The sequence below is a fragment of the Anaerococcus sp. HMSC075B03 genome (assembly GCF_001815585.1).
GTDB classification, from domain to species: Bacteria; Bacillota; Clostridia; order Tissierellales; family Peptoniphilaceae; genus Anaerococcus; species Anaerococcus vaginalis.
The window spans coordinates 7,575-65,245 of record NZ_KV821198.1 but is presented as its reverse complement, the minus strand read 5'-3'; the positions used below and the strand labels follow the sequence as shown (position 1 = coordinate 65,245).

The window sequence follows — 57,671 nt, the reverse complement described above, 5'->3', positions numbered from 1 at the left end:
TCTGCTGCTGGGAAAAGTTTTTCGCCGTAGCTTACCCTATAATTATTTACAAATACTACTTTTATTTTGTCATTTACTTCTTCATCGTTATTTATAACTCTTGCAATTTCATTTGCAAGTTTTATTATTGCTTTTGCTCTAAAATATCCTGGTGCTGCTTTTCCTCCAAGAATAAATGTTGTTGGGTAGAAATCCATATCAGGATTTTTCTTTAATTTGTGATATAAATTTATGATGTGAAGAAGGTTTAAGTGTTGTCTTTTATATTCGTGAATTCTTTTTACTTGTATATCAAAAATTGAATTTGGATTTATACTTATTCCTTCATTTTCCAAAATATATTTTGCCAACTCTTTTTTATTTTCAAATTTAATTTGATTAATTTCTTCTAGAGTTTTTTCATCGTCTAGGTATTTTTCTAGGTCTTTTAATTTTGTAAGATCGTATTTCCAATCATCGCTTCCTAATTTTTCTGTGATGAAATTTGATAATTTTATATTTGAATATACTAGCCATCTTCTTGGTGTTATTCCATTTGTTTTATTGTTGAATTTTTCTGGCATTAATTTATACCAATTTTTAAAGGTATCATCTTTTAGAATTTGTGTGTGAAGTTTTGCAACTCCATTTACTGATTTGCTCATTACAATTGCAAGATTTGCCATTCTCACTTGGTCAAATCTAATAATTCTATAAGGATCGATAGCTTCTTCTGAAAGTCCTTTTTCTTTAAATTCTTTTACTAAATTTTCATTTAATTTTTTAATTATATCAAAACATCTTGGGCATACTTCAAGCATTATATCTTTTGGCCAAGATTCTAGAGCTTCTTGTAAAACTGTATGGTTTGTAAAGGCAAATGTATTTTTTGTTATCTCTACTGCCCTTTCAAATTCAATTCCATTTTCATCAACTAAAACTCTTATTAGCTCTGGTATGGCTATAATTGGATGGGTGTCATTTAATTGAATTATGTGATATTTTGAAAAATCTTCAAATTGTAAATCGTGGTCAAAATATCTTTTGTATTTTGAAACCATATCTTGAATTGATGCTGAGCAGAAGAAATATTGTTGTTTTAATCTTAAAACTCTTCCTTCTCTTTGCATGTCATTTGGATATAAAACTCTGGTTATATCTTCAGCCCTATTTTTTTCTTCAACTGCCTTATCATATTGAAAATTATTAAAATATGAAAAATCAAATTCTTCAAATGGTTCTGCTTGCCAAAGTCTTAATGTATTTACTTGTTCATTTTCAAAACCTAGCATTGGCATATCGTAAGGAACTGCTTTTACAGTTTGGTCTCTAAACTTTACAATTTTCGAATCAGATTCAACTCTTATTGACCAGCCATCGCCATCTTTTATCCAATGATCTCCACCTTCAACTTGAAAGCCGTTTTCTATTTTTTGTTTAAAAAGTCCTTCTCTGTATCTTACTCCGTATCCATACATATCAAGCCTTTGGGTTGCCGCTGAATCCATAAAACAAGCTGCAAGTCTACCAAGACCACCATTTCCAAGAGCAGCATCATCTTCAAAATTTTCTATTGATTCAAAATCAATGTCAATCTCACTTAAAATTTCTTTTACTTCATCATAAATTCCAAGATTAATTAAATTATTTCCAAGGGATCTTCCTACCAAAAATTCCGCAGAAAAATAATAGGCTTTTCTTGATCTTCTTGTCCTATTTTTGCAATTTCTCCATTCTTGATTGATAAGCTCCATTATTGTATCGCAAAGAGCAAAATATCTGTCCTTGTCTGAAGTTTCTGCAAAATTTTTTAGTGTAATTCTCTGTAAATTTTCGATATAACTTTCCATAAATTTGTTTTTGTTCATTTTTTCTCTCCTATATTTTAAATTTTTTATATATTATCCTTTTCAAAATAAATAAAACCAGTATATGTTCTATTTTGTTCCAAAAATTCTTTTAATGAAATCTTATAAACTTCTCCCCATGATGAGATTGTAAGTTTATAATCATCCTCAAATTTTTCTATTTCTGTAATTGTAACTCCATGATGTTTCATCACCCTAATCGACCTACTGACCCAATTAAAAAATATAACTGGCAGATCTTTTTCTATGGCTTGAAAAATAAAATTTGCAATCTCTTCCATTGATTTTCTTTTTATTGGATTATCTTCTAAAATGTGTGATTTTAATTTCAAATGGTAGGATTTTCTAAATTTATTTAATTTTAAATCCAAAAGCCTTGCCGTTGGCACTCCATAAACTCTTGGTTTTATAATTTGAAAAAAACAATATTGGTAATCATTAAATTGATCTAGGCTAAATTTTTCATCTTTTCTGTAAAGATATAGGTAAGTATTTGTAAATGCCGTAACTACACAAGACCTATCCCTATAAAATTTACTCACTCCTACTTCTTTTAAGTCATTTTGGTAGCCACCGTAGTAAATTTTATTGTTTTTAATTACTGGAACAAATTCGCCTTTTTTAGATCTTTTTAATTTCATCTATTTTTCTTCCTTTTTGTAGTGAACTTTTTCTGATAATTCTTTAATTTCATTTTCTGAAATTTCTTTTTTTGCCAAAGTCTTATCCATTTTTTCATTCATCAAAGTGTATAAAATTGATGCAATTGGAATTGATACAAGCATTCCAACAATTCCAAACAAACTTCCACCAATAGCTATTGATACAATTACCCAAATTGATGGTAAACCAATTGTTTTTCCAGCCAAAGCCGGATAAATTATTGAGCCTTGAACTTGTTGGGCTATTAATAAAAATATTAAAAATACCAAAGACTTAAATGGTGATTCTATAAAAATTAAAATCATCATAATTACAGTTGCAATTAGTGGTCCAACATAAGGAATAAAATCTGCTATTGCAACCAATATTGCAGCCATAGCTGCAAAAGGAATTTTTAAAATTAACATACCAACAAAAACCAAAATTCCAAGTATCAAACTAGAAAGAGCTTTGGAATTAATATAAGATGCAAATGATGAATAAGAAAGACTTGCCACCTTGTTAATTTCATCAGCAGTACTCCTTTTAAATAAGGAATAAATAATTCTATTAGCTAAAATTTTCAAATCTTTTTTATTAATCAATACAAATACCGAAAATATTGTAGCAGCAGCTATTGTTATAATAGTTGATGATACAGAATTTATAATTGAAGTTGTTTTATCAAAAATATTTCCCGCCTCTCCAACAAAATAATCCCTAACTTGAACTAAGGCATTGTTCCAATCAACACTATTTATATATTTTTGAGCATCATCTGAAAAATTTTTTGTAAATTTATTTTTATTTAATAAATCTATCAAATCATCTAAAAATAACGGAAATCTTTCAATAAGAGCAGTTACCGCCTTAGATATTCTTGGAATTAATACATTCAAAAATATTACAATACCCAAAATAAATAAAATCCAAGAAGATATAAGTGAAAAAACTGGAACTAACTTTTTTGTCTTTTCTGTTTTAAAAATTTTAGAATACACTTTTCTTTCAAAGAAATTCATAGGCAAATTAATAATAAAAGCCAGCATAAATCCAATCAAAAAAGGTTGTATTACAGCAATAAATACCGTCAAGCCATTCTTAACATTTTCAATATACCAAAATGCAAAAAATACAAAAATAGATATAAGAATAACTTTTAGTAATTGTGAATTCTTTTCATCTAATTTTTTCATTAAAGTTTCCCTTCTCCTTATTAATTATTTACCTATATTTTACCATAGAAATTTTTCATCTTCCATTTTATAATAATGATATAATAAGCTTGAGGTGGATTATGAAAAAATGTTATATATTTGCCGGAGGAGATTTCGACGGATTTTTTGATAAAATAGAAAAAGATGACTATGTAATAGGAGCAGATAAAGGCTATACATATATAGAAAAAATCGGAATAAAAATAGATACAATAATCGGAGATTTCGATTCAGCACAACAACCAGATTTTGAAAATAAAATTACACTAAAACCCGAAAAAGACGAAACCGATTTGTACGCTGCAATAAATTTTGCAATAAAAAAAGGCTACAAAAAAATAATTGTCTATGGAGGACTTGGAGGAAGAATTTCCCACACTATTGCAAATATAAAAATAATGGAAGAATTTAAGAAAAAAGGAATTGATATAGAATTAAAAAATAAAAACCAAAAATTATTTGTAATAGATAAAAATTTTCAAGAAAAAAAACAAATAGAAAACATCTATATTTCTCTTTTTGCCCTAACAGAAAAAATAGAAAATTTAAATTTAATAAATTTAAAATACGAGCTAAAAAATTTCACCTTAAAAAGCGACATGCACCTAGGCGTATCAAATGAGCCAATAGGAAAAGAATTTAAAATAGAATTTGATGAGGGAATAATTCTTGTAATTTATGAAAAGAAAAATGTATATAAATAAGGCAGGATTTCCTGCCTTATTTTTCAAAATATTTTTCAATATTTAATCTACCAACTACAACATCATCGCCGTAAACTAAAATTGGTCTTTTTAATAACATTCCATCTGATGCTAATAAATCTAATTTTTCATCTTCTGTCATATCTTTTAATTTGTCTTTTAAATTCAACTTCCTATAAATTTGTCCAGATGTATTAAAAAATTTCTTTATTTCAAGACCACTTTTTTTATATAAGTCTTTTATTTGGTCTTTTTCCGGTTTTTCTTCTTTTACATCTTGAAATTTATAATCAATTTTCTTTTCTTCCAAAAATTTCTCAGTTTTTTTGCAAGTTGAGCAAGATTTATATCCTATTAATAATGCTTTCATATTTTTCTCCTTAAATTAATCTTTAAAAAAGAGGTTGACCTTGCAACCCCTTTAATTTTTATTTTCTATCGTCGTTATCTGATTTTTTAGATTTGTATTCTTCTCTTGTCATAACATCAACTACATCAACATTTACTGTTACAACATCAAGTCCTGTCATTTGCTTTACATTTTCTTTTACAACTTTTTTGATATTTTCAAAAATATGTGGAGCAGATTTTCCATATTCTAAGATTATTTGCATATTTACTTTTGCTTCTTTTTGTCCAACTTCAACATCTACTCCTGATGTATCTTGTTCACTTGATGATTGAAAAACTGATGAAACTGAATCAAAAAAACTTGCCTTCATATCCAAAATTCCATCAACTTTATTTACTGCAATTCTAGAAATTTTTGCTACAACCTTATCAGCAATTGTTAGTTTTGAAACTTCTTTTTCGATTTCTTGATCCTCTTCGATTCCTTTTTCGTAATCTTTGTCAAATGTTTTTTCTGTCATAATTTTCCCCTATCTTTTTTTATTGAAATTTTTTTAATAAGCTAATTACAAATCCTATAACCTTAGGATCTTTGTCGAGCCATCCGCCCAAGCAATAACAAAATCCTAGCACAATCCAAATACCAACAGTTCTAAAAAATCCAAAATCGAATAGCGAACCTATTGTTGCAATTCCCAAAATCAAAGAAATAATTTTGTGTTTATTTTTTTCTTTAAATTCCTTGCATTCTTTTTCTTTTTTTTCTTTTATATCAAGTTTTCTCATTTCTACATCATAGGCGGTTACTTGTTTTTCTAAATCTAATTTTGTTTTTTCTTTTTCCATAATACCACCTACCTAAGTTCTCTTTCTTGACTTTTATGAGCTTTATTTAATTGAACATGGGCATTTGCATTTTCAAGTCCTGTTAGCATTCTAAGTCCCATTTCAACTTCAGCTTGAATCTTTCTACCTAAATCCTCAAAGTCCCTATCTCCAAAAACGTCACATTTAATTTTTGCTTCTACGGTTTCGCCTTTTATTATTTTAACTTTTGAATCGGTAAGTTCTGTTCCCATAAATTTATTTACTGCAGAATTTACTGCTGAATCCAATGAATTTCTTGTAATAAAAATATCGCCTGTATTATCTTCTACTAGATATTCACGCTTATCATTTTGATTTGCTATAATATCTATCAAAAGAATAATTGCAAAAATCAAAATTGCTATAGCAACACCGAGAAGTACGTATCTGTAATTTTGTATTTCTAAATATGATAATAAATCATGCCTTACTCCATCATCTGCGAGAGCAATCGTTCCAAGTATGGCGGAAATTATTATCAAAGCTATGGTCATTATTGACCACAAAAATTTTTTAAATCCTCCCATAAAGCCTCCTTACTTATAAGTTACCCATGCTTTAGCTTTTGAAACAAAACTTTTTTAGTCATCTTCTAATTCCAAAGATAATTCTAACCACCTATCTTGGTATCTTTGCTTCTTTTCTTCAAGGTTTTTTATCTTAGCAAAAGTTTCTATGACTTTTTTTTCATCATCATAAAAACCTTCTTTGAGGCTTTCTTCTGTAAGTTTATGAATTTTTGCATCAATTGTATTGGATTCTTTTTCTAATTTTTCTATTTTTTCTTTTATTTTTTTTACTTCAAGCCTTTTAAGTTTTTTCTTTTTTTCTTCTTTTTTTATTTGGGTTTGTGTCATTATTGGCTTTTTTTCATCTTCTAATGATTCTTCTTTTAATTTTTCTACATAATAATCGTAATTACCCAAATACTCTTTTATATAATCCTTGTGCATATCAAGAATTTTTACGGCAATTTTATTTAAAAAATACCTGTCGTGGCTTATCACAAGAACTGTTCCTTCGTAAGCAATAAGAGCATCTTCCAAGGCTTCTTTTGAATCTATATCAAGATGGTTGGTTGGCTCATCCATCAAAATAAAATTACAATCTGAAAGCATAAGTTTTAAAAGAGAAATTCTTGCTCTTTGTCCTCCAGATAATTCATTTATTGGTTTATCAACTTCATCTTGGTAAAACATTATTTTTGCAAGATAAGACCTAATTTCATAATTTGTAAGATCGGGATAGGCTTCTCTTATTTCTTCAAACAAAGTGTTTTCTGTATTTAAGGATTTTTGTTCTTGGTCAAAATATCCAACTTTTACGCTAGAGCCTAATTTTATTTCTCCATCATCTATTCTTTCTTGGTTTAAAATAATTTTAAATAAAGTAGTTTTGCCTACACCATTTTCTCCAATTATTGCCACCCTATCATTTCTATAGATATTAAAAGAAATATCTTCAAAAATATCCTTATCGTAGGATTTTTTTAATTTATCTACACTTAATACATCAACTCCCGAAATTATTCTTGGAGTAAATCTTATATTTATGGATTCATTTAAGTTATCAGGCTTTTCTACCCTTTCCATTTTATCCAAAAGTTTTTGTCTTGATCTTGATTGAGAAATTCCTCTTTTTCTTTTTGAACCGCCAAGATTTTTTAACCTATCAATTATTTCTTCTTGCCTTTTGATTTCTTTTTGCTGAGTTTTGTAAAGATGGTTTTGGACTTTCAAATCTTTTTTTCTTTGAGCCATAAATGATGTATAATCTCCATCATAAATTTTTAGTCCACCATTTTCCATCAAAAATATTTTTGAAACTGTTGCATCCAAAAAATATCTATCGTGGCTAATAACTATAACTGATCCCTTAAAATTTTTTACAAAATTTTCCAAAAAATTAATCGCCTTTATGTCAAGGTGATTAGTCGGTTCGTCTAATAAAATTAGGTCAGGTTTTTCCAATAAAAGACAGGCAAGTTCAACCCTTGCCTTTTGTCCTCCTGATAAAAGCGAAATTTCTTTTGAAAAATCTTCTTCGCTAAAGCCCATTCCTATAAGTACGCCTCTTATTTCCGACTTATAGGAATAGCCATTTTGTTTTTCAAATTCTTCGCTTTTTTTTGCATATTCAATCATTATTTCATTGAGCTTATCTGGATTTTTTTCCTCGCTCATTTTTATTTCAAGATCTCTAATATTTTCTTCTAGTTTTATAAGATCTTTAAAAACTTCCAAGCAATAATCATATATACTTTTATCTGACATAAGTCCTAATTGTTGTTTCAAATAACCAAGGCTTACATCATTTGGTATATGAATTTTTCCAAAATCTTTGGAAATTTCTCCTGTCAATATATTAAATAGTGTAGACTTTCCAGAACCATTATTTCCTATTAAACCAATTTTATCTCCCTTATTTATTGTAAATGATATATTTGAAAATACATCTTGGGTTGGATAGGATTTTTCTAAATTTGATACTGATGCTACAATCATAATTTTTTAGAAAATGAAATCTTCTGGTGTGTTGATAAAATATGTTAGGGTAAATAATGATTCATCTAGATGAACATTTTCTATTACCACATTGTTTTTTGTTTTCAAATCAACTGGTGCGAAGTTCCAAATTCCTTTAATTCCTCCTTCACAAAGAATATCACAAACTTCTTGGGCACCATCTTTTGGTGTTGTGATAATTCCTATATCTATTTCATTTTTTTCTAAATATTCTTTTAAATCATCTGTTGACAAAACTTTTAAATTTTCTGTTGAAACTTCTTCATTGTTTTTGTCAAATACTGCTTTTACATTGTAGTCTAAAGTCTTAAAACCTGAGTATTGGAAAAGAGCATGGCCAATATTTCCAAAACCGATTATTATCATAGAATATTCTTTGTTTACTCCAATAATTTTTGCAAGCTCTTGCATTAATTCTTTTACATTATAACCATAACCTTGTTGACCAAAGCAGCCATAGTGATTTAAGTCTTGTCTAATTTGGCTTGCTGTTAAGCCTGTGATTTGTGAAAGTTCTTTAGATGAAACTCTTACAATACCTTTTTCATTAATTGCTTCTAAATACCTATAATATTTTGGTAACCTTTTTATTACTGATAAAGAAACGTTTGACCCTTTTTTCATAACAACCTCCGTTAATCATTATTTTTTATTTCTTTAGACCTTAATCTGTTTAAAAGTATTACATTCAAAAGATGAACTATATAAATAATTATTAGTCCACTATAAAACAACTCTTGCCAATAACTTGATATTCTTTCATCTACTGCTATGTATTTTGGTAATAATGGTGTATAGTTGCTTACCACAAGTAGGGCGTGGTAGCTTAAGATTGCAAAAACTATAATGCTTATTATTGCTACAAAAATCGAATAACCTCTTGTTTCTTTTTCCATTAATATATAAAGAGGATAAATAAGCATTATAACCCAAGAAATAATGAAGGATATACTCCAAACATTATTTACAACTTGTGGGTTAATTTTTGTAAGAATTAGGATTAAATTTGATACTAAAACCACTAATACTGATAAAAGCAGAGAGGTTGAAAGAAATCTTTCAAATCTCTTTTTCATTTTTAGCTCCTTACTTACTATATTTTTTTGATTTATATCTTAAATTATTATCTAAGATTTTTTTTCTAATTCTTAAATTGTGTGGAGTGATTTCTATTAATTCATCTTCTTCCACAAATTCCATCATCTCTTCAACGCTCATGATTTTTGCAGGAGATAAAACAAGGGCTTCATCAGCTGCTGATGCTCTGACGTTGGTTTGTTTTTTCTTTTTGCAGACATTTACGTCGATGTCAATTCCTTTTGCATTTGAACCTATGACTTCTCCTTCATAAACTTCATCTTGAGGTTTTACAAAAAGTTGTCCTCTTGATTGAGCTGCGTGAAGTCCATAAGTAGTTGCTACTCCTGTTTCAAAAGAAATAAGTGAACCTGCTTGTCTTTTTGCAATATCTCCCTTATATCTTTCATAAGAATCAAATTCTGTATTTAAAATTCCAGTTCCTTTTGTATCTGTTAAAAATTCTTGCCTATAACCTATAAGTCCTCTTGCAGGAATTTTAAATACCATTCTTGTGTATCCTGATGAATTTGGAGCCATATCCATTAGCTCTCCTTTACGAAGACCTAATTTTTCTATTATTGAACCTGTGTATTCTTGATCAACATCAATTGTTGCAAGCTCCATTGGCTCAAGTATTTTTCCATTTTCATCTTTTTTAAACATAACTTCAGGTTTTGAAACTTGGAATTCATATCCTTCTCTTCTTAAATTTTCTATCAAAACTGAAAGATGAAGCTCTCCCCTTCCAGAAACCTTAAATGCTTCTGTTGAATCTGTTGTTTCAACTCTAAGTGATACGTCCGTTTCTTTTTCTTTAAATAATCTATCTCTTAAATGTCTGCTTGTTACATAATCTCCATCACGTCCTGCAAATGGTGAATTATTTACAGAAAATGTCATTGAAAGTGTTGGCTCAGAAATTTTTGTAAATTCTATTGGCTCCATATCACTTTCTGTACAAATTGTATCTCCTATATTTATATCTTCCATTCCCGATAAGGCAACAATTGAACCAAAATCTGCTTTTTCAACTTCACTTCTTTGTAGTCCTTCAAATTCATAAATTGTAACAATTTTTGATTTTACTTTTCTATCCTTGTCATTGTAATTTACAATTATGCAAGAATCATTTTTATTTATTTGTCCACTTTCAACTTTTCCAATTGCAATTCTTCCAAGATAATTGTCATAGTCTGTTGTTGAAACCAAAACTTTAAATGGAGCATTTTCTTTTGATTCAAAAGCTGGTGTGTAATCAATTATTGTATCTAAAAGATCTGTCATATCATTTTTTACTTCACCAAATTCTAAACTTGCCCAACCTTCTTTGGCTGATGCAAAAACAAATGGAGAATCAAGATATGATTCATCAGCTTCAAGGGAAATAAATAAATCCAAAACTTCATCCATTACTTCTTCAACTCTTTGGTCAGGTCTATCAACCTTATTTATACAAATAATTGCTGGAAGATTTAATTCGATTGCCTTTCTCAAAACAAATTTTGTTTGAGGCATTGGACCTTCACGACTATCTACAACCAAAACTACCGCTTCAGCCATATTTAAAACTCTCTCAACCTCTCCACCAAAATCGGCGTGTCCTGGAGTGTCAATTATATTTATTTTTATTCCCTTATAATTAATCGCAGTATTTTTTGAAAGAATTGTAATTCCTCTTTCTCTTTCAATAGAATTTGAATCCATAACTCTTTCATCAACTTGTTGATTTTCTCTAAAAATTCCGCTAGTTTTTAAAAGACCATCAACAAGAGTTGTCTTACCATGATCAACATGGGCGATTATCGCCACATTTCTTATATCTTCACGTTTCATTAAATCACTTCTTTCTTAACTAATATAAACTATTTATTCATCAATTTATTATATCATATGTGATAAGATTATCAATAAATAACAAAAAAAATACTTGATAAAAAAAACTTACCAAGTATTATATATATAATTTTCTCTTGGAATCTCTTTTTACAAAAGCGATTATAATATTATCTTTAATAATAAGCTCATCAGCTAAACTATAAACAAGTTTAATTCCCCTGCCGTGATCGTGGAGTCCATCATTTTCAAAAAGATAATCTATTCCTTCTCCCTCATCTTTTACTTTTATCAAACAGCAAGTATCATCCATAATAAAAGTTGTGTCAATCATCTTGTCGTACTCACACCTATTTCCATGCTCGTAGGAATTTATTATAAGTTCATCCAAAATTAATCTTATTTTAAAAATTAAATTTTCATCTATATTTTTATTTTTTAAATTTAAAACAAGCCCATCCCTAAATTTTTTTATCATTTTTAGGTCAGTAGGCATTGTGTTTCTAATAAGTTCCATCTTACCCCTCATCTCTTATTAATAAATTTATACCCAAATAAAAATTTTTTGTTAATTTTTGTCTAAAAAGTTAAAATTATTGCTTTTTTTGTTTTTGTAGTATAATGTATGTATAACAAATGAAAGGAGAATATTATGAAATACGTATGTACAGCTTGTGGATATATCTATGATCCTGCTAATGGAGATCCAGATAACGGAATCGATGCAGGAACAGAATTCAAAGACCTTCCAGAAGATTGGGTATGCCCAGTTTGCGGAGTTGGCAAGGATATGTTCGAAGAACAAGAATAAGATTTTTTAAAAGGGAGGCTATCGCCTCTCTTTTTTATAAATTCGTATTCATGATTTTTTTATGAAATATTTTTTAAAAAAACATAGCAAAGAAATTAAAATCTTTATAAGCCTTGGACTTTCTATTTTATTTTTGACCTTTCTTTATAGATTGTACAAATTGGGAATACTCACAAATTCGGATAAATTATACGATTATATTGGAGCTTTTACTTATCTTGCCCCTTTAATATTTATAATTCTAAAAGTTTTGATTGGATTTGTTCCTTTTATTCCAACGACAATTTTTATAGTAATAGGCTTTGCCTTGTTCGGTCAAAAATTTGGTTTATTTTTAAATTACATAACAGGTCTTATGACTGCTGTTTTAAATTACACTTTAACTAGAATTTATGGTAAAAGATTTTTAAATTTATTTTTGCCAAAAAAAAGCCTTAAAAAATACGAAAGTGCAACAAGGCAAAGTACAAAAAGATTTAAAAAAGTTTTATTTCTAACAAGCGCTATGCCCTTTGCTCCTGACAACGCCTTATCAATGGTTGCAGGATTTAAAAAATTAAAATTTGAAGATTACTTAAAAATAATGTTTGTGGCTAAATTTATAGAAATTGTGATTATAGCATATTTAATGTATCATTTAAAATTATTTTTAGCATAAAAAAACTCCTAATCAAAAAAATTAGGAGTTTTTTATATATTCATTGCTTTTTTCCAAAAATATAAATAAAGCGATGTAAATACGCCTAGATTATTTTCTTCTAACCAAGGTTTTCTTTTTCCACAAAAATGCAAAAAGCATGTATTTGAAATTATGTAGGACAAATTATATTTTTTATCCTTCAATTTGTAAGTTAAATATCTTCTTGCATCATAATTATATTTTATTTCGTCAATTTTTATTATTTTATTTCTAAAAACTACATTCAAAAGATCTTGATCTGGCATTATAAGCCCTAAAGATTTGGTATTTTTTACATAATTTAGAACTTCTTTTTCATAGCTTTGACTATTTCTTGCAAGTTTTAAATTTATCATCAAAATTCCTGAATTAAAATAATTTTCTATATCCTTATGTCCTGATGAAATAGATAGCCTTGCTACATTCGCAGATTGAACCGTTGGAATAGTATGAGTTGCTGCTGCAAAATAATTATTCCCTAAATCCATATTGTAAAGTTTTTCGCAAGAATTTAAAACTAAAACGTCAGGATCTAAATATAAAATCCTATCCAAATTTTCTGGCAAATATTTATAAGCCAAAAGCCTATAATACATTTCTTCTGTATAATAAAAAGTTGTTTTTGCATTAGAAAAAAGATTGGTAACTTTTATCGGATTTAATTTTGCCCTTTTTGAGCTTGCTTTTATTACAAATTTTTCAATTTCTTCTATTTTTTCATCTCTTATATCTTTGTGAATCAAATAAATTTCAAAATTTGTATCATTACTTTCAAATAATGAATATAGCATAGTTTTTAGAGGATTTAAATAATTTTCATCACATGAAACCAATATATTCATAGTTTTCCCTTTCTATTGAAGGTCTGTCGTATAAAAACCCTTGCCTATTATTGATGATGTATCTAAGACTGTTATAAAACAGCGTGGGTCAATTTCTTTTATATATTTTCTAAATAAAACGGCCTCGTAATCATTTGTTACACACAAAAACACTGATTGGTCTTTTTTATAATAAAGTCCTGTTCCATCCAAAACTGTAGCCGACCTATTTAATTTATCTCTAATAAATACACTTATTTCTTCTTGCTTGGATGTAATAATCAAAAATAGTTTTGCTGTATTAAATGATGATATAAATTGATTTACTACAACGCCTTTCATCAAAAGACCTAGGCAAGATAAAAGTCCAATTTCTACTCCAAATATTTTGATTGATAAAATTGTTAGAATAGAATCTCCCATCAAAAGTGATTTTCCAATATTTAAATTTGTGTATTTATTTATAATCATAGCGATTATATCTGTCCCGCCACTTGATGCTGATAAATTAAATAAAATTGATGAGCCAAGAGCTGGTATTAAAACTGCACAAAATAATTCTAATAATTTATTATCTGTAAATGGAGTTGTGTGAGGTAAGACTTTACTTAGAGCAAGGGCTGTTAAGGAATTTAATATGGATACATAGCCAGTCTTTAAAACAAAATTTTTACCCAAAATAAAATATGCCAAAACCAACAAAGTAACATTTAAAATCAAAGTTATAAATGCAGGAGATAAGGCAAGACTATTTGAAAGCAGTATGGATGCCCCCTCAACTCCTCCTATTACAAAATGATTTGGATATTTAAAAAAATGTGTTCCATTTGCCATGAGTATGGCAGCAAAGCTCATAAGTAAAAATTTCTTTTTTTCACTCAAGGGCTTGTGGGCAAATTTATATTTTTTTCTATCTTTTCTAAGTATTTTTATTGCAGCATTTCTATCAAGAATATGTTTAATTTTTTCCTTGTCGGAATAATTATTAGGATCTATATTTTCATTCATTTTTGTTTATTTTTTTATCCTCCAACTTTATAAAAAAAAAGCCTAACGGCTTTTTTTTAGTCATTCGAATAATTATCAAAATATCCTTGTATAAGAACAACAGGAGTTCCCTTATCGCCTGAGCCTGATGTCAAATCGCAAAGTGAGCCTAAAAGATCTGTGATTTGTCTAGGAGTTGTTCCTAAGGTTTCATTTGTTCCTTTTAAATCAGCTGCTTTTTGTGAAATTCTTTCTCTCATTTTTGCAGTTCTTTCATCTATTGATAAGTCCTTTAATTCTGTATCAGCTATATATTTTATTTTCAATTCATTTGGTGTTCCAGAAAGTCCTTTTGTATAAGCTGGAGATACAACAGGATCTGCAAGCTCCCAAATTTTTCCTACTGGATCTTTAAATGCTCCATCACCGTAAATCATAACTTCAACTTCTTTATTATATTTTTCAATAAATTTTTCTTGAAGTTCATCTACAAAACTTTGGCCATCTCTTGGGAATAATTTTACAACATCTTCCGTTGAAAGATTTGAGCCAAGTAAACCGTAATCTTCATTATAGCCTGATCCATCAACTGATTTTGTCATTATTTCATCTAGACCATAAATTTCTTCAGCTCCAGATTTTTCTAGAAGTTTTTTAGTTAAATCTCTTGTGTGGATTTGGCAAACTAAAACACTTTTTGTAAATTTAAGTACATCTTTTGGATTGTTGAAGAAATGTACTTCGCTGTTTTTTGCCATTTCTTTGTAAAGAGAAATGTAATCAACTCCAGTAAATTGATGTTTATAATCTCCTGCAAGTTTTCTAAATTCTTCTTCTGACAAAATATCTGAATAAGGATTTACATCACTTTCAAATAAATCCATTCTGTCCATAATGTAGTTTCCTACCTCATCTTGTGGATAAGATAAGCAAATGTGAAGTTTTTTTCCACTCAAAGCAAAAGCTTTTAGCATTATTGAAAATCTATTTCTACTTAAAATTGGAAATAAAATTGCTATTTCGTCAGATTTGAATTTATCATTTATATCTTTAGCAATTTGTTCACAAGTTGCGTAGTTTCCTTGAGCTCTTGCTACAAGGGATTCTGTAATGCAAACTACATCCTTATCATTTATTTCGATATTTTTTGATTCAACAGCCTTGTTTACACTATCAAATACAATATCTACTAAGTTATCTCCTGTCTCAATAATAGGTGTCCTAACACCCATTGATACTGTTCCTATTAATCTATCCATACATGCTCCTTCCTCACGTATTATACATTAATTTTTTTAAAAAATAAAGATAAAATTTTTATTTTTTTATGATTTTACTTTTTGTTTAGTCTTGCATTTTGGGCATTTTACGATTATTTTTCCTTTGCCTTTAGGAATACGTAATTCTTGTCCACATGATTTACATCTAATATACTTATATTTTTTATCTCCAAATATTTTCCTTTTAATACTCCTATATTTTTTTTGAATAGGATTTAAAAATTTTAATTTGAAAATATAATTTTCGCTGTTTCTTTTTATTTCGTTTGTTGATATAGTCCTAAATATGGCATAAAAAACTATCACAAGTGGCATTGCTTGTAAAAAATTAATTTTAAAAAAATAATTTATAAGCATTAAGCCAATTGCAAACCACACAAGTCCTATAGATAGCTCGTCAATTCCATGTCTTTTTTTCAAAATTAAACACCTTCTACTAATTCTTTCATTATTTTTGATATATCTCCTTTTAAAAGATAATCTGCTTTATTATCTTTTGGGGTAGGATCTTGATTAATTACTACAAGTTTGTTTCCCCTATAAAAATCTATCAAACCTGCTGCAGGATAAACAACCAAACTTGTTCCCCCGACAATTAATACATCCGCTTCGCTAATCAATTTTACTGCATAATTTATATTATCATTATTTAAACTTTCTCCGTATAAAACTATGTCAGGTCTTACAAGTGATCCACATTCATCGCATTTTACTAAATTTTTAAATTTTTTTACATAAGAAAGATCGAAATTTTTCCCACAAGATGTGCAATAATAATCTCTCAAATTTCCGTGAAGCTCAATAACATTTTTACTTTTTGCTTCTTGGTGGAGAGAATCTATATTTTGGGTAATAATTCCCTTTAATTTCCCTTCTTTTTCAAGTTTTGTTAAAGCAAGATGACAATCATTTGGTTTTATTCCCTCAATCATCAAATTTTCTTTTGCGTATTCCATAAATTCATCAGGATGATTTACAAAAAATTCATGGCTTAGCATATATTCAGGCGAATATGATGAATTATTTTCTCTATTATAAAGTCCGGTTGCAGATCTAAAATCTGGAACGCCAGATGCTGTTGATACTCCTGCTCCCCCAAAAAATACAATATTATTTGATTCTTTTATGATTTTTTTAACTTCATTAATTTTATTATCCATAATATCTCCTTACTATGACTATACCCTACTTAGATTTTTTAAATTTATTATCAATGCTTGCTCCAAAAAATGCGCCTATTACTGCACAGACTACTGCAACCATTTCTTTGTTTGGAAAATTGTAGGCATTATTTAAAATTATTGATATAATTACTCCTCCTACAATTCCTATATACATATTTTTGTTCATAAAATCCTCACGATAAGTCTAAATCTTTTTTTAATATTTTTGCATTTATCCAAAATAATCCTAGAAATATCAAAATATAATAAATAAATCCCGTCAAATTTATATATGATTCTCCCTTGTATTTTATATAAGAATAAACAAAAGCCATATAATTATAATTTTTCAAAATAATCTTATTGTGTAAAAGTAAAAAATTTTTATTTATGAAAAACGCAAGAGCAAGTATGGCTGTTGTCATTATAAAAATTAAAAATACTGAAATTTTTCTTTTAAACAAATACCTATCCATTTGCATATATAAAAATACTAAAAGAGCACTTATATTTATCAAAATCATTATAAAGACCAAAGATAAAAGTATTTTTGTATTTAAATATGTTCCTACTATATAAAACAAAAATACTGACAAAAACACCAAAAGCCAATAGAAAATATTTATTACTATTAGTTTTGCCAAAATAAATTCTCTTGCGCTTATTGGCAAGGAAAATGTAAGTATTGACCTGTTTGTGTAAAGGTCTTTGTAAAAACTATTTATAATAAAATAGGAAATTGTTAGGATAAAAACTACAACTACAATTATTTCTATTGAATTTATGGCTGAATTTATTTCTAGCGTTCTTGAAAATGCTCCAATTGTTTTGATTGACATCATTGAGATTAAAAGAATTACAAAACTTGCAATTGTTGATATGAAAAATTTCATATTCGATTTTGCATCATATTTTAAATATTTTCTCATAATAATCTCCTAAAAATCAATCTTCTCTTCTATCAAAAATACATTATAAAAAAATGTAACTGCTATTATCAAAATAGAAAATGTCAACATCCAAATATTTATTCCCAAAACTTTTCCGTCAACTCCATTGTAAAGCATGGAAATATCTACTCCATTTATATTTATTATCCTTTGGATGGCAAAGTCTTTAAATCTTAAAATCACAGGACTTATTGTGTAAATATTTCTTAAAAGCCAAACTATTATTGTAAATAAAACAATGGACAAAACCACTGATACAAATGAATAATATCTTCTAAAAATTTGTACTTTTGAAAGGGTTATTCCAAAAACCAAAAGAAGATAGGCAATTGAATAATAGATTTCTAAAACAAAAATATATACCATAAGAACCTTTATGGATATATTTATTAAATCATCATAAATCCCTAAAAATTTTGAGCTTATAATTAAAGATCCTACAAAAACTACAAGGCTTAAAAAGCCTATCACAAGACTTGCCAAAAATTTTGCAAAAATAATCTTAGCTACAGAAATATTTATGGTAAAAGTTATGTAAGATGACTTGTCAAAAATATCTCTTTTGTATCTAATGGTAAAAAATATCAAACAAACTGACAAAATTATAAGGGCAAGAGCTATAAGGAGAATAAAAAATGAAGTGTTTTTATTTTCCAACTCAAAGCTATTTAATTTATAAAATATTCCAACAAGGCCTTGAGAAAGTATGGCAAATAATGCCATCAAAAGAAAAAATCCCATTGACCTTTTTAATTCATATTTCAAAAATCTAATCATATTACAAAAATTTCCTTATACAAATCTACCATTTGCTTTTTATACTTATCTCTCAAATCCTCGGCGTCTTCTTCCAAAAGAATTTGTCCTCTTTGGATAAAAGCTGCCCTATCAAAAAGATTTTCCAAATCTCCAATTTGATGGGTTGTAATAATAATTGTCCTACCAATATCTACAGTTTTTATAATTGCAGATAAAATCATATCCTTTGCAATAGGATCAACTCCTTCGATTGGCTCATCCAAAATGTATAATTTTGTATCACGAGAAAGAGTCAACGCCAAAAGAAGCCTCTCCTTCATTCCCTTTGACAATTTATCAGAATAACCTTCCTTTGGAATTTTCATAAATTCAAAAAGTTCCTTGCAAACTCTCATATTAAAATCATCATAAAAATCCTTGTAAAGATTTACCGTATCTTCAATAGTCAAATTATCATAAAGATGGTAGGCATCAGGCAAATAAGAGATGATTTTTTTAGTTTCAACTCCAACTTTTTTCCCATCAATTAAAATTTCTCCATCATTTGGCTTAATTAAACCCATTATACATTTTAAAAGAGTAGTTTTTCCTGAACCATTTGGACCCATAAGTCCCAAAATTTTTCCCCTTTCAAGTTTTAAATCAATCCCATCAAGCACATTTTTTTTGCCATAAGTTTTTTTCAAATTTTTTATTTCTAATATATTATCCATTAGCATTCATCCTCAAAGATACAAAATCATAAACTCCCTCATTTGTAATTCCTATTGAATTCATATTTTTCAAAAATTCATTCAAATATCCATTTGCAAATTCCACAATTAGGGCATTTCTTTTGTTTTCATCAATTTTCATATAATAATAATCACTTTTTGCCTCAATCAAATCCTCATCCAAAAGTCTTTGGTAAGTTTTATCCACATAAGAAGGATTTACCCTAAATTTATTAATAAGAAATTCCTTATCATAAAACTTATCCCCATTTTTTAGAAAATTATTTATAATATTTTTGGCAACAAAGTTTCTAATTTCATTATTTACTGACCTATCTTCCATATTAGCTCCTTTTCTTTACTATATTAATCTATGATAGAAAATCAATTTCCAAATCAAAACAAAGACTTGCCTTCATAAAACAAGACAAAAATTTTTCCCCATAATCATTCAAATTTTTATAAATAAGAGGATAATTTCTAATAATAATTTTCTCATCAAGCATAGAAAGTTCATCAAAAAGCCCATCAAGATTATTTACTTCATATTCAAAATCAATTTTTTCATTCAAATAAGAAAAGGCCTCATCCCTTGACTTAAATTTATTTCCATCCAAATAAATCATCTAATTCTCCTTGGTAAAACTTTTGTAATGGTCTTTGGTGTAAAAAATATTAAAATCCTCATCATAAATAAGTCTTTCGCCACCACGTCTTCCACCAAAATAATTTACATCACATTCCTTGTAATTTGCATCAGGTAAATTTTTTTCAAAATTTCCAAAATAATCTCCGCCAATTACTCCCTTATCAGTAACTTCCCACAAATTTCCCTTTTTAGGAATCCAACCAAGTTTTTTCGCCTCTTTTTTTGTCAAAAAATTTGGAGGAAGTTTTTTATAAGCTTTAATATAATCAACTACATCATCTTTTTTATAATAAGCCTTATCTTCAAGAAGACTTGTACATTCAACTTCTTCATTAGAATTAATATTTTCATGCTTTACACATCCAGTAAAAGCAAAAATAAGAAAAAAACTTAAAATAAATTTATAAAAAAAGTTTTTAATTTTCATTTAATTACTCCTTTGCTATAATTATATCAGAAAGGATAAAAATATGAATGTATTAATATCAAGATGTCTTTTGGGAATAAATTGTCGCTATGACGGAAAAAATAACGAAATAAAAAATTTAAAAGAAAAATTTCCACAAATAAATTTCATAGATGTATGCCCAGAAGTAGATTCAGGAATGAAAACACCAAGAAAGCCATGTGAAATAAAAAATACTAAAGTTATAAATGTTGATGGAGTAGATTTTACAAAAAATTTCAAAAAAGGTGGACAAATCGCCCTAGAAATTTGTAAGAAAAATAATATAAAAATCGCCCTCTTAAAAGCAAAATCTCCATCTTGCGGAAAAGATTTTATTTATGATGGAAATTTTAATAAAAATTTAATAAAAGGCGATGGAATAACTTGCCAAATTTTAAAGAAAAATGATATAATTATTTTCAGCGAAAAGGAATTTGAAGAATTTTATTCTTACCTAAAAGCTAAAATTAGCTAATCTTAAAATTTTAAAAAATTTTTAAAAAAATATTTGACAAATATTTTTAAAGCTGGTATATTATATATTGTCGTTAGGACATCGGGGTGTGGCGCAGCTTGGTAGCGCGCGTGGTTTGGGACCATGAGGCCGAAGGTTCGAATCCTTTCACCCCGACCATTTTTTTGCAAGCAAAAGCTTGCTTTTTTAGTTGTAATACGTAAATTTTCCCTTTTAAAATTGCACCGAGCGGTGCTTTTTTTATGCCCATTTTTAAAATAAATTCTTTAGCAAAAAGCAAAATAAAAAATTAACCCATAAAAGAGATCTCTGCTCTCCTTATTGCAAGTTGAGATGGATTATGGTATTTTTTATTTTATTGCTAAAATTTTTTATTTTATCTTTTTTGGCTTATATAAATTTTAAAAATAAAATTCAAAAAACATTCTACTTTTTCTTTAGTAATTATTAATGAAAAAATAACCCATCTCGACCTTGTGGAGAGATCTCATTTATTAAATCTATCTATGAGTTCTCTTTTGATTTTGCGATCGAGATGGGTTATTTTTATATTCTGTTATTTTTAAATATCTTCTGTCAAATATGGCTTTCCACTAGCTTTTGGTGCATTTGATTTTTTATTAAATAAAATTAAGAAAATCAAAATTGAAATGTATGGAATCATTGAAATAAATTCCATTGGAAGTTGTATTGTTGTTCCTGTTAAATAGGTTGCTATAGCTTGGGTTAATCCAAAAAATAATGAACCTATCAAAACTCCTTGTGGTTTCCAATTTCCAAATATTACACAAACGAGTGCAATGTATCCTTGACCTGCAATTAAGGTTGGAGAAAATACACTTACTACTGCAAGTGACATAGAAGCTCCTCCAAGTCCTCCCATAAATCCTGAAAACATTACTGCAAGATACCTAATTTTTCCTACAGAAATATCTAAAGTTTCAGCTGCTTTTGGATGTTCCCCAACTGCAATCAACCTTAGTCCCCATTTTGTTTTATATAAAAATACATAAAGCAAAATTACAGATATTAAAGCAATATAAACTGTTGCATATTGAGAAAAAATATTTTTTAAGGCTTGATTTGTAATCAAACCGTCAAATAATCTAGGAATTTTATTTTCCAAAGCAATTGATGGTGTTTGAGTTGCGCCATCAAAAAATAATCTTGCCAAAAAAAGTGCCAAACCTGGTGCTAATGTATTTATAGCAATACCTGAAATTGTTTGATCTCCTGCAAATGTAACTGAAACAAGTGCATGGATTAGTCCAAAAAACATTCCAGCAAGACCTCCTGCCAAAAATCCTAACCAAGGATTTCCTACATAATATCCTACTGTTGCTGCTACTAAAGCACCTATTGTCATCATTCCTTCAAGTCCAATATTTACTACTCCAGATTTTTCTGAAATCATTCCACCAAGGCCAGTCAATAATACTGGTGTAGCATTTGAAAGTGTATTTCCAATTATTAATCCTAAAACTGTCAAATTAAGCATTATTTCCCGCCTTTCTATTTTTCTTTTTGTTTACTTTTGCTTTTATAATTCTAAATATTAAAGGAATAGCAGTAAATAAAATTATTGTTCCTATAATTATAGAAATTAATTCACTAGGAACTCCCATTGTTCTTTGTAAATTACTTCCTGCATATTTTAATGATCCCAAAAATAATCCTGAGAAAATACATCCTATTGGATTGTTAGATGCCAAAAGTGAAACTGCAAGTCCATCAAATCCAAAATTTTCCATAGCTGATAATAAAGGAAGTGAATAAGTGTAGCCCATTACTTGAGTTACGCCTGCAAGCGAACACAAACATCCAGAAATTGCCATTGATTGGATTATTTTTTTATTTGCATCAATTCCACCGTACTCACTTGCTTCTCTGTTTAATCCTACGGCTTTTAATTTATAACCAAGACTTGTTTTTTCAAGAATAAACCAAATAATAATTACGCTAACAATAGCAAGAATTATTCCTAAATGAATTGGTGCTCTAAAAAATTTTCCAAAAAATCCATCAAATTTTTGGCTAGCATTTGTAACTAGAGTAACTTTTACTGAATCATTTATATCAAATGTTCCCATAGAATTTGGTTTTTGATAGCGATAAACTATAAAATTTTGAAAATAAAATGCTACCCAGTTAAGCATTATAGTAGAAATTACTTCGTGAATTCCAAATTTTGCTTTTATAAATCCTGCAAGTCCTCCATACAAAAATCCTGCCAAAAGTGCAACAATTATTGTAACAATAACATGGATTACTGGTGGAAGTTTTAGTAAGTAGCCCATCAAAAATCCTACAGTTGAACCAATTATAAATTGTCCTTCTGCTCCCATATTAAATAGGCCTGTTTGAAAAGCAAAACATACACCAAGACCTGTAAGAATAATTGGTGTTGAATTTACAAGAGCCCAGCCGATATTTCTTGGGGATTTAAAAATTCCTTCTATTAATTTTCCATAAGCTTCTATTGGATTATAACCTGTAAGAGAAAGAACTATAGCTCCTACCAAAAGTCCCAAGATTATTGATACAAGAGTAAATAATAATTTTAAATTTGAAAAAGAATTTTTTCTTTTTGTTTTTGCTTTCTTATTCATGATCTCCTCCTGCCATTAATCTTCCTACTTCGTATTCATCAGTTTCTTTTGGATCCAGCTCTCCTACGATTTGTCCATCATAAATTACGCAAATTCTATCAGATAAATCCATTACTTCATCTAATTGAAAACTTATTAATAAAACCGCCTTGCCTTGATTTCTGAGCTCTACCAAATATTGGTGGATAAATTCTATTGCTCCAACGTCAAGTCCTCTTGTTGGTTGGGCAGCTATTAATAAATCCGGATCATTTGTAATCTCTCTTGCGATAATTACTTTTTGTTGGTTTCCACCTGAAAGACTTCCTGCTTTTTCGTTTATATCATTTGGTCTTATATCAAATTTATCAATCAAATTGTTTGCATTTTCTTCTATTTTTTTGAAATCCAAAATTCCATTTTTTGAAAAGTCTTTATCTATATTCTCCAAAATCAAATTATCTTTAATTGGATATTCTAAAACCAGACCTCTTTTTTGTCTATCTTCTGGAATTTGGTTCATGCCAAGGTCAATTATATCTCTAGGAGCTTTATTAGTAATATCTTCTCCTTTTAAAATAACTTTGCCTTTTTGAGCTTTTCTCATTCCAGAAATTGCATCTATCAATTCTGTTTGACCGTTTCCATCAACTCCTGCAATTCCTAGAATTTCTCCTTTTCTTATCGAAAGATTTAAGCCTTTTACCTTGTCAACTTTTCTGTTGTCCTTAACCCAAAGATCTTCTATCTTAAATATTTCTTCTCCAAGGTCAATTTTTTCTTTTTTTACATTAAAGCTTACATCACGGCCTACCATTTTTTCAGCAAGATCAGCCTCACTTACGTCTTTTACATTAACTTTGTCGATGTATTCTCCCCTTCTAATTATGGTACAAGTATCTGCCATAGCTTTAATTTCTTTTAATTTGTGGGTGATTATTATAACTGATTTTCCAAGTTCAGTTAATTTTTCAACTATTTCTATAAATTCATTTATTTCTTGAGGAGTTAAAACTGCTGTTGGCTCATCAAAAATCAAAATATCTGCTCCATGATATAAAGCTTTTAAAATTTCAACTCTTTGTTGTTGTCCAACAGATATATCCGCAACTTTGCTGTCCGGATCTATAATAAGTCCATATTCTTGGCTTAATTTAACAACTTCTTTTTTTGCCTTATCTCTATCAATGAAAGAATTTTTTCCTTCATAACCTAATATTATATTTTCTGTAACTGTAAATGGTTCTATCAGCATAAAATGTTGGTGAACCATTCCTATGCCCATGCTAATTGCTTTTTTTGGCGAATTATTTATAATTTCTTCGCCTTTTATGTAAATGTTTCCTTCAGTTTGAGGAAACATTCCATATAAAATATTCATAAGAGTAGTTTTACCAGCTCCATTTTCTCCAAGCAGAGCGTGTACTTCACATTTGTGAAGGTCAAAATCTACGCCTTTTAAAACTTTCTTGTCGCCAAAGCTTTTATGAATATTTTTCAATGAAACAACTGGGCTTTCATTTAAATACTTATCCATAATACCTCACTATTAATTTAGAACTTTCTAAATATTTTTGTAAAAAAAAGAGTAGTTTTTCTTCCTACTCTTTTAATTACTTATTTTTTCTTAGTAGATTTTTACTTATTTGTCGTAACCCATTGATTTAAATTCTTCTTCGTTTTGTGGAACTTTAATTTTTCCATCAACGATTTGATTTCTTAAATCTTCAACCTTATCTTTAACTTTTTGGTCTACTAGGTCATTATCTCCATAAGCTATATCCAAAGCATCTCCATCTTTAAGTGAAAATGCTCTTGTTTCTCCACCTTTGAATTTTCCATCTTTGTAATCATCAAGTGTTAATTGAACAGCTTTACCTACGCCTTTAACTGTTGAAGCCAAAATATTATCTGGAGCTTCTTCTTTTTGGTCACGGTCAACGCCGATTACGTATTTGTTATTTTCTTTTGCTGCTTCAAATACTCCAATTCCTGTACCACCAGCTGCATGGAAGATTACATCTGCGCCTTTTTGATACATTTGGTTAGCAATATTTTTTCCTTTTGCTTGGTCAGCATAAGAATTTGCGTATTGAACTTGAACTTCTATGTCTTTTCCTTTTTCTTTTGCTGCTTGTTTTACACCAGCTCTAAATCCATATTCAAATCTATCGATTACTGCTGATTCCATTCCACCTACAAATCCAACGTTGTTAGATTCTGTTTTCATTCCTGCAATATATCCAACTAAAAATGAGTTTTCATTATCTGCAAATGTTATTCCTAGAAGATTTTCAATTTTATCAGGATTTGCGTTGTCGATTATTGCGTAATTTTGATCTGGATTGTCTTTTGCAGCCTTGCTTGTTGCATCATAAAGAGCGTATCCTACTGTAAAAATCAAATCTGATTCACTATCAAGTGCTGATTCAAGGTTTGGTTGATAATCAGAATCTTTGTGTGATTCAATATAATCAAATTTAATTTTTCCATCTTTTTCGTAAGCTTTTAATCCTTCATAAGCAGATTGGTTAAATGATTTATCATTTATTCCACCTTGGTCAGTTACCATTGTAGCTGATACTTTTGCTCCATTTGCATTAGAAGCTGTAGAAGCCATTGAACCGTTATCAGAATCTTTTTTTGATCCACAAGCTGTAATGCTTAGTGAAAGTGCTAGAGTTAGAGCTCCAGCCATAATTTTTTTAATTTTCATCTCTCCCCCTTAAATTAAGAAATTGTTTTTTTTGTGTAATACTATTTTATATGAAATTTATCTTTCTGTCTAGCTATTTTACAATAATAAAATTATTTTTCATTTTAATATATAAGTTTTTAATAAATCAAACAAATTCATCAAGGCATTTTCGTGACATCTTTCATAGCCATGAGATGCTGAAATTCCACAGCCTACAAGGGCGTGCCTATAATCATAAAATGAGCTCATAGCAGCAGATGCATCTGAACCATAAAATGGATAAATATCAATTGCAAAATCAATTCCAATTTTTTTGGCTGTATTTATCAAATCATTTGTTAAATCAAAATTATAAGGACCTGATGAATCTTTTGCACAAATTGAAACTTTTCTATCATTTGTTTTTAAATCATCGAAAACAACTCCCATATCTACTGCAATCATATCTTTAATTCCAGATGGATGGCCCGAACTTGCTCCATGTCCTACTTCTTCATAAGTTGTAAACATCATATAAATATTTCTATCAAATTTTAAATTTTCTTCTTTAATTTCTTTTGCAAGGGCAAGCAAAACTCCACTTGATGCCTTATCATCAAGATGACGTGATTTTACAAAGCCATTTGAATATCTAAATCTTGAATCAAGAGCAATAAAATCCCCAGGATTTATTCCAAGTTTTTTTACATCCTCATCGCTTTCAACAAGCTCATCAATAACAACTTCCATTTCATCAAAATTTCTTTTTGAAATTTTTGGTGTATCTGATCCATGAACTGAAGGCTCATTTAATCTAAAAACTCCTTCAAATTCTTTTCCATCTCTTGTAAAAATTTTTACATTTTCAAATTCTGCATAATTTAATGGAAAGCCACCAAGAGTTGTAACTTGAATTCCTCCATTTTCTTTTATACTTCTTACCATAAGACCAAGCGTGTCGATATGAGCTGATAATAAAAGTCCATCGTCTTTATTTTTTTCATCTACATAAATTGGAACGATTACATTTCCCTTATTATTTTGGTAAGGCTCGTATCCTAAATTTTTAAATTCTTCCATCAAATACTTTTCGCATTTTTTTGTAAAACCAGTTGGTGATGGCCTTGTGCATAATTCTTTTATATAAGTTATTATTGTATTTTTGTCCATTTTTGCTCCTTTATTTTCTTATAATTTAATTATAAATTAAAAATTTTTCCTTGTAAATTTAAAAATAAAATAAATATTTGTATTATAAAAATATATGTGCTATAATATGGGTGTAAACATTTTCACAGCTGAATATAAAAAGAGACTTTGCAACAAATTTATCCCATTATTTTTGTTGCTTTTTTTATATTTAGTAATAAAACAGGAGGTTATTATGAGAGACATAATACTAGGTGAATTTTTTGGAACAATGTTACTTATTTTATTAGGAGATGGAGTTGTTGCAAACGTTCTATTGAATAAGAGTGGACAAAAAGGTGCAGGTCCTGTTCAAATTACATTTGCTTGGGGGCTTGCAGTTATGATTCCAGCTTGTATTTTTGGTGCATTAACAGGTGCTCATTTTAATCCAGCCCTATCAATTGCTCTTGCATTTAATGGTGGAATCGAATGGAATACAGTTCCTTCTTATATCATTGGACAAATGCTTGGAGCATTTTGCGGAGCTATTTTAGTTTATATTTTATTTAAAGATCATTATGACGCAACAAGCGATGATCCATTAACAGTTAGAGCAACTTTCTGCACAGCTCCAACTATACCAAACACTTTTAGAAACCTATTATCAGAAATTATTGGAACTTTTGTTTTAGTATTTGCTATTTTAGGATTTGGTAATGTTGCTGGCGCTGGAATGGGTGGCGTTGACAAATTATATGTATTTGGTCTTATCGTTTCAATTGGTATGAGTTTAGGTGGACTAACAGGTTATGCAATTAATCCTGCAAGAGATTTGGGACCAAGAATTGCTTATGCTATTTTACCTTTCAAAAACAAAGTTGATCCAAACTGGGGATATTCATGGATTCCTGTTGTTGGACCAATAATCGGTGCAGTTTTAGCAGTTCCAGTTTTTAATTTTATATTTTAATTATTTATAAATTTTAAGAAAAGAGAAGAATAAAATGTATGATGTAATAGTAATCGGTGCTGGTGTAACTGGTGCATCAATTGCAAGAAGACTTTCTAGGTATAAATTAAATATTTTAATTTTAGAAAAAGAGCTTGATGTGTCCATGGGAGCTAGCAAGGCAAATTCTGCCATAGTTCACGGTGGTTATGCTGAAAGCCATGATGAGCTAAGAGGAAGAATTTGCTACAAGGGAAGAGTGGAATTTAATAAGTTAAACCAAGAGCTAAACTTCGGATTTTTGGAAAACGGATCTTTGGTTTTAGCTTTTGATGAAGATGATGAAAAAGAACTTAATAAACTCTACAAAATGGGTCTTGAAAATAATCTTGATGATATTGAAATAATTAATCAAGAAAAGCTTAGACAAATAGAACCTAATGTATCCGATGATGCAATATCTGCTCTTTATTGCAAAGGAGCTGGTGTTTGTTCTCCATACGAATACGTTATTGCCCTTGTAGAAAATGCCATAGAAAATGGCGCTGAATTAAAACTTCAAAGTGAAGTTGTTGATATAAAAAAAGAAGAAGATATTTTTAAAGTAAAAACTTCTGATGACAATACTTATGAAGGAAAATTTGTAATTAATGCTTCTGGATTAAACGGAGCAAAAATTTCAAGCATGATTACAGAAACAAACTTTACAATCCATCCAAGAAGTGGCGAATATTTACTTATGCAAAAAGGAACTGGCGAGAAAATAAAACAAGTTTTATTCCAAACGCCATCTAAAAAATCAAAAGGAATTCTTGTAACAAGAACCTACCACAACAATCTTCTTTTAGGCCCTGATGCCATTGATGAAGAAGAAATTGATCTTGGAACACACATTGAAAGGCTTGCAGAAATTTACAAGCTTGGATTAAAATCTGTAAAAAATGATGTAATTGATTTAAAAAAATTTATCCGCTCCTTTGCAGGACTTAGACCTGCTTCATCAACGGGAGATTTTATAATAGAAAATACCAAAACTTCTGGTTTTATAAATGTTGTAGGAATCCAATCTCCAGGCATAACTTCTTCTCCAGAAGTTGCCAAAATTGTTGAAAATATTTTAAAAGATTTAAATTTAAAATTGGAAGATGATCCTTCCTACAATCCTTATAGAAAACCTATTATAGAATACAAAGAGCTTGAAGATTTTAACAAAGTGAAAGATAAAATTGATTTGCCACTTGGAAATCCTGAAAGACTTGTATGCAGATGCGAGCAAGTTAGCGAAAAAACAATAAGAGATGCAATGAACAGGGGTATCCCTTGTCTGACATTTGACGCAATAAAAAGACGTACAAGAAGTGGAATGGGATTTTGCCAAGGAAATTTCTGTAGGCAAAGAGTTCTAGAAGTTATGGAAGACGAAACAGGAGAAAAAATTTTAAACAGAAAATTCGACAGCGAACATTCCGGAATTTCTAGAATAAATAAAAAAGATATTAATAATTTCATAAAAGAATTAGAAGAAAAAAATTTAGAAGAATAATATAAAAAACCACAGGCTTCATGCCTGTGGTTAAATCGTAGATAAAGTAGTTTAGTAATTCATTAATTTAAAAATAAAATTACGCTACAGCCCACATCCCGACTAGTGAGTGAAACGAATGTATGGACAGATCTCATGAGATTTCTCCGCTCACTACGTTCGGTCGAAGTAGGCGAAATTTCTATTTTGTTTACAATCTTATCCACAGGCTCCATGCCTGTGGTTTTTTTAATTGCTTCTTAATGTTTCTATTGCTGATAATTTTGTTGCTCTTATTGCTGGTAGGTAGCCTGCTAGAATTCCTATAAATGATGAAAAAATCACTGCCATAACTCCTAGCCAAATTGGGATATTAAATTCCAAAGCTGTATCCATGGCTTGGGCGAATCCTGCTAGCAAAAATTTATTTGCTATAAATCCTAACAAATAAGAAATAAGTAAGCCTACAAGCCCTCCAAAAAATCCTATAAATCCTGATTCTAATAAAAACATAGTCTTTATATCTGAAACGCTTGCGCCAATTACTTTCATAAGGCCAATTTCTTTTTGCCTTTCGTATATGCTCATAAGCATTGTGTTTATTATTCCTATCGCTGCTACAATAAAAGCAATTGAACCTATTCCTGCAAGTATGAGCATTATTGTTTTTGTGGATTTATTTATCTCTTCTATCATATCTATTGATGATGATGTTTGATAACCCATCGACTTTACTTCATCTTCTACTGCTTTTACATTTTCATATTCATCACATACAAGGGTAATATTTTCGTACAAATAATTTGATTTTTTCCCGCCATTTTCGCTCATATCATCAAGGCTTGGGCTTTGCAATTTTTTATCTTCTTTTTGCAAAGTCTTATAAGTTTTTTCATTTATATACATTCTACTTTTTTCTAAAAAACTTGATTCATTCATTATCCCCTTAACTTTTATTTCAAGATCTGCGAAAGTCGGCTTGGAATTTCCTTCTTCGTCTGTGGGATTATTTTCCATATCTTCATAACCTAATCTTAAAATAAATTTTTCTTTTAAAATATTTAATCCTTCAACATCTTCTTGTTCAAAGGATTCACCTTGTTTTTTCATCTTATATAAGTGATAGTCCGAACCCAAAATCATAGACATTTCATCTGATGGATTTAAATTTGATCCTGAATCAAGCATGTCAGATTTTATTTGAGCAAAGACCTTATCAGGTATAAGGCTTATTCCATTATTTGCTTCAAGTTTTGTATCTTTATTCTTTTTCAAAAAAATTTCTGTATATAAATCCTTATGAGGTATTACATATTTTACATGTTTTATTTTTTTAAACTTGCCTATGCTACTTTGATTTATAGAAGTTTGTGCTTTGTCAGAACTTATTTCTATATTTTCCAATCCTCCAAAAGATTCAACCATATCTCTTTGTTGTTTTGCCATCGCCAAACTCAAGGAAATCATCATTATTATTGACACTGTTCCAATCAAAACTGAAAGTATGGTAAGAATAGTTCTAGATTTTCTTCTCAAAAGATTTCTAAAGGCAATATCTATCCTATCTTTAATTTTCATCTAAATCTAATTCCTTATTTTTTTTCTTTTTACTCCTTTTTCTTATAAAATAAATCAATAAAACTATTAGAAAAATAGAGCCGATTCCTATAACAGGTGCCATATTAAAATCTTGTTCTACTTGTTCGGTAGATTCTATTGGATTGCCATTTTCATCCACATTTTCATTTTGGGACATTTGAACTTGTTTTTTAAAAGTTTTTTCTTCCTTGTGAACCTCTCCCTTGGAATCTTCATAAGTTAAAATTATTTTTCCCTTTATAGGCCCTTCTTTTTTAGGATTCATATTAAAAGAAAAAGATTCGCTCGCTCCTTGTGCAAAATTTCCAATAAAATGACTATTTTCATCTACATCAAAGCCTTCTCCTTCGACTTTACACATAAAATTTGTCAAATTATCCTTGCCAGTATTGTAAATATTCATCGAAACATTTGTATCTTCTCCAACAAAAAGTTCATCTATATTTATATCACTTGTACTTATTGCTGCAGTTGCTACAACAGGTATTCCTATACTTTCTGTAGTTTGATATTGATTGCCAAGATAATCTTCATATTCAAAATTAACGCTCATTTGATAATTACCAGCTTTTGTATTAGGCAAAACATTCATTTTTATAGTTTCTGTTGAATAATTCCAAGGATAAATTGCAGACCTATAAAAAGTATTTGACCTTTCAACTGGTGTAAAAACAGATCCCTCATTCCCATAAGCAGTTTCCGAACCTGCTTTATTATTTCCAGAAACTTGTTCAGTTGAAGATGCTTGGTCAAGAGAAACTTTCAAATTAAATATAGCATTTTGTGCATTCGTATTATACAAAGTTAAAATTATATCAAAATCTTTTCCAGCTTCAACCATTTTTGGTTGGATTTTATATGAAGAAATAATTAATTTTGGTTTATTTCTTATTTGAGCTTGCTCATTGGCAGAATCATCTTGTTTATTAAAATTTGTAGTGTTTTCAACTTGATTATTTTCCATTTTTTAATACCTCATCTATACTTAATTTTTCATGTATTTTTTCTATAAGTCCATCTCTCATAAAAAGGGTTCTATCAGCAAATTCTGTCATTTCCTCATCATGCGTTACCATAATAAGGGTTTGATTATTTTTTCTAACAATTGATTTTATCAATTCCATAATTTCAAAAGAAGTTTTTGTATCAAGATTTCCCGTAGGCTCATCAGCAAAAATAATATTTGGATTTCCCACAAAAGCACGAGCAATGGAAACTCTTTGTTGTTGTCCACCAGAAAGCTCGTTTGGTTTATTGTAAACTCTTTTAGAAAGTCCCATGTCTTTTAAAATTTGGTAGGCTTTCTCTTCTCTTTCTTTTTTGCCCTCTCCTTTAAAAATTAAAGGCAAAGCCACATTTTCTATAGCCGTAAGATAAGGCATAAGATTATATGATTGAAAAACAAAACCAATATTTAAGTTTCTAAATCTAGTTATATCTTCCTCACTCAAAGAATTTAAAGAAATATTTTTATATAAAACATCTCCCGAAGATGGTCTTTCAAGACCTGCAAGAATATTTAACAAAGTCGATTTGCCAGAGCCAGACGTCCCAAGCAAAGCAATAAATTCGCCCTTATCAATTGTTAAATCAATTCCATCTAAAGCTTTTATAATATTTGAACCAAGCTTATAATATTTTTTTACATTTTTTATTTGAATAAAAGTCATACAAGATCCTTTTAATTGATTAATCTAAAATAATAAATTGTTTTTCTTATTATATAATTTTTTTTTAATATTAATCAACTATTTCTATAATTTTTTTATTTTTTACCAATAAAGCTTAAAACATTAAAAATTCACAAAAAAATCTATGAGTAAAAACCCATAGATTTTTTATAAATTCTTAAATTTCTATTTAAAGAATTGATTTAAAAATTTTACTTATTTTATAAAATTTTCCCTACTTACTATATTTTTTTCTAGAATCCTGTTGCTGATTTAAAGAAGAAATATCCAAGTGGTGTGTAGTACATTCCTTTGATATTTGGTTTCATCATGTATGGATTTACATAGAAATAAATTGGAGCTACTACTGAATCATCTTTTATTAATATATCTTCAGCCTTGTGCATGTTTTCCATTCTTTCTTTTTGGTCTGATGTTGCTTTAGCTGCTTTTACATATTTATCAAATTCTTCATTTTTATATTGAGCGTCGTTATTTCCACCGCCTGTTAACCACATATCTATAAAGCTCATTGGATCGTTGTAGTCAGCAATCCATCCGTGTCTTGCTATATTGTAGTTTCCTTCTTTTCTTTCTTTCAAGAATACATTCCAATCTTGGTTTTGAAGATTAACTTGAACGCCTAGATTTTCTTGCCACATATTTTGTAAAGCTTCTGCTATAGCCTTGTGGTTATCATCTGTATTGTATAGATAATCAATTTGTGGGAAGCCCTTACCGTCTTTAAATCCAGCTTCTTCCATAAGTTTTTTGGCTTCTTTTATATTTTTTTCATATTCGTCAGATTTTATTGAATAATAATCTCCACCAACTGTTCTAAAGTCATCGCCTTTAGCTCCATCTGCATCATAAACTCCTGCTGGTACAAAACCGCTAGCAGCTTTTTCTCCTCTTCCTGTAACTTGATCAACTATAAAGTTTCTATCAATTGCAAGTGAGAATGCTTTTCTTACTTTTGGATCGTCAAATGGTTTCTTTTCTGTATTAAAACATACAAAATATGTTCCTACGTATGGAAGAGTCTTTAATTCTTTTGTATCTAGAAGTTTTTTAATTTCTTCTTGTGGTGCTGAGTTTACAAAATCCAAATCTCCTGATCTATAAGCAGCATAGATTGCGTTTTGATCATCTTGTAAATGGAAAGATAATTTTTCAGCCTTAACTGATTTTGCATCATAATATTCTGGGTTTTTAACCATTGTTAAAGTTTGATTGTGATCCCATTTTTCTAATTTAAATGGTCCATTTGATACTAATGTATCAGGAGAGTTTGTCCAAGTTTCACTTTTTTCTACAATATCCTTTCTAACTGGCATAACTGCAGGAAAAGCACAAATTTCTTCAAAGTATGGACATTTTACATTTAAATTTACTACAAAAGTTTTATCATCTGGAGCAGAGATATCAAGTTTTTTATCTTCATATCCTTTTACCATATCAAGCATATATTCATAGTCTGCTCCTGTTTTTGGATCTACAAGTCTGTTCCAAGCATAAACAAAGTCATTTGCTGTTACCGGTTTTCCATCTGACCATTTTGCATCTCTTAATTTAAAGGTCCATTTTAGTCCATCTTCTGAAACATCCCATTTTTCAGCAATACCTGGTTTTAAAACAGCATTTCCTTTTCCATCATCATCCCATCTTAATAGAGATTCAAACATGTGAGAGATCATTATTGATCCATCTGATGCTGTGTTTAGTTGTGGATCTATAGTTTCAGGTTCTGATGCAATGTTTATATCCAATACTCCATCTTTTTTGCCTTCTTCTTCGTTTGTTGCAACATTAGAATTGCTACTATCATTGCTTTTAGAATTGTTTCCTCCACATCCTGTAAACAGCATTGATAAACTCAACAAGCCTACTAATAATTTAGCCTTCATTTTCATTTTTATTACCTCCTAAATTGTGACAACTTACATAGTGTCCTTCTTCTACTTCTCTAAACTCCGGCTCTTCCTTTTTACAAATTTCTGTCGCATACGGACATCTTTCATGAAACCTACAACCTTTTGGCGGATTAATCGCCGATGGAACTTCTCCTTCTAGCTTTATTCTTTTTAACGATCTAGTAAGTTTGGGATCTGGAACTGGTATAGCTGTGAGTAGGGATTGGGTGTAAGGATGTAATGGGTTTTCATAAAGTCTTTCGGCATCAACAAGTTCAACCATTTTTCCCAAATACATTACTCCAATCCTATCTGAAATATGTTTTACAACTGATAGGTCGTGAGCTATAAATAAATATGTAAGACCCATTTCATTTTGCATATCTTCAAGCATATTTACAATTTGTGCTTGGATTGATACATCCAAAGCTGAAATCGGCTCATCACAAACAATAAATTCTGGCTCAACTGCAAGTGCTCTTGCAATTCCTATCCTTTGTTGTTGTCCTCCTGAAAATTCGTGAGGATACCTATTTGAGTGTTCTTCGTTTAATCCTACTGTTCTTAAAAGTTCATTTATTCTTTCTTGCCTATTTTTTTTGTATAGGCCGTGAATGTCTAAAGCCTCTCCAACAATTTCTTGAACTGTCATTCTTGGATCAAGAGATGCTGATGGATCTTGAAAAATTATTTGCATTTTTCTTCTTAATTTATACATTTCTGGGCGAATATTTTTTTCGCTATCAAAAATTGTTTCTCCATCATAAATTATTTTTCCACTCGTAGGTTCGTGTAATCTTAAAATTGTTCTTCCAAGTGTTGTTTTTCCACAACCAGATTCTCCTACAATCCCAAGAGTTTCTCCTTTTCTTATAAAAAAGGATACATTATCTACTGCATGAACTTTGCTTACTTTATTAAAGGAAGATTGAACTTCAAAATGTTTTACTATATTTTCACATATTAATAATTTATTATCTTCCATTTATTGACTCCTTTATGTGTAGGAAACATTTTGATCTGTGTCCATTTCCCATTTCAAGCATTGGTGGTTCTTTTTTTAGACAAATATTCATGCAATGTTCGCATCTTGTCGAAAATCCACATCCTTCTGGTGGATTTAGCATATCCACAGGAGTTCCTTTTATACTTTCAAGCCTTACTTGTTCCTTTGAATCAATTCTTGGCATTGATTTTAAAAGTCCTTTGGTGTAAGGATGTTTAGGATTGTAAAATATTTCTTCTACACTTCCTTGTTCTACAACTCTTCCTGCATACATTACACTAACTGTATCGCAAATTTGTGCAACTACTGCAAGGTTGTGAGTGATAAAAATTACACTCATTTTTGATTTATTTTGAAATTCTTTTATTAATTCAAGAATTTGAGCTTGAATTGTTACGTCAAGAGCTGTTGTCGGCTCATCTGCTATCAAAATATCTGGTTCGCAAATAAGTCCCATTCCAATCATTACCCTTTGTCTCATTCCTCCTGATAATTCGTGAGGATATTGTTTCATACGTCTTTTTGGATTGGAAATTCCAACGCTATCAAGCATATCAACAGCCTTTTGGTAGGCTTCATCTTTTGAGCATTTTTTGTGTACCAACAAAGCTTCCATAAGTTGGTTTCCAATTGTATAAACTGGATTTAGGCAAGTCATTGGATTTTGAAAAATCATGGAGCATTTTGCTCCCCTAAATTCACTCATTTTATTTTTGTCAAAATCAAGAACATTTTCTCCTTTAAAAAGAATTTTTCCTGATTTTACCTTGCCCGGCTCTTGTAAAAGACCCATTATGCCATAACTTTCTACAGATTTTCCAGAGCCAGATTCTCCAACTATTCCCATAATTTCATTTTCGTGTAGGGTATAATTTATTGAATCAACCGCCTTAACTTCTCCAACAGGTGTGTAAAATGATATGCTTAAATCTTCAATTTTTAAAACTTCTTTTTTATTTTCTTTTATATTTTCCATAAGCCACCTATTTTTTCAACCTTGGATCTAAGGCATCTCTTAGTCCGTCTGCAAATAAATTCAATGATAAAATCATCAAACTTAATAGTAAAGAAGGAATTATTAATCTATAAGCGTAGGAATAAATTCCTCCAAGAGCATCTGCTGCCAAAGCACCAAGGGATGTCATAGGTGCTGAAACTCCTATTCCTAAAAATGATAAAAATGATTCTAGAAATATTGCTGATGGTATTTGCATGGCAGTCATAACTATTACTTGTCCAATACAATTTGGAAATAAGTGCCTTCTAATTATTCTTTTTTTAGAACCACCCAAAGCTTCAACTGCTGTAACAAATTCTTGTTTTTTTAGCATTAAAACTTGTCCTCTTATAATCCTTGCCATTCCTACCCAATAAAGTAGACCAAAGGCAATAAATATTGAAATAAGAGCAGGTCCTAGAACACCAATTTTTTTTGCAAATTCTGATGTTGATGAATTCACAAAAGATTTCATAGGTTGTGATATACCAATTGATAATAAAATTACTACAAGTACATCTGGAATTGAGTAAATCAAATCCAAAATTCTCATCATTATAGCATCTACCCTTCCACCAAAATATCCAGAAATTGCTCCATAAATTGTTCCTATTATCAAAACAATAAATGATGCAAAAATTCCAACTATTAGTGAAACTCTAGTTCCATACATTGTACGAACCATCAAATCTCTTCCTAATTTATCAGTTCCAAAAGGATACCTAAGACAAGGAAATAAATTTTCATCGCCTCTGTATTGAGTTGTGTAATCTCCTTTTGCCAAAAATGGTCCGATAAAAGCAAAGATACAAACAATTATCAAAAATCCAATAGAAACCATAGCTACTTTATTTTCTTTTAGCCTTCGTAAGGCATCTTGAAGATAGGAAGTTGGAGGAGTTTTGGTCATGAAATTTTCTTTTGAGCTTTCAGATGCAAGCTCAAAATCATCAGATGAAAATTCATATTCCTCTAATTTTAATTTTGAATTTAAACTAAATAAATCTTCCATACTAATCTCCTTTAGTCAAGTCTATTCTAGGATCTATAAATCTGTATAAAATATCAACAACCATATTCATAACAATTACCATAAAGGCAAAAAAAAGTGTTGTCGCCATTATTATTGGATAATCTCTATTTAAAACTGAGTTAATAAAATATCTACCAAGTCCTTGAACAGAAAAAACTGATTCAACTACCATAGATCCCGTAATAATTCCAGCAGTAAGTGGTCCAAGATAAGTTAAAACTGGAATAAAAGCATTCTTTAGGGCGTGCTTAAATAAAATTTTTCCTTCAGAAACTCCCTTTGCTCTTGCTGTTCTAATATAATCTTGACCAATTGCATCAAGCATTGATGATCTTGACAACCTTGCTATGTAGCACATAGGATAAAATCCTAAAGAAAAACATGGCATAAAATAAGAGCCAACAGTGTTAAGTCCCATTGTTGGAAAAATTTTTAATTTTACACCAAAAAATAAAAGTAGGAGAGTTGCTACTACAAAGCCAGGAGCGGAAATTCCTATGGTTGTCAAAACCCTCAAAAATGAATCCAACTTTTCGCCTCTGTGATAAGCTGCGAGAGCACCTAAAGGAACTCCCACCAAAGTCGCCCACAAAAGTGCGATAAGTCCAAGTTTTACACTTGTTGGAAGCATTTCTTTTATAATATCGATAACTGGTCTGTTTTTTTGCATTTTTAAAGATACGCCAAATTCTCCGTGAAGAGCATTTACAATAAATCTTTTTAGTTGCACAGAATAAGGTTGGTCTAATCCATATTTTTTATTTAAAGCCTCTAGCACCTCAGGCGATTGAGATTTTTCACTTGCAAAAGGTCAACCAGGCACGAGCTTCATGAGAAAAAAAGTAATACAAGTTACCAAAAGCAAAACTGCTATCGCTTGTAAAATTCTCTTTATTATGTACTTAATCATATTTCCTCCTTGTTTTATCTAATTATATACTTTATCAAGATAAATTGCAAGCGCAGTAAATTATTAATGTGATAACGTTATAAATTAAGCTTTATCAATACTTTTCGCCGATTTCAAAAAACAAAAATTTAAAATATTTTTCCAAAAAAATTAATTTATTTTAAATTTTTCCTCATAAAAACTAAGCTTATAAAAATATTTTAATATTTATTTATTCCACACTTATTTTCTTCAAATTTTTCGATAAAAACCGCTTATATAAATTTAGTGACCGCTTGTCTAAATATTGTAGTCAAGGTAAAAATTTTTATGTATTATATAAACACAAGGAGGATTTAATGAAAGTCGAATTAATAATTGATGAAAGTTTAGATGAAAGTCTTGTAAAAATTTATGCTCCTTCATATAACGAAGATATTGAAAATATAAAAAGAAGTCTTGAAACTACCAATATTGATAAACTTGTTGTTTTTAAAGATGATGAAATTTATCTTTTGGAATATGAAGAAATTATTAGGTGCATAACTAAGGATAAAAATGTATTTATTGAAAGCAAAAACGGTGAGTATAAATCTAGAATCAGACTTTATGAACTTTATGAAAGGCTAAACAAAAATAAATTTATAAAAATATCAAGATATGAAATTATAAATCTTGATTATGTAAAAAAACTAGACCTTTCTTTTAAAGGAACAATAGCAGTGGAATTTAAAAACGGAAGCATTTCCTATGTTTCCAGGAGATATTTGAAAGAATTTAAAAAAGCCTTAGGATTTTAGGAGGAAATTATGAAATATTTAAAAAATTTATTAGCATCATTTTTGATAGGAGTTGGAATTGGAAGTATCATAGAAATATTTATTTCCCTTGCTATAGGAGAAATCACTTTGGGAGTTCCAGAATTTTTAAATGGACAAGACTCTCTTTTAAAAGCAAGAATTATTGAGATAATCTTATATGGTGGATTTGGTATAATTTCTTTTATTGGAGATAAGATAATTAAAGAAGATAATTTGTTAAAGGCAAGTCTTTTACATTTTTCAATTTTAGCCATATATTTTATAATAGTAGGATTTTATCTAAAATGGCTACCAAATATACAATCTGCTGTTATTTCTTTAGTATTTTTTATCATTATTTACTTGATTATTTGGACAGTAATATATTTTTCAACAAAATCTGATATTGAAAAATTAAATAAAAAATTTAAGTAAAAGAAAAGTGATGAGAATAGAAAATTCTATTTTCATCACTTTTATTAGTTAATGCAATTTTAATTTAATTTTATTTTCTATTTGCTGTAGCTATTAAGGAAATTCCTGTATCTGCTATATTTTCTATAACAATATCTCCAACATGAACAGGTGCTGTTATGCTTGCCTTATTTATTTCATCCATTGCTTCTTCCATTTTATTTTTTGGAATTGCATCGGCAGTTTTTACTGAAACTGAATATTCTTTTCCACCATCAAGTTTTACTGTTGAAGTTACTACTCTTACTGGATTTTTTACTTCGTTTCTAGCGTAAACTTCCCCTCTTTTACAGGTATTTCCTGCAATATCAGTAATATTTCCTTCTTCATCCATTGTTACTGTCACAAGGCAGCCTAGAGGACAATTTATACAAGTTAAATCCTTTTTCATATTTCCTCCAATTTTATTTCTATTTCTTTTGTATCTTCATTTATATCTTTTTTCTTTAAAATTAAGTTTTCCATCTCTCCTGGAGCATAAACTAATTTTCTTTTCTTTGTTACTTCTTTGCCGTCAACAAACATTTTTAAAATTCTATTTTGATAAACATTGTTTACCCTAAACCTAATTATAGCTTCATCTTGCATAGTATCTGGATTTATATATTGTGGAAGTGTATAAGAAATTCCATCTCCTGCCTTTAAATAAATTGGCTCTTTTTGTGATTTTTGGAAATTATCTTTAATATAATCTGCTGCATTTTTGGCTGCAAGTTCGCTTTCTTCTGTTACATAATCTACCAAATCGTGAACGTGAAGAACATTTCCTGCTGCAAATACTCCATCAACATTTGTCATTAGCCTATCTGAAACTACCGCTCCTTTTGTTTTTGGATCAATTTCAATTTTTGCTTGTTTTGTAAGTTCGTTTTCTGGCAAAAGTCCTACTGAAAGTAAAATTGTATCGCAGTCAAAATGTTTTTCTGTTCCAGGAATTACTTTCATATTTTCATCTACTTGTGAAAGAGTGCAACCTGTAACTCTTTCATCTCCTTCAATTGATGAAATTGTTGTATTAAAATAAAGTGGAATGTCAAAATCGTCTAAACATTGAACAATATTTCTTTTTAAACCTCCAGAAAATGGCATAATTTCAGCAACACATTGAACGTCTGCTCCTTCTAGGGTCATTCTTCTTGCCATAATTAAACCTATATCTCCAGAGCCCAAAATAACTACTTTTTTTCCTGGCATATAGCCTTCAAGATTCATCATTCTTTGGGCTGTTCCTGCTGAAAATACTCCTGCCGGTCTACTTCCTGGAATATTTAATGCTCCTCTTGGTCTTTCCCTACAACCCATAGCAAGGATAACTGCCTTTGGTTTTAAAGTAAACATTCCATTTTCTTCATTCATCAAGGTTATAGTTTTATCATTTGCAAAATCTATTACAATTGTATTTAATAAAACATCTATATCTCTTTTTTCAACTTCATCAATAAATCTTTGAGCATATTCTGGACCTGTAAGTTCCTCATTAAATCTGTGTAAACCAAAACCATTGTGGATACATTGATTTAAAATTCCTCCAAGCATTTCATCTCTTTCAACTATAAGTATGTTTTCAATTCCTTCATCATAGGCACGAGCAGCAGCTCCAAGTCCTGCAGGACCTCCACCTATTATTACTAAATCATAATTTTTCATTTAAATGCTCCTTACTTTACATGTCCTTTTATGTAGTAAGAATCTTTTCCATTTTTTACTACATCGTCATAGTCTTCGCCCAATTCTCTTGCAAGTATTTCCATAACTCTTGGTAAGCAGAATCCTCCTTGGCATCTTCCTGCTGTAGCCCTTACTCTTCTTTTGATTCCATCAACAGTTCTTGCTCCAAGAGGACGATTGATTGCATCTACAATTTCGCCTTCTGTTATAGATTCACACCTACAAATGATTTTTCCGTATCTCTTATCTTTTTTGATTAATTCGTCATGTTCTTCAAGACTTAATTCACTAGTTTTTGGAGTAGGTTTTCTATCATAAGTAAAATCTTTATTTTCTTCGAGATTTAATTTCTCACTTACAAGATTTGCCATATATTCCCCAATAGCTGGAGCTGATGTAAGACCAGGGGATTCAATTCCTACACAGTCAAAAAATCCATCAAGACTTTCTTTTAAGATAAAATCTCCACCTACTTCATGAGCTCTGTTTCCAGAAAATGAAGTTATAACCATTCTTACAGGAACATTTTTTACAGTGTGATTTGATTTTTCTATAACTTCTTCAATGTGTTCTCTTGTTGAACGTCTGTCGTGTTTATCATCTATAAAGTCAGAAGTTGGTCCTACAAGAGTGTTGTTATCGATTGTTGGAGATACCAAAATTCCCTTACCTTTTTCAGTAGGAAGATTAAACATTACATGATTTACAAATCCTTTTGTGTCCTTATCCAAAAGCAAATATTCTCCACGTCTTGCTTTTATTTCAAATTTTTCATCTGAAACAGCATTGTGGATTTCATCTGAATATACTCCAGCAGCATTTATAACTGCCTTAGTTTGATATGTATTATTTTCAGTAGAAACTTCCCAATATCCGTCTTTCTTTTCAGTTTTTATAACTTTTTCGTAAAATTTATAGGAAACTCCATTAATATTAGAAACTTCTGCAAAGGCAATATTCATCAAAAATGGATCAACAATTCCTGCCTCTTTTGCATACAAAGCAGCCACAACATCATCTGTTATATTTGGTTCCATTTTTAAAACTTCTTCTCTGTTTAAAATTTCCATTCCAGAAACGCCATTTTCAATTCCTTGATCATAAAGAGCTTGCAATTTTGGCATATCTTCTTCGCTATGACAAAGAACAAAAGTTCCAATTTTTTTGTAAGGGAAAGATAATTTTTTGGCTTCATCTTCCATCATGTGATTTCCTCTTACATTCATTTTTGCCTTCATTGTTCCTGGCTCTGCATCATAACCGCCGTGGCAGATAGCAGAATTTGCTTTTGAGGTTTCTGTGCAAACATCTTCATTTTTTTCTAAAACTAGAAATTTTCCTTTTTTCTTTGATAGTTGGTAGGCAATAGAAGTACCCGTTACTCCTGCTCCTATAATTATTGCATCAAACATATTTCTTCCTTTCAAATAAATTTAAATGAAAAAAAAGCAAGTTAAAGTAGGGCCTACTTTAACTCGCTTTCTCATCGTCTTATTTTATTGTTAATTTAATTATATTACATTATATAATCTTTGTAAAATTATTCTTCGTAATGATTTGCCCAACCAAAGGCTCTTTGCATAGCTCTTTGCCAGTTTCTATCTTTTTTATCTCTTTCTTCAACAGAAATTTCTGGAGTAAATTCTCTATCAACAAGTCTGTTTTCTTTAATTTCTTCAAGATCTTGATAGAATCCTACAGCAAGTCCTGCCAAATAGCAAGCACCTAGAGCTGTTGTTTCAAGAGTTTCTGGTCTTTCAACTTTTGTTTGAATCATGTCAGCTTGGAATTGCATTAAGAAATTATTTGCACTTGCTCCACCGTCAACTTTTAATTCTTTAAGTGGTGCACCAGAGTCTTTTGCCATTGCTGTTAATACATCGTTTGTTAAATATGCAAGGGACTCAAGAGTTGCTCTTACAATATGGTATTTGCTAGTTCCTCTTGTAATTCCTACAATAGCTCCTCTTGCATAAGCATCCCAATATGGAGCACCAAGTCCTGTGAAAGCTGGAACAACATAGCATCCATTTGTATCATCAACTTTTGTAGCCATATATTCAGTATCATCAGCTGCATCAACAATTCTTAATTGATCTCTTAACCATTGAATTGCAGAACCTGCAACAAAGATTGAACCTTCAAGAGCATAATTTACTTTTCCTTCTTCAAGTCCCCAAGCAATTGTTGTTACAAGTCCGTTATCAGATTTAACTGCTTCTTCGCCAGTATTCATAAGTAAGAATGCACCTGTTCCATAAGTATTTTTTGCATCCCCCTTGTTAAAGCATGTTTGTCCAAACAAAGCTGCTTGTTGGTCACCTGCGATTCCTGCTATAGGAATTTCGCCATCAAAATATCCGGCAAAAGTATTTCCATAAACATAGCTTGATGGTTTAACTTCTGGAAGCATACATTTTGGAATATTTAAAATTTCTAGAAGTTCATCATCCCATTCAAGAGTATGAATATTAAATATCATAGTTCTTGAAGCATTTGTATAATCTGTTACGTGAACTTTTCCACGAGTTAAGTTATAAATTAACCATGTATCAACAGTACCAAATAAAAGCTCCCCGTTTTCTGCTCTTTCTTGTCCATTTTCGATATGGTCTAAAATCCATCTAATTTTTGTTGCTGAAAAATATGGATCAACTACGAGTCCAGTTTTATTTTGAATTGTTTCTCTGTAACCATCTTCTACTAATTTGTCAGCCATATCAGCTGTTCTTCTACATTGCCAAACGATTGCATTATAAACTGGTTTTCCTGTTGCTTTTTCCCAAACTATTGTTGTTTCTCTTTGGTTTGTAATTCCTATAGCTTCAATGTCTTTTGATTCAATACCTAATTTTGCAATTGCTTCAGTACAAACTCCAAGTTGAGTAGACCAAATTTCTGTAGCATCATGTTCAACCCAACCAGGGTGTGGGAAAAATTGAGTAAATTCTTTTTGAGCAACAGACATTATTTCGCCTTTTTTGTTAAAAATAATTGCTCTGTTACTTGTAGTTCCAGCATCCAACGCCATAATATACTTTGTCATACAAACTCCTTTTACATTTTCCAAACATTATAATTTGATGATGATACAGCAATCGCCTTTGAATTTAGGGCATCAAAAACATCTTTTTTATCTCTAATAAGCCCTCCAGCAATAATTGGGATAGATGTTCTTTTTTCTATATCATCTAGTATTTTTGGCATAATACCAGGAAGTATTTCAACAAGATCACAATTTGCTTTTTTTAAAGTTTCTTTTACATTTTTATAGGACAAGGAATCAAGTACAAAAAATCTTAGTATGGATAAAAGTCCTATTCTTCTTGCATAAGCCGCATTTTGACTTCTTGTTGTAATAATTCCATCGGCATTTGTGTATTTTTTGATAAATGATGAAGATAGAGATGATGAAGAAAGTCCCTCAATAAGGTCTTCATGAACAAAAACAATCTTGTCATGGTCTTTTAATTTTTCAACAATATTGGTTATATTTTCAATATTTCCATAAAGAACAAAAACTATTTTGTTATTCTTGTAATCATCTTTAATACATTCTTTCAAATCCGTATTATCTTTTATTGCCATAATACAAGGATTATCAAAAAGCAAATCCACTATATCAATCATTTTTCCTCCAAATACACAAAGCGAGCCCTATAAAAAATAAGTGCTCGCTTCTCCAAATATATTTATTACAACCTCATTGTAGCACATAAAATTTATAAATGCAAACAATTTCATCTAATATTTTTTATTTTTTTAAATTTTTCTCTTATCATTGTAAATTCAAAGATTTTTTTATTTTTTAATTATTATTTTTTAAAATAAAATTTTGAAATCATTTTAAATTTTAAAATTTTTAAATAAAAAAGATGGAAATAATCCATCTTTATTGTTATTTTGTAAATAATTCTTTTTCTTCTTGTGTAAGTTCTCTGTAATCTCCCGGGTTTAAGGTTTTATCTAATTGCAATTTTCCTATTGCAAGTCTTTTTAGTTTTACTACTTCGTTATCGTTATTTGAAAATAATCTTTTTACTAAATGAAATTTTCCTTCTGTTACGTAAACGTAGGCTTTTTTATCTTCAATTATTTCTAATTTTGCACTTCTTGCGTAATAATCATCTTCTTTTATATATACGCCTTCTTTAAAAATTTCTACTAGGGCAGGTTCGATTTTTTTTGATGTTTCTACTTCGTATTTTTTCCAAATATTTGAATTTGGACTTATTACTCTGTGGATAAATTTTCCATCGGTTGACATTAACAAAAGTCCTGTTGTATCTTTGTCAAGCCTTCCTGCTATTGCCAAATCTAAATTTAAATAAAATTCATCCAAGTCACTCATTACAGTTCCATCAAGTTCGTTTGATTGGCAAATTAATCCTTCTCTTTTGTTCATCATTATATAAATATTTTCAAAATAATCGACAAGCTCTCCCATATAAATTACTTCGTCAATATTCGGATCAACTTTTACTGATGAATCTTTTATAATTTCTCCGTTTATTACAAGTCCGCCTTTTTTTGCATTTTTCTTTATATTTTTTCTAGTATCAAGATTGGCATTTCCAATCATTTTATCTACTCTCATTATCATTTTTAACTCCTAAAATATTTCTTACATTTTCTTCTAATTCTAGGAAATCTTCTATAAATCCTAATAAATATTCTTCGCCTTTTGCTGTTATATAATAATATTTTCTTTTTGGCCCAACTTTTGATTTTTCTTTTGAAGAAAATATAAGACCTTTTTTCGATAATCTTTGCAAAATAGGATAGACTGTAGATTCAGTCATATTATAAAAACCATTAAGTCTTAGGGTTTCTACAATTTCATATCCATAAGTTTCTTTGTCTTTGATTATTTTTAGAATTACCCCTTCGATAACTCCTTTTAACATTTGAGATTTCATTTTATCACCTTAAAAAATTGTATTGCTTAGTTGGACTTAATCAAGTTCTTTTGCAAAAATATGCCATAGGGCAAAATTTGCATTGTTTCTTATCTTGTGTTTTTATTTCAATATTTTTTTCTACTATATTTTTTCCTATTTCGTCTATATTTTTCATATCAAAATCCGATTTTTCTACTTCTATAAGTTTGTCTTCTTCAATAAAATATAAGATCATCTTGTTTACTTTTTTATTATTATAAACTAACAAATTGTAGTAAGTAAGTAGTTGGTTTTTGTAGGAAATTAAATTATTTTCATCTGACTTTCCAGTTTTTATATCGATAATTGTTCCATCTTCAAGGATTATATCAATATTTCCTTGCAAAATATAGGAAAATCTATCAAGTTTAATATTCATTTCCGAATATTTTATCGAAAAATTTCTATTTACAAAATTTTCAATTGGTTTTTGAAATTCTTTGTTTTCCTTTATAAAGTCATTTATTGCATGGTAAGAAAGATTTTCTTTTTTTAAATTTGTAAGATATTCGGTAAGGCTGTGAACTTTTGAACCAAATTCCAAAGATTTTGATTTTTCTTTTTTAAAATCCAAAACTCTTATAAATTTATATTTTAATGGACAAGATTTGTAAATTGAAATATCCGTTGTATATGCCAAAATTTCTTTTTTTACAATATCTTCTTTGAATTTAAAATCTATGGTTTTTAATATTGAAGACGAATTTAATGAAAAGGCAAAATTTTTAAGGTAGGAATTTTGGGAATTATCCAATAAAGCCAAAAGATTTTTTGCTCTGGTAAAGGCTGTATAATACTTCCTATAATAATTTTTTAAAAAATCACTTTCTTTTTTCGCCTCAAGTTGTGGGCTAAATGCACGCATATCTTTTCTTGGATTATCATTTAAACTTGATACAAAAACCACATCATACTCAAGTCCTTTTGCTTGATGAATTGTAGAAAATATTACAGAATTTTTTGGAGCATCAAAATTTTCAAATTCGCTTATGGCTGAATTTTTGAAAAGATAAAAAATATATCCATAGATTAAATCCACTGATTTTTTGTAATAATTTATATCATAGCCACAAAGATTTGTAAAATCCGATAAAATTGATGTAAATTTCCCAATATTTGAAAGTTGTCTTATTGAATTTAATTTGTCGATTTTTTTATCCAAAATCTCCCTAAAAATTTCAAGTCCAAAAGCTTTGTATAAAATATCTGTGTAGGATTTATTTTCTTTAATATTTAATTTTTCTTCCTTTATATAGGCATTTAATTCTTCATTTTTTGTAAATTCTTTATCATCGAAAATGCTAACAAGATATTTTTTGAAATTTGTTTCTTGAGTCCATTTGTACTTATCTGGATTTGAACCAGTAAGTTTTTTTGGTTTTTTTGAAAAAATTGAAATAAGAACATAAAGGCAAAGTCTAATTTCTCTTCTTTTGAAAAACAATTTCGATGATTTATTTAAAACATTTATTCCGTGATTTTCAAAATAAGTTTGCAAAGATTTTGGATAATCACTATTTAAAGACGGAAACAAAAATGCTATTTGATTTAAATTTATTTTTTTGTTCAAAAATTTTACTATATTTTCAATATTTTCATACTCATTTGCCCTAGCCCTTACAACAGAATTTTCATTTTTTTCGCTAACATTTGCCCTAAGATTTTTTATTTTTTCAAGGTCAAAAGCATTAGAATTTACAAGAAATTGTCTAGATTTATCAATTATTTCCTGATTAGACCTGTAATTAATATCAAGATGATAAAAATTTGCCTTTCTTTTCATCTTCATTTTGCAAGTTTTATCAAAATCTCTCAAATTTTTAGGACTTGCTCCCCTAAATGAATAAAGAGCCTGATCATCATCTCCAAAAACCATAAGGTTTTTGCCCTTACAAAGGCTAAAAGAAATTTCTTCTTGAATAGTATTTGTGTCTTGGTACTCATCAATTATTACAAAATCAATCCTATCCCTAATTTTTTTTCCATAAAAAGGATCTTTTAAAAGATCATAAAATTTTTTTAAAATCAATTGATAATTTATAAGGTCATTTTCATCAAGAAAATTTGCCCAAGCCAAATAAATTTCCAAAGCTAGAATATCACGAGGATTATTAGAATTACGAAGTTCATCCAAGTCGACCACATTATTGGTAATATTTGCAAAAATCCCCTGAATTTGTCCGACCTCATTATAAGAAATAAATTTTGAAAAATTCGGAATATTTTCAAAAATATCCATATTTTTTTCAATCAAATATCCTTCAATATGAGAGTCGATAACCAAAGGATCAAAAATTTTATTAGTAAAGGATTTATATTCTTTCAAAAAAGAAAGAGCCAGAGAATGAAAATTGCCAATCAACATATTTGAAGTATCAGCATAAATATTCTCTTTTTTAAGACCTGACTCCACCCTTTCAATAAGCTCATTCGCCGCTTTTTTTGTAAAAGTTGTTACAAGGATTTTGTTAGGACTGATCCCGTCATTTTTTATTAAAGAAATAATTTTTTGAACAATTGTGAAAGTTTTTCCAGTACCAGGCCCTGCCAAAATTGCACAAGGATATTTTGCATCTTCCACAATCAATTTTTGTTTTTCATTTATCATAAAATCAACTCATACACAAATCTTTTAGACCTTTTAATTTTGTCATCAACAGTACAAATTCCAACTTTTTCAAAAGAAAATTTTTTAATTAAACTTTGCATTTTATAATTATCAGGATGAGTGTCAATCCTAATCGACTCCATTTTTGAATTTTTTCCATAAGAAATAATTTCTTCAAAAAATCTATTAGCAAGACCCTTGCCTTTTGCACTTTCTTTCACACTCAATCTGTGAATAGTAAAAAACGGCCCATGATTTTTAAAATCCTTTTCAATTTCCCTATAATCTTCTTCATAATCCTTTTTCAAATAAGCAAAAGATAAAATTTCCCCATTTTCCTCATAAACAAAACTTTCTCCCATCAAAATATTTTCCAAAATCCCCTTTCTATCAGGAAGTCCATTTTGCCATTGGTCAACTACATCTTTTTTCAAAGCTTTTTTCCCATCATTTATTATTATCATTATTTCATCTAAATCTTTAATTTCTGCTATTCTCATACAATCATTATACATTAAAAATTTTTTTATTAAATTTTCAAAATTTCTTTTGGTTTTGAAAATAAAAAAGCTATGAGAGAACTCATAGCCTATATATATTTAAGGGGGTCTTATTTAATTTTTTACCAAGCAGGAATCCATGCTCCTCCTGTTAATTTTTCGTAGTCTTTTTTGGTAGCATCTGTTTGGTAGTAATTTTTTACAAAATCATTTAAAACTTTGTCATCTTTTCTTTCTTTTTTGGCTGCAAATACATTTACGTATGGATTAGTGTCATCTGCTTTTGATTCCTCAAATTTTAAAGCTGGATATTCGGTTGCAATTTTTGAATCTAGGGCGAATGTATCATTTACTATTGCAAGGGCAGCTGAATCGAGATTTCTTGCTGTTTGAGCTGCGTCAACTTCTGTTATTTTTAATTTTTTTGGATTTTCTTTAATATCTTCAACTGTTACTGGATCGCCTTTTTCGCCTTTTACTTTTATAAGTTTTGCATCTTGTAATAAAAACAAGGCTCTTGCCCCATTTGATGCATCATTTGGAATTACTATTTCGTCATTTTCTTTTACTTCGTCTAGTGATTTATATTTTTTGGAATAAATCCCAAGCGGTGCAAGCATTGTATTTCCTATTGAAACAAGTTCTGTCTTGTGGTCTTTATTAAATTCTTCTAGAAATTTTTTGTGTTGGTAAGCATTCAAATCAATATTTCCAGATTCCAAAGCCTCATTTGGTTGATTATAATCTGTAAAAACTACAAGCTCTACATCATTTCCTGTTTTTTCTTCGTATCTTTTTATAACTTCATTTAATACGTCGTTATATTCTCCAACCACACCGATTTTTATGCTTTGTTTTTCTTTTGCGTTTTCGTTTGAATTTGATGTATTTTTTTCTTCCTTGTTTCCACATGAGCTAAGTCCTAGGAGTAGGGCAAGTCCTAAAGCGATTTTTCCTATTTTTTTCATTTTTTATCTCCTTTTTTTATTTCCAAGCTGGGATTTCTGATCCCTTTGTTTCTTTTTCTATTAATTTTTTAGTTTCTTCTGTTTGATAATAATTTTTCACAAAATTTTCTAATGTTTTTGAATCTTTGTCTTCCTTTCTTGCTGCAAATATATTTACATAAATTGCTTTTGCTGGATCGTCTTTATCTTCTAAATAAATTGAATCTTCTGTCGGAATAAATCCAGCGTCTACTGCCATACCAGAATTTATAACTGATGCAGCAACTTCTGTAAGATTTCTTGCTGTTTGGCTTGCATCAAGTTCAATTATTTCCAAATTTTTTGGATTTTTCTTGATATTATCAAGAGTAATTGCATCTCCTTCTTTTCCTTCAACTTCTATTAATCCTGCTGATTGTAAAAGGAAAAGCGCTCTTGCTCCATTTGTTGGATCGTTTGGAATTGCAATTTTATCCCCATCTTTTATTTCTTTTACACCTTTTATTTTGTCAGAATATATTCCCATTGGTGCAAGCAAGGTGTCTCCAACTGAAACTATATCTGTTTTGTGTGATTTATTATAATCTTCCAAGAATTTTTTGTGTTGGAAGGAATTTATATCAATATCTCCAGAATTTAACGCTTCATTTGGTTGGTTATAATCTGAAAATGGTACGATTTTTATTTTCTTTCCTGTATCTTTTTCAAATCTTTTTGCCACATCTTCTAAAACTTCATTTTTTTCGCCACAAACTCCTATTTTAATTTCTTTTGCATCGGCAAATCTGTCTTCACTTTTTGCTTGATTTGATGCAGAAGAATTTGAATTTGTATCTTCCTTTTTATTTCCACATCCTGTTAAAGTTAGTACAAGTGACAAGCCTAGGGCAATTTTCTTTAAATTTTTCATCATTTTCCTCCTAATATTTTTAATGTGATGTCTTTTTTATAATTAAATTGGCAATGCCTTGAATGGCATAGACAATTATCAAAATAACTATTACAGATATAATAACTACGTCGTTTTTGTATCTGTTGTATCCGACTGCTATAGCAAGATTTCCTATTCCTCCTGCTCCGATTGTTCCAGCCATTGCTGTAAGTCCCAAAAGCGAAATCAAAGTTATTGATGAAGCTCTTACAAGTGATGGAAGTCCTTCTCTTAAATAAACTGCTGTTATAATTTCAAATGGTGAATTTCCCATAGCTTCCGCCGCCTCTATTACTCCTGGATCAACTTCTGCCAAAGCTTGCTCAACTTGCTTTGCAAAAAATGGCACGCAAGAAAAAACTAAAGGAACTATTGCAGCCGTTGGTCCAATTCTTGTTCCTACAATTAAATTTGTTATAGGACTAATTACTGCAAGTAAAATTATGAAAGGAACTGCACGAAAAAGATTTGTTATCTTATCCAAAATGCTATAAATTTTTTTGTTTTCTAAAATTCCTCCATCATTTGTAACTACAAGTATTACTCCTATTATTAAGCCAAAAATCCCTGAAAATATGGCTGATAAAAATAGCATATAAAAGGTAAGTCCAATATCTTCAAAAATCCTATCTTTTATTGAAAGTGCATAATCAAAGTATCCCATTACTATCTCCTAAAAGTTGTACATTTGTTCCACAGGCTATTAAATATTCAATCGCCTTGTCGATATTTTCTCTTTCTGCCTTAAAAGTTACTATAAGATTTCCGACTGGAACATTTGTAATAAATTCTATATTTCCTGCCAAAACATTGGTTTTGACTTTAAATTTTTCATAAATTTCATTTATAACTGGCTGAGTTGTAGCTTCTCCAACATAGGAAAGTTTTACTAAAAATTCATCCTTTTTCAAAACTCCCAGATTATTTTTAACTTCCTCTAGAGTTTGATTTACATTTGTTGAAGTTTCTACAAAATCTTTTGTAAGTTTGTGTCTTGGATTTGAAAAAATTTCAAGAGTTGTCCCTTTTTCAATCACTTTTCCATCTTGCATTACCGCAACCTTGTTGCAAAGGTCTTTTACAACTTCCATTTGATGTGTGATTATTACAATTGTTATTCCAATTTTTTCTTTAATCTCTCCTAAAAGTTTTAAAATTTGCTTGGTTGTTTTTGGATCAAGGGCACTTGTTGCCTCATCGCAAAGTAAAATTTCTGGATCAGATGCAAGGGCTCTTGCTATGGCACATCTTTGTTTTTGTCCACCAGACAATTCTCTTGGAAATGATTTTGCCTTATCTCCAATCCCAACCAAATCCAAAAGTTTTTGAGCCTTTAAAATTTTTTCTTCTTTTGAAAGATTTTCCTTTCTTATTGGAAAAATTACATTATCAATTACTGAAAGATTGTTCAAAAGATTAAAGTGTTGGAAAATCATTCCAATTTTTTTGCGTCTTTTTCTCAAATCTCTTTCAGTTAAATTCAAAAGATTTTCTCCTTTTACCAAAACTTCTCCCTCAGATGGTTTTTGCAAAAGATTTATGCACCTTACAAGAGTTGATTTTCCAGCTCCCGAAAATCCAACTATGCCAAAGGCATCTGCCTTTTCAATTTTAAGATTAACTCCATCAACTGCTTTGAAACCATCAAAGTCCACGCTTATATTTTTTAGTTCAATCATTATCTCTCTCTTTTCTATCAAAATTTATCAAAAAATTTAAGGCACAAGCTAGTCCATAGTAAAGACCATCGTTGTCTACATCAAATTTTTCAGTGTGAGCACCTGCCCCACATCCTTTTTCTTCATTTTTTACACCAATTTTTACAAAAACACTTGGAGCAATTTTTCCATAGCCATAAAATGATTCAGATCCAAAAGAAATTTCTTCATCAACTCTTGCATTCGGAAAAATTTCTTCCAAAGAAAATCTTGCAAAATCAGAAAGTTTTTCATCATTTATAACTGGATAGGCAACTACTCTTGTGTAATCATTAAATTTAACCTTGCAATCATAAATATTTGCAGTTTTTTCTGCTAGATTTTTTAATTTTTCCAAGGCTTTTTCTCCGACTTCATCTTCAAAAAATCTCAAAGTCGCCTTTAGATTTGCCTTATCAGGAATTACATTTGAGGCGAATCCTGCATTTATTGATCCAATTCCCAAAGTTACAATTTCATTTGGATCAAGTCCACTCGCCCAAGTTTGGTTTAGGTTATTTATAATAGCCACTAGGGCATTTATTGGAGAAATTAGTAAATCTGGTCTTGAGCCGTGACCGCCCTTGCCGATTACATCAAAATCAACCCCAGCACACCCCGCATAAACTTTTCCTTTGGAAATGGCAAATTTTCCTGTAGGAATTTCTGTATCAATATGATTTCCATAAATTGCATCAAATTTTATATTTTTTAAATGCTTAACCATAGAATGAATTCCAGCTCCTGTTTCTTCGCCTTCTTCAAAAATAAAATAAATTTTTCCATTTAAGGTATTTTTTATTTGTGAAAGAATTTTTGCACTTGTAAGAGCAAGAGCCATGTGAAAATCGTGACCGCAAGCATGCATCACGCCAATATTTTTTGATACAACTTCTTTTTTTGTTTTTAAATTATTTTCATTTTCAATTATAGGAAGAGCGTCAATGTCTGTTCGAATTCCTAAATTTTTTCCATTTCTTTTTGTATCAAGAATTGCCACAAAGCCTGTAGAATTTTCTACTTCTTCAACTTCCAAACCAAGTTTTTTGCACTCATTTATTAAAAATTTGCGAGTTTCAAATTCCTTGCTTGAAAGCTCTGGATTTTCGTGTAAATAATTTTTGATTTTCTTTGAAAAATCCAAATCTTCCTTTACCAAATTTTTAATTTCATTTGCACTTATATTTGTCATTTCCAAAACCTTTCCTTTCTAAATTTATGCAAAATAAAAAGTCCTTACTGTAGATAAACTACAATAAGGACGAAAATTTTCCGCGTTACCACCTTTTTTGCACTAAAAAATGCCTCTTCAGATACTAGCATATCCTAACTCTATAACGGGAGTTCCCGTATAAGTCTAAATATCGACTTATCCCATCTGAGACCATCTTCATCACACTTTTTATTCACCCTTCTCAGCAAAACAGGGCTCTCTGTACAATAATCCATACGACTACTCTTCTCTTTATCTGGTTTAAAAAATCTATTTGATAAGTCAATAATACTATCATTAAAAAATCCTGTCAAGTCTTTTTTTAATTTTTATAAATTTATTTAGTATATTATAAATAAAAATACCTTTATTCCAATCTTTTGCTTATAAAAATTAAAAATAATTTATAGGAATTTTTATAGACGCATGCAAATTTAAAATAATTTAAAAGAAAAAAAGAAGCCCTAAGGCTTCTCATGGTTTTGGTAAAATAAATTCATTTATAATATACTGTATTTAATTATTTGTGCAAGTTATTCCACCGTTACTGATTTTGCTAAATTTCTTGGCTTATCCACATCAAGTCCTTTTGCACATGAAACATAATATGCCAAAATTTGTTGAGGAATAACTGACAAAACTGGATAAAGCGGATCAATTGTCTTTGGCAATTCAAAAGTAAAATTAGAAATCTCTTTCAAATGATCATCTTTTCTTGAAATCGAAAAAATATTTGCTCCTCTTGAAATAATTTCTTTTACATTTGATATGGTTTTTTCCATTATATTTTCTTGACTTGCAACAACTACAACTGGCGTACCCTCTTCAATCAAAGCTATTGTTCCATGTTTTAACTCCCCTGCAGCCAAGGCCTCAGAGTGAATATAGGAAACTTCTTTTAATTTTAAAGAACCCTCAATTACAGATTTATAATCTAGACCACGTCCTATATAAAACATAGAATCAAAATCTTTTATCTCTTTTGCATAAGCTTTTATTTTTTCGCTATCATCCAAAATTTCTTTTATTTTTTCAGGAATTTTTTTCATTTCTGAAATTATTTCCTTGTATTTTTCTTCATCAATTGTTCCAAGCTTTAAAGAAAAATCTAGGGCAAGCATATAAAGCGAAATTATTTGTGTTGTGTAAGCCTTGGTTGATGCAACTGCAATTTCTGGCCCTGCATAACAATAAATTGTTTTATCAGCTTCCCTATCAAGAGATGATGCAACTACATTTGTCAAAACCAAAGTCTTTGCCCCCTTATTTTTTCCAAGTCTTAAAGCTGCAAGAGTATCGGCAGTTTCTCCAGATTGGCTTACCAAAATCATCAAAGTATTTTCGTCAATAAAAGGATCGTTGTACCTAAATTCACTTGCAATATCGCAAATTACAGGAATTTTTGCAAATTTTTCCAAAGCATAGGCACCAACAAGTCCTGCATGATAAGCTGTTCCGCAAGCAACTATATAAATTTTATTGAAATTTTCAATTTCTTTTTTGCTAAAGGCATTCTCTTTAAAATCAATCATTTCATCAGTCATTTTGAATCTGATTGTATCAGAAATCGCCTTTGGTTGGTCAAAAATTTCTTTAATCATAAAATGATCAAAGCCTTCCTTGGTTGAATCTTCAAAAGAAAAATCAACTTTTGAAATTTCTCTTTGAATTTTTTGGAAATTTCTATCATAAATTGTAAAAGATTCGCCCTTAATATCAACCAAATCTCCATTTTCAAGATAAATTACATCTTTTGTGTATTTTATAATTGAAGGAAGGTCGCTTGCTGCAAGAATTCCATCATTAGTTATGCCCAAAACAAGTGGACTTTCTTCCCTTAAAACTATAAGTCTATCGCTTTCATCTTGACACAAAATTCCAAGAGCAAAAGATCCCCTCAAGTCATTTTTTGCTTTTTTTACAGCCTCTAAAATATCATCTTCATAATATTTTTCAATCAAAACCGCAACAACTTCTGTGTCAGTATCAGACTTAAAGCTGTATCCTTCCTTTTTGAGATTTTCTTTTAGCTCATTATAATTTTCAATGATTCCATTGTGAACTACAGAAATTTTCCCATTATTTGAAAGATGTGGATGAGAATTTATATCTGAAGGGCCGCCGTGAGTTGCCCATCTAATGTGGCCAATCCCAATATTTCCTTCGATAGGATTTTTTGAAAGCTCGTCTTTTAAAACTTTAACCTTGCCGCTTTTTTTGACTGTTTTAATTAAACCACCATCAATAAGGGAGATTCCCGCCGAATCATATCCCCTATATTCAAGTCTTTCAAGACCATCCATAATAACTTCTCTGGCATTAAGCCTTCCCTTATAACATACTATTCCGCACATAGTATCCTCCTAATATTAAATTTTAGAGGTATCACTTTATTTCCTTTGTCATAAGAATTGCTTCTTATTTTTGTAAAATACTGAGCCTGTGAAAGCTATGGAGCACCCGCCGAATTTTCGATAACTCCATTCCTCGTCATCCCAAAAGGATCTGGCGCTTGTTATATTTTTACCTCGTTTTTTAATTATACACTAAAATTATGAGTTAAAAAAGTACCACAAAACTAATTATTATTAAAAAATTTTCTAATAAAAATTTAAAAAACACAAAAATAAGAGAATTTAAATTTTTGCCAGTCTAAAAATACCCAGATGCTAAAAATTTTATTTAATAAAAGCAAAAATCATACAATTTCTTAAATTGTTCAGACTGTTGACAAACTAAAAATTTGCCCATTTCGACCAGATAAATAACCGTTGATTTCGGTTATTTATCCCGATTCATCGTGTGCAACGAGCGGAGAAATCTCATGAGATCTCTCCATGCGTTCGTTTCACTCACTTAGTCGAGATGGGTTATAGCGTAATTTTATTTTTGAATTATTAATGAATTATTAAACTGACTTTGTCTACGCTCTGTACAATTTCTTAAATTGTTTTATCTACACAAAAGGATTTAAACTTCTTATTTTTTTAAAATTTCAAAAATTAAACATCAAAAAATTAAGCAGAAAATGATTTTAAAAATTAAATAGCAATTGATTTAAAAATTTAAATAGCAAAAAATATAAAAAAATAAACCAGACTTTTAAAAGTCTGGTTTA

The 57,671-nt window shown here is 29.6% G+C and carries 59 protein-coding genes, 1 tRNA gene, 1 pseudogene and 1 other annotated feature (1 of these 62 only partly in view); of the genes and pseudogenes, 9 read left to right on the top strand and 52 right to left on the bottom strand.

The features are described 5' to 3' along the window. The 3 genes in view from HMPREF3045_RS07010 to HMPREF3045_RS07000 are tightly spaced (at most 26 nt apart) and all read right to left on the bottom strand, a layout consistent with a single transcriptional unit that may run on beyond the window. On the bottom strand, positions 1-1,847 hold the 5' portion of the coding sequence (locus tag HMPREF3045_RS07010) for a glycogen/starch/alpha-glucan phosphorylase (protein ID WP_070738247.1). 517 nt of this gene lie to the left of the window's left edge; 1,847 of the gene's 2,364 nt are visible here — the first part of the coding sequence; it begins with the start codon at positions 1,845-1,847; the stop codon falls past the left edge of the window. A 26-nt stretch (positions 1,848-1,873) separates the two neighbouring features. Beyond that, complete coding sequence (locus HMPREF3045_RS07005) at positions 1,874-2,488, bottom strand: hypothetical protein (protein WP_070738244.1); 615 nt, start codon at positions 2,486-2,488, stop codon at positions 1,874-1,876. Beyond that, a complete protein-coding gene (locus tag HMPREF3045_RS07000) occupies positions 2,489-3,685 on the bottom strand; it encodes an AI-2E family transporter (protein ID WP_070738241.1) in 1,197 nt (398 codons plus the stop codon). Positions 3,686-3,786: 101 nt separating this feature from the next. Here HMPREF3045_RS07000 and HMPREF3045_RS06995 point away from each other — a divergent pair, with 101 nt between their 5' ends. Beyond that, positions 3,787-4,410: a thiamine diphosphokinase gene (locus tag HMPREF3045_RS06995; RefSeq protein WP_070738238.1), complete on the top strand. Its 624-nt coding sequence runs from the start codon at positions 3,787-3,789 to the stop codon at positions 4,408-4,410. Positions 4,411-4,426: 16 nt separating this feature from the next. Here the strand turns inward: HMPREF3045_RS06995 and HMPREF3045_RS06990 are convergent, their stop codons facing one another. The 9 genes from HMPREF3045_RS06990 to HMPREF3045_RS06950 form a co-directional block, all read right to left on the bottom strand. Next, positions 4,427-4,780, bottom strand: a complete 354-nt coding sequence (locus HMPREF3045_RS06990; protein ID WP_070738235.1) for a Spx/MgsR family RNA polymerase-binding regulatory protein — start codon at positions 4,778-4,780, stop codon at positions 4,427-4,429. A 58-nt stretch (positions 4,781-4,838) separates the two neighbouring features. Beyond that, positions 4,839-5,282 (bottom strand): Asp23/Gls24 family envelope stress response protein, encoded by a 444-nt coding sequence (locus HMPREF3045_RS06985; protein WP_004838054.1) that lies wholly within the window; start codon positions 5,280-5,282, stop codon positions 4,839-4,841. Positions 5,283-5,301: 19 nt separating this feature from the next. Then, complete coding sequence (locus HMPREF3045_RS06980) at positions 5,302-5,607, bottom strand: hypothetical protein (RefSeq protein WP_070642501.1); 306 nt, start codon at positions 5,605-5,607, stop codon at positions 5,302-5,304. 8 nt (positions 5,608-5,615) lie between these two features. Next, positions 5,616-6,155, bottom strand: a complete 540-nt coding sequence (amaP, locus tag HMPREF3045_RS06975; protein ID WP_070738232.1) for an alkaline shock response membrane anchor protein AmaP — start codon at positions 6,153-6,155, stop codon at positions 5,616-5,618. 54 nt (positions 6,156-6,209) lie between these two features. Then, on the bottom strand, positions 6,210-8,132 hold the full coding sequence (gene abc-f, locus HMPREF3045_RS06970; RefSeq protein ID WP_070738229.1) for a ribosomal protection-like ABC-F family protein: 1,923 nt from the start codon (positions 8,130-8,132) through the stop codon (positions 6,210-6,212). A gap of 6 nt (positions 8,133-8,138) precedes the next feature. Then, positions 8,139-8,777, bottom strand: a complete 639-nt coding sequence (locus HMPREF3045_RS06965; RefSeq protein ID WP_019118238.1) for a redox-sensing transcriptional repressor Rex — start codon at positions 8,775-8,777, stop codon at positions 8,139-8,141. Between the two features lie 11 nt (positions 8,778-8,788). Next, complete coding sequence (locus tag HMPREF3045_RS06960) at positions 8,789-9,229, bottom strand: hypothetical protein (RefSeq protein ID WP_070738226.1); 441 nt, start codon at positions 9,227-9,229, stop codon at positions 8,789-8,791. Positions 9,230-9,239: 10 nt separating this feature from the next. Beyond that, positions 9,240-11,066: a translational GTPase TypA gene (gene typA / locus HMPREF3045_RS06955; protein ID WP_070738223.1), complete on the bottom strand. Its 1,827-nt coding sequence runs from the start codon at positions 11,064-11,066 to the stop codon at positions 9,240-9,242. A 118-nt stretch (positions 11,067-11,184) separates the two neighbouring features. Beyond that, complete coding sequence (locus HMPREF3045_RS06950; protein WP_070642494.1) at positions 11,185-11,583, bottom strand: ATP-binding protein; 399 nt, start codon at positions 11,581-11,583, stop codon at positions 11,185-11,187. Between the two features lie 135 nt (positions 11,584-11,718). On the opposite strand from HMPREF3045_RS06950, the gene rd reads away from it, so the two are divergent. Continuing rightward, the gene (gene rd / locus HMPREF3045_RS06945; protein ID WP_004814307.1) at positions 11,719-11,877 is read left to right on the top strand and encodes a rubredoxin; all 159 of its coding nucleotides are present in this window, start codon (positions 11,719-11,721) and stop codon (positions 11,875-11,877) included. Positions 11,878-11,938: 61 nt separating this feature from the next. Then, positions 11,939-12,535: a TVP38/TMEM64 family protein gene (locus HMPREF3045_RS06940; protein ID WP_019118241.1), complete on the top strand. Its 597-nt coding sequence runs from the start codon at positions 11,939-11,941 to the stop codon at positions 12,533-12,535. 32 nt (positions 12,536-12,567) lie between these two features. Here HMPREF3045_RS06940 and HMPREF3045_RS06935 read toward each other — a convergent pair whose 3' ends face one another. The 12 genes from HMPREF3045_RS06935 to HMPREF3045_RS06885 all read right to left on the bottom strand — a co-directional run bounded on the left by HMPREF3045_RS06935 (position 12,568) and on the right by HMPREF3045_RS06885 (position 20,305). Further along, positions 12,568-13,398 (bottom strand): glycosyltransferase family 8 protein, encoded by an 831-nt coding sequence (locus HMPREF3045_RS06935; RefSeq protein ID WP_070738220.1) that lies wholly within the window; start codon positions 13,396-13,398, stop codon positions 12,568-12,570. Between the two features lie 12 nt (positions 13,399-13,410). Beyond that, positions 13,411-14,385: a YitT family protein gene (locus HMPREF3045_RS06930; protein WP_070738218.1), complete on the bottom strand. Its 975-nt coding sequence runs from the start codon at positions 14,383-14,385 to the stop codon at positions 13,411-13,413. A gap of 56 nt (positions 14,386-14,441) precedes the next feature. Next, on the bottom strand, positions 14,442-15,623 hold the full coding sequence (locus tag HMPREF3045_RS06925) for a coenzyme F420-0:L-glutamate ligase (RefSeq protein ID WP_070738215.1): 1,182 nt from the start codon (positions 15,621-15,623) through the stop codon (positions 14,442-14,444). A gap of 66 nt (positions 15,624-15,689) precedes the next feature. After that, positions 15,690-16,064: a hypothetical protein gene (locus HMPREF3045_RS06920; RefSeq protein ID WP_070738212.1), complete on the bottom strand. Its 375-nt coding sequence runs from the start codon at positions 16,062-16,064 to the stop codon at positions 15,690-15,692. A 2-nt stretch (positions 16,065-16,066) separates the two neighbouring features. Then, entirely contained in the window at positions 16,067-16,804 is a 738-nt protein-coding gene (locus HMPREF3045_RS06915) for an NAD-dependent protein deacylase (protein ID WP_070738209.1), read from the bottom strand. Between the two features lie 25 nt (positions 16,805-16,829). After that, on the bottom strand, positions 16,830-16,994 hold the full coding sequence (locus HMPREF3045_RS09335) for a hypothetical protein (protein WP_004838039.1): 165 nt from the start codon (positions 16,992-16,994) through the stop codon (positions 16,830-16,832). A gap of 7 nt (positions 16,995-17,001) precedes the next feature. Next, positions 17,002-17,736 carry an ABC transporter permease gene (locus tag HMPREF3045_RS06910; protein WP_070738206.1) on the bottom strand — a complete coding sequence of 245 codons (735 nt, stop codon included), beginning with the start codon at positions 17,734-17,736 and terminating at the stop codon, positions 17,002-17,004. A gap of 9 nt (positions 17,737-17,745) precedes the next feature. Beyond that, on the bottom strand, positions 17,746-18,534 hold the full coding sequence (locus HMPREF3045_RS06905; RefSeq protein ID WP_070738203.1) for an ABC transporter permease: 789 nt from the start codon (positions 18,532-18,534) through the stop codon (positions 17,746-17,748). Continuing rightward, positions 18,531-19,229 carry an ABC transporter ATP-binding protein gene (locus HMPREF3045_RS06900; protein ID WP_039920334.1) on the bottom strand — a complete coding sequence of 233 codons (699 nt, stop codon included), beginning with the start codon at positions 19,227-19,229 and terminating at the stop codon, positions 18,531-18,533. The genes HMPREF3045_RS06905 and HMPREF3045_RS06900 overlap by 4 nt, the downstream gene beginning before the upstream one ends. Then, entirely contained in the window at positions 19,222-19,572 is a 351-nt protein-coding gene (locus tag HMPREF3045_RS06895; RefSeq protein WP_004838035.1) for a hypothetical protein, read from the bottom strand. Before HMPREF3045_RS06895 ends, HMPREF3045_RS06900 begins: the two co-directional genes overlap by 8 nt. A 28-nt stretch (positions 19,573-19,600) precedes the next feature. Further along, positions 19,601-19,855, bottom strand: a complete 255-nt coding sequence (locus HMPREF3045_RS06890) for a barstar family protein (RefSeq protein WP_070738200.1) — start codon at positions 19,853-19,855, stop codon at positions 19,601-19,603. Then, positions 19,856-20,305, bottom strand: coding sequence for a ribonuclease domain-containing protein (locus tag HMPREF3045_RS06885; RefSeq protein ID WP_070607260.1), 450 nt, complete (start codon positions 20,303-20,305; stop codon positions 19,856-19,858). Between the two features lie 43 nt (positions 20,306-20,348). On the opposite strand from HMPREF3045_RS06885, the gene HMPREF3045_RS06880 reads away from it, so the two are divergent. Both HMPREF3045_RS06880 and HMPREF3045_RS06875 read left to right on the top strand, forming a co-directional pair. Continuing rightward, positions 20,349-20,801 (top strand): 2-thiouracil desulfurase family protein, encoded by a 453-nt coding sequence (locus HMPREF3045_RS06880; RefSeq protein ID WP_083316593.1) that lies wholly within the window; start codon positions 20,349-20,351, stop codon positions 20,799-20,801. 82 nt (positions 20,802-20,883) lie between these two features. Next, positions 20,884-20,960, top strand: a tRNA-Pro gene (locus HMPREF3045_RS06875). Between the two features lie 403 nt (positions 20,961-21,363). Here the strand turns inward: HMPREF3045_RS06875 and HMPREF3045_RS06870 are convergent. The 5 genes from HMPREF3045_RS06870 to HMPREF3045_RS06850 form a co-directional block, all read right to left on the bottom strand. Then, a complete protein-coding gene (locus HMPREF3045_RS06870) occupies positions 21,364-22,299 on the bottom strand; it encodes an ABC transporter permease (protein WP_070738194.1) in 936 nt (311 codons plus the stop codon). Next, complete coding sequence (locus HMPREF3045_RS06865) at positions 22,292-23,410, bottom strand: ABC transporter permease (protein WP_070738191.1); 1,119 nt, start codon at positions 23,408-23,410, stop codon at positions 22,292-22,294. Before HMPREF3045_RS06865 ends, HMPREF3045_RS06870 begins: the two co-directional genes overlap by 8 nt. Beyond that, positions 23,403-24,926, bottom strand: a complete 1,524-nt coding sequence (locus tag HMPREF3045_RS06860; RefSeq protein WP_070738188.1) for an ABC transporter ATP-binding protein — start codon at positions 24,924-24,926, stop codon at positions 23,403-23,405. The genes HMPREF3045_RS06865 and HMPREF3045_RS06860 overlap by 8 nt, the downstream gene beginning before the upstream one ends. A gap of 105 nt (positions 24,927-25,031) precedes the next feature. After that, complete coding sequence (locus tag HMPREF3045_RS06855) at positions 25,032-26,105, bottom strand: BMP family lipoprotein (protein WP_070738186.1); 1,074 nt, start codon at positions 26,103-26,105, stop codon at positions 25,032-25,034. A gap of 99 nt (positions 26,106-26,204) precedes the next feature. Then, a complete protein-coding gene (locus HMPREF3045_RS06850) occupies positions 26,205-27,236 on the bottom strand; it encodes a M42 family metallopeptidase (RefSeq protein ID WP_070738183.1) in 1,032 nt (343 codons plus the stop codon). 214 nt (positions 27,237-27,450) lie between these two features. On the opposite strand from HMPREF3045_RS06850, the gene HMPREF3045_RS06845 reads away from it, so the two are divergent. Together HMPREF3045_RS06845 and HMPREF3045_RS06840 are read left to right on the top strand one after the other, a co-directional pair. Next, the gene (locus tag HMPREF3045_RS06845) at positions 27,451-28,167 is read left to right on the top strand and encodes an MIP/aquaporin family protein (protein ID WP_070738181.1); all 717 of its coding nucleotides are present in this window, start codon (positions 27,451-27,453) and stop codon (positions 28,165-28,167) included. Positions 28,168-28,201: 34 nt separating this feature from the next. Next, complete coding sequence (locus tag HMPREF3045_RS06840) at positions 28,202-29,689, top strand: NAD(P)/FAD-dependent oxidoreductase (protein WP_070738179.1); 1,488 nt, start codon at positions 28,202-28,204, stop codon at positions 29,687-29,689. A 228-nt stretch (positions 29,690-29,917) separates the two neighbouring features. Here the strand turns inward: HMPREF3045_RS06840 and HMPREF3045_RS06835 are convergent, their stop codons facing one another. The 8 genes and pseudogenes from HMPREF3045_RS06835 to HMPREF3045_RS06800 form a co-directional block, all read right to left on the bottom strand. After that, positions 29,918-31,246, bottom strand: coding sequence for an ABC transporter permease (locus tag HMPREF3045_RS06835; RefSeq protein WP_019118258.1), 1,329 nt, complete (start codon positions 31,244-31,246; stop codon positions 29,918-29,920). Then, positions 31,236-32,231 (bottom strand): COG1361 S-layer family protein, encoded by a 996-nt coding sequence (locus HMPREF3045_RS06830; protein ID WP_070738177.1) that lies wholly within the window; start codon positions 32,229-32,231, stop codon positions 31,236-31,238. The genes HMPREF3045_RS06835 and HMPREF3045_RS06830 overlap by 11 nt, the downstream gene beginning before the upstream one ends. Beyond that, on the bottom strand, positions 32,221-32,937 hold the full coding sequence (locus HMPREF3045_RS06825) for an ABC transporter ATP-binding protein (protein WP_070738175.1): 717 nt from the start codon (positions 32,935-32,937) through the stop codon (positions 32,221-32,223). The genes HMPREF3045_RS06830 and HMPREF3045_RS06825 overlap by 11 nt, the downstream gene beginning before the upstream one ends. A gap of 254 nt (positions 32,938-33,191) precedes the next feature. After that, a complete protein-coding gene (locus tag HMPREF3045_RS06820; RefSeq protein ID WP_019118261.1) occupies positions 33,192-34,850 on the bottom strand; it encodes a peptide ABC transporter substrate-binding protein in 1,659 nt (552 codons plus the stop codon). Further along, a complete protein-coding gene (locus HMPREF3045_RS06815; RefSeq protein WP_070642444.1) occupies positions 34,834-35,835 on the bottom strand; it encodes an ABC transporter ATP-binding protein in 1,002 nt (333 codons plus the stop codon). Before HMPREF3045_RS06815 ends, HMPREF3045_RS06820 begins: the two co-directional genes overlap by 17 nt. Further along, on the bottom strand, positions 35,825-36,832 hold the full coding sequence (locus tag HMPREF3045_RS06810; RefSeq protein ID WP_070738174.1) for an ABC transporter ATP-binding protein: 1,008 nt from the start codon (positions 36,830-36,832) through the stop codon (positions 35,825-35,827). The genes HMPREF3045_RS06815 and HMPREF3045_RS06810 overlap by 11 nt, the downstream gene beginning before the upstream one ends. Before the next feature lie 7 nt (positions 36,833-36,839). After that, a complete protein-coding gene (locus HMPREF3045_RS06805; protein WP_070607220.1) occupies positions 36,840-37,865 on the bottom strand; it encodes an ABC transporter permease in 1,026 nt (341 codons plus the stop codon). 1 nt (position 37,866) lies between these two features. Beyond that, positions 37,867-38,796 (bottom strand): annotated as a pseudogene (locus HMPREF3045_RS06800) (ABC transporter permease). Positions 38,797-39,134: 338 nt separating this feature from the next. On the opposite strand from HMPREF3045_RS06800, the gene HMPREF3045_RS06795 reads away from it, so the two are divergent. After that, positions 39,135-39,575 carry a LytTR family DNA-binding domain-containing protein gene (locus HMPREF3045_RS06795; RefSeq protein WP_019118266.1) on the top strand — a complete coding sequence of 147 codons (441 nt, stop codon included), beginning with the start codon at positions 39,135-39,137 and terminating at the stop codon, positions 39,573-39,575. 9 nt (positions 39,576-39,584) lie between these two features. Then, a complete protein-coding gene (locus HMPREF3045_RS06790) occupies positions 39,585-40,010 on the top strand; it encodes a DUF3021 domain-containing protein (protein WP_070738171.1) in 426 nt (141 codons plus the stop codon). 70 nt (positions 40,011-40,080) lie between these two features. Here HMPREF3045_RS06790 and HMPREF3045_RS06785 read toward each other — a convergent pair whose 3' ends face one another. The 15 genes from HMPREF3045_RS06785 to glmS all read right to left on the bottom strand — a co-directional run bounded on the left by HMPREF3045_RS06785 (position 40,081) and on the right by glmS (position 56,907). Continuing rightward, positions 40,081-40,440 carry a DUF1667 domain-containing protein gene (locus tag HMPREF3045_RS06785; protein ID WP_070738168.1) on the bottom strand — a complete coding sequence of 120 codons (360 nt, stop codon included), beginning with the start codon at positions 40,438-40,440 and terminating at the stop codon, positions 40,081-40,083. Next, a complete protein-coding gene (locus tag HMPREF3045_RS06780) occupies positions 40,437-41,696 on the bottom strand; it encodes an NAD(P)/FAD-dependent oxidoreductase (protein WP_070738165.1) in 1,260 nt (419 codons plus the stop codon). Before HMPREF3045_RS06780 ends, HMPREF3045_RS06785 begins: the two co-directional genes overlap by 4 nt. A gap of 11 nt (positions 41,697-41,707) precedes the next feature. Beyond that, the gene (locus HMPREF3045_RS06775) at positions 41,708-43,129 is read right to left on the bottom strand and encodes an NAD(P)/FAD-dependent oxidoreductase (RefSeq protein ID WP_019118270.1); all 1,422 of its coding nucleotides are present in this window, start codon (positions 43,127-43,129) and stop codon (positions 41,708-41,710) included. Positions 43,130-43,257: 128 nt separating this feature from the next. Continuing rightward, positions 43,258-44,763, bottom strand: a complete 1,506-nt coding sequence (gene glpK / locus HMPREF3045_RS06770; RefSeq protein ID WP_039920331.1) for a glycerol kinase GlpK — start codon at positions 44,761-44,763, stop codon at positions 43,258-43,260. Between the two features lie 11 nt (positions 44,764-44,774). After that, entirely contained in the window at positions 44,775-45,347 is a 573-nt protein-coding gene (locus tag HMPREF3045_RS06765) for a glycerol-3-phosphate responsive antiterminator (protein WP_004838009.1), read from the bottom strand. 268 nt (positions 45,348-45,615) lie between these two features. After that, positions 45,616-46,320: a pseudouridine synthase gene (locus HMPREF3045_RS06760; protein WP_070738162.1), complete on the bottom strand. Its 705-nt coding sequence runs from the start codon at positions 46,318-46,320 to the stop codon at positions 45,616-45,618. Further along, a complete protein-coding gene (locus tag HMPREF3045_RS06755) occupies positions 46,301-46,636 on the bottom strand; it encodes a PadR family transcriptional regulator (protein WP_004838007.1) in 336 nt (111 codons plus the stop codon). The genes HMPREF3045_RS06760 and HMPREF3045_RS06755 overlap by 20 nt, the downstream gene beginning before the upstream one ends. A 40-nt stretch (positions 46,637-46,676) precedes the next feature. Further along, positions 46,677-49,265: an ATP-dependent DNA helicase gene (locus tag HMPREF3045_RS06750; protein WP_070738159.1), complete on the bottom strand. Its 2,589-nt coding sequence runs from the start codon at positions 49,263-49,265 to the stop codon at positions 46,677-46,679. Beyond that, positions 49,262-49,765, bottom strand: coding sequence for a GNAT family N-acetyltransferase (locus tag HMPREF3045_RS06745; RefSeq protein ID WP_257244384.1), 504 nt, complete (start codon positions 49,763-49,765; stop codon positions 49,262-49,264). Before HMPREF3045_RS06745 ends, HMPREF3045_RS06750 begins: the two co-directional genes overlap by 4 nt. 122 nt (positions 49,766-49,887) lie before the next feature. After that, positions 49,888-50,733: a MetQ/NlpA family ABC transporter substrate-binding protein gene (locus HMPREF3045_RS06740; protein WP_070738153.1), complete on the bottom strand. Its 846-nt coding sequence runs from the start codon at positions 50,731-50,733 to the stop codon at positions 49,888-49,890. A gap of 16 nt (positions 50,734-50,749) precedes the next feature. Further along, the gene (locus HMPREF3045_RS06735; RefSeq protein ID WP_070738151.1) at positions 50,750-51,622 is read right to left on the bottom strand and encodes a MetQ/NlpA family ABC transporter substrate-binding protein; all 873 of its coding nucleotides are present in this window, start codon (positions 51,620-51,622) and stop codon (positions 50,750-50,752) included. A 19-nt stretch (positions 51,623-51,641) separates the two neighbouring features. Further along, a complete protein-coding gene (locus HMPREF3045_RS06730; RefSeq protein WP_070606586.1) occupies positions 51,642-52,307 on the bottom strand; it encodes a methionine ABC transporter permease in 666 nt (221 codons plus the stop codon). Beyond that, complete coding sequence (locus HMPREF3045_RS06725) at positions 52,294-53,322, bottom strand: methionine ABC transporter ATP-binding protein (protein WP_070738149.1); 1,029 nt, start codon at positions 53,320-53,322, stop codon at positions 52,294-52,296. Before HMPREF3045_RS06725 ends, HMPREF3045_RS06730 begins: the two co-directional genes overlap by 14 nt. Continuing rightward, positions 53,315-54,532, bottom strand: a complete 1,218-nt coding sequence (locus HMPREF3045_RS06720; protein ID WP_257244383.1) for an amidohydrolase — start codon at positions 54,530-54,532, stop codon at positions 53,315-53,317. Before HMPREF3045_RS06720 ends, HMPREF3045_RS06725 begins: the two co-directional genes overlap by 8 nt. Before the next feature lie 62 nt (positions 54,533-54,594). Continuing rightward, positions 54,595-54,818 (bottom strand) — a binding site (T-box leader). 268 nt (positions 54,819-55,086) lie between these two features. Then, entirely contained in the window at positions 55,087-56,907 is a 1,821-nt protein-coding gene (gene glmS / locus HMPREF3045_RS06715; RefSeq protein WP_070738147.1) for a glutamine--fructose-6-phosphate transaminase (isomerizing), read from the bottom strand. Positions 56,908-57,671 lie beyond the last annotated feature (764 nt).

Bases quoted from the DNA above. Each gene is read 5' to 3' on its own strand.
- HMPREF3045_RS06880 (WP_083316593.1), top strand. From the start codon at position 20,349: ATGAATGTATTAATATCAAGATGTCTTTTGGGAATAAATTGTCGCTAT.
- HMPREF3045_RS06940 (WP_019118241.1), top strand. From the start codon at position 11,939: ATGAAATATTTTTTAAAAAAACATAGCAAAGAAATTAAAATCTTTATA.
- HMPREF3045_RS06885 (WP_070607260.1), bottom strand. From the start codon at position 20,305: ATGAAAATTAAAAACTTTTTTTATAAATTTATTTTAAGTTTTTTTCTT.
- HMPREF3045_RS06820 (WP_019118261.1), bottom strand. From the start codon at position 34,850: ATGAAAATGAAGGCTAAATTATTAGTAGGCTTGTTGAGTTTATCAATG.
- HMPREF3045_RS06735 (WP_070738151.1), bottom strand. From the start codon at position 51,622: ATGAAAAATTTAAAGAAAATTGCCCTAGGCTTGTCACTTGTACTAACT.
- HMPREF3045_RS06985 (WP_004838054.1), bottom strand. From the start codon at position 5,282: ATGACAGAAAAAACATTTGACAAAGATTACGAAAAAGGAATCGAAGAG.
- HMPREF3045_RS06960 (WP_070738226.1), bottom strand. From the start codon at position 9,229: ATGAAAAAGAGATTTGAAAGATTTCTTTCAACCTCTCTGCTTTTATCA.
- HMPREF3045_RS06905 (WP_070738203.1), bottom strand. From the start codon at position 18,534: ATGATTAGATTTTTGAAATATGAATTAAAAAGGTCAATGGGATTTTTT.
- HMPREF3045_RS06925 (WP_070738215.1), bottom strand. From the start codon at position 15,623: ATGGATAGATTAATAGGAACAGTATCAATGGGTGTTAGGACACCTATT.
- glpK (WP_039920331.1), bottom strand. From the start codon at position 44,763: ATGACAAAGTATATTATGGCGTTGGATGCTGGAACTACAAGTAACAGA.
- HMPREF3045_RS06730 (WP_070606586.1), bottom strand. From the start codon at position 52,307: ATGGGATACTTTGATTATGCACTTTCAATAAAAGATAGGATTTTTGAA.
- HMPREF3045_RS06900 (WP_039920334.1), bottom strand. From the start codon at position 19,229: ATGGATAATATATTAGAAATAAAAAATTTGAAAAAAACTTATGGCAAA.
- HMPREF3045_RS06790 (WP_070738171.1), top strand. From the start codon at position 39,585: ATGAAATATTTAAAAAATTTATTAGCATCATTTTTGATAGGAGTTGGA.
- amaP (WP_070738232.1), bottom strand. From the start codon at position 6,155: ATGGGAGGATTTAAAAAATTTTTGTGGTCAATAATGACCATAGCTTTG.
- HMPREF3045_RS06950 (WP_070642494.1), bottom strand. From the start codon at position 11,583: ATGGAACTTATTAGAAACACAATGCCTACTGACCTAAAAATGATAAAA.
- HMPREF3045_RS06830 (WP_070738177.1), bottom strand. From the start codon at position 32,231: ATGGAAAATAATCAAGTTGAAAACACTACAAATTTTAATAAACAAGAT.
- HMPREF3045_RS06980 (WP_070642501.1), bottom strand. From the start codon at position 5,607: ATGGAAAAAGAAAAAACAAAATTAGATTTAGAAAAACAAGTAACCGCC.
- HMPREF3045_RS06725 (WP_070738149.1), bottom strand. From the start codon at position 53,322: ATGATTGAACTAAAAAATATAAGCGTGGACTTTGATGGTTTCAAAGCA.
- HMPREF3045_RS06870 (WP_070738194.1), bottom strand. From the start codon at position 22,299: ATGCTTAATTTGACAGTTTTAGGATTAATAATTGGAAATACACTTTCA.
- HMPREF3045_RS06810 (WP_070738174.1), bottom strand. From the start codon at position 36,832: ATGGAAAATATAAAAGAAAATAAAAAAGAAGTTTTAAAAATTGAAGAT.
- HMPREF3045_RS06850 (WP_070738183.1), bottom strand. From the start codon at position 27,236: ATGGACAAAAATACAATAATAACTTATATAAAAGAATTATGCACAAGG.
- HMPREF3045_RS06795 (WP_019118266.1), top strand. From the start codon at position 39,135: ATGAAAGTCGAATTAATAATTGATGAAAGTTTAGATGAAAGTCTTGTA.
- HMPREF3045_RS06760 (WP_070738162.1), bottom strand. From the start codon at position 46,320: ATGATAATGAGAGTAGATAAAATGATTGGAAATGCCAATCTTGATACT.
- HMPREF3045_RS06780 (WP_070738165.1), bottom strand. From the start codon at position 41,696: ATGAAAAATTATGATTTAGTAATAATAGGTGGAGGTCCTGCAGGACTT.
- HMPREF3045_RS06895 (WP_004838035.1), bottom strand. From the start codon at position 19,572: ATGGAAGATAGGTCAGTAAATAATGAAATTAGAAACTTTGTTGCCAAA.
- HMPREF3045_RS06930 (WP_070738218.1), bottom strand. From the start codon at position 14,385: ATGAATGAAAATATAGATCCTAATAATTATTCCGACAAGGAAAAAATT.
- HMPREF3045_RS06745 (WP_257244384.1), bottom strand. From the start codon at position 49,765: ATGAGAATAGCAGAAATTAAAGATTTAGATGAAATAATGATAATAATA.
- HMPREF3045_RS06890 (WP_070738200.1), bottom strand. From the start codon at position 19,855: ATGATTTATTTGGATGGAAATAAATTTAAGTCAAGGGATGAGGCCTTT.
- rd (WP_004814307.1), top strand. From the start codon at position 11,719: ATGAAATACGTATGTACAGCTTGTGGATATATCTATGATCCTGCTAAT.
- HMPREF3045_RS06965 (WP_019118238.1), bottom strand. From the start codon at position 8,777: ATGAAAAAAGGGTCAAACGTTTCTTTATCAGTAATAAAAAGGTTACCA.
- HMPREF3045_RS06765 (WP_004838009.1), bottom strand. From the start codon at position 45,347: ATGATTGATATAGTGGATTTGCTTTTTGATAATCCTTGTATTATGGCA.
- HMPREF3045_RS06755 (WP_004838007.1), bottom strand. From the start codon at position 46,636: ATGAAATCTCAAATGTTAAAAGGAGTTATCGAAGGGGTAATTCTAAAA.
- HMPREF3045_RS06740 (WP_070738153.1), bottom strand. From the start codon at position 50,733: ATGAAAAAAATAGGAAAAATCGCTTTAGGACTTGCCCTACTCCTAGGA.
- HMPREF3045_RS06840 (WP_070738179.1), top strand. From the start codon at position 28,202: ATGTATGATGTAATAGTAATCGGTGCTGGTGTAACTGGTGCATCAATT.
- HMPREF3045_RS06815 (WP_070642444.1), bottom strand. From the start codon at position 35,835: ATGGAAGATAATAAATTATTAATATGTGAAAATATAGTAAAACATTTT.
- HMPREF3045_RS06835 (WP_019118258.1), bottom strand. From the start codon at position 31,246: ATGAAAATTAAAGATAGGATAGATATTGCCTTTAGAAATCTTTTGAGA.
- HMPREF3045_RS06860 (WP_070738188.1), bottom strand. From the start codon at position 24,926: ATGGATAAGTATTTAAATGAAAGCCCAGTTGTTTCATTGAAAAATATT.
- HMPREF3045_RS06990 (WP_070738235.1), bottom strand. From the start codon at position 4,780: ATGAAAGCATTATTAATAGGATATAAATCTTGCTCAACTTGCAAAAAA.
- HMPREF3045_RS06855 (WP_070738186.1), bottom strand. From the start codon at position 26,105: ATGAAAATTAAAAAAATTATGGCTGGAGCTCTAACTCTAGCACTTTCA.
- HMPREF3045_RS06995 (WP_070738238.1), top strand. From the start codon at position 3,787: ATGAAAAAATGTTATATATTTGCCGGAGGAGATTTCGACGGATTTTTT.
- HMPREF3045_RS06720 (WP_257244383.1), bottom strand. From the start codon at position 54,532: ATGACAAATATAAGTGCAAATGAAATTAAAAATTTGGTAAAGGAAGAT.
- abc-f (WP_070738229.1), bottom strand. From the start codon at position 8,132: ATGATTGTAGCATCAGTATCAAATTTAGAAAAATCCTATCCAACCCAA.
- HMPREF3045_RS06910 (WP_070738206.1), bottom strand. From the start codon at position 17,736: ATGAGAAAATATTTAAAATATGATGCAAAATCGAATATGAAATTTTTC.
- HMPREF3045_RS07005 (WP_070738244.1), bottom strand. From the start codon at position 2,488: ATGAAATTAAAAAGATCTAAAAAAGGCGAATTTGTTCCAGTAATTAAA.
- HMPREF3045_RS06805 (WP_070607220.1), bottom strand. From the start codon at position 37,865: ATGGAAGATTTATTTAGTTTAAATTCAAAATTAAAATTAGAGGAATAT.
- typA (WP_070738223.1), bottom strand. From the start codon at position 11,066: ATGAAACGTGAAGATATAAGAAATGTGGCGATAATCGCCCATGTTGAT.
- HMPREF3045_RS07000 (WP_070738241.1), bottom strand. From the start codon at position 3,685: ATGAAAAAATTAGATGAAAAGAATTCACAATTACTAAAAGTTATTCTT.
- HMPREF3045_RS06935 (WP_070738220.1), bottom strand. From the start codon at position 13,398: ATGAATATATTGGTTTCATGTGATGAAAATTATTTAAATCCTCTAAAA.
- HMPREF3045_RS06865 (WP_070738191.1), bottom strand. From the start codon at position 23,410: ATGAATAAGAAAGCAAAAACAAAAAGAAAAAATTCTTTTTCAAATTTA.
- glmS (WP_070738147.1), bottom strand. From the start codon at position 56,907: ATGTGCGGAATAGTATGTTATAAGGGAAGGCTTAATGCCAGAGAAGTT.
- HMPREF3045_RS06825 (WP_070738175.1), bottom strand. From the start codon at position 32,937: ATGACTTTTATTCAAATAAAAAATGTAAAAAAATATTATAAGCTTGGT.
- HMPREF3045_RS06785 (WP_070738168.1), bottom strand. From the start codon at position 40,440: ATGAAAAAGGATTTAACTTGTATAAATTGTCCTCTAGGCTGCCTTGTG.
- HMPREF3045_RS06915 (WP_070738209.1), bottom strand. From the start codon at position 16,804: ATGGATAATAAAATTAATGAAGTTAAAAAAATCATAAAAGAATCAAAT.
- HMPREF3045_RS06750 (WP_070738159.1), bottom strand. From the start codon at position 49,265: ATGATAAATGAAAAACAAAAATTGATTGTGGAAGATGCAAAATATCCT.
- HMPREF3045_RS06775 (WP_019118270.1), bottom strand. From the start codon at position 43,129: ATGTTTGATGCAATAATTATAGGAGCAGGAGTAACGGGTACTTCTATT.
- HMPREF3045_RS06845 (WP_070738181.1), top strand. From the start codon at position 27,451: ATGAGAGACATAATACTAGGTGAATTTTTTGGAACAATGTTACTTATT.
- HMPREF3045_RS09335 (WP_004838039.1), bottom strand. From the start codon at position 16,994: ATGAACAAAAATATGTATATAGGAATTGTAGGAGGAGTAATTATATCA.